Genomic DNA, 55,451 nt, shown 5'->3' with positions numbered 1-55,451 from the left:
CGAGTCGGGCGCGTACCCGGTCCGGCAGCCGGGTGACGACGCGCTCGTCGTCCCAGCGGCGTCGTTCGAGGGTCTTGCGCACGGCTTCGGCGATGTCCACGTCGTCGAGGTTGAGCTCGGCGGCCCGGGCGTCGAAGCGGGAGATCTCCATCAGGTCCTCGACGAGGACGGCGAGTTTGCCGGTCTCGGCGCTCACCAGGCGCAGGGCCTTGGCCGTGTCGGCGTCGAGGCGCGCGGCGTCCTCGTCGAGGACCTCGGTCACGGCGAGCATCCCGGCGAGCGGGGTGCGCAGTTCGTGGGAGACGTCGGAGGCGAAGCGGCGGGCGCGGGTCTCCGCGTCCTGCAGCTCGCGCACGGACTGCTCCAGGGCGCGGGCGGTCTCGTTGAAGGTGCGGGCGAGTCCGGCGAGTTCGTCGGCGCCCCGGACCTCGATGCGGGTGTCGAGGCGGCCTCGGCCGAGCCGCTGGGCGGCGCGCCGCATGTCGCGGACCGGCCGCAGCACGCTGCGGGCGGCCAGCAGCGCGGGGATGATGGCGATGGCCAGCCCCGGGACGGCGCCCTGCTGGGCGGCCTCGACCATGGCTTCGACGGTCTGCTTCTCGGTGGAGAGCGGGACGCTGGCGTAGAAGACGACCCCGGTGGCTTCGGTGTAGCCGTTGTGTTCGAAGAGGGCGGGGACGCCGATCGTGAGCCACGGGTTGCCGCGCTGGTCCTCGGCGCGCTGGAAGGCGGCGTACTGGTTGTTGCGGACCTTGTCGCGCAGGCTGTCGGTGATCACGCCGGAGGTGGGCGTGCCGGGGTTGGTGGAGACCCGCAGCCCGCCGTATTCGCCGAAGACGATCCAGGGGTGGGGTTTGCCGCGTTTGCCGAGCTCGATGACGATGCGCTGGAGCTCCGGCTGGCCCAGCGGGAGGTGGATCTCCTGCTGTTCGACCTGGTCCCGCAGGGTGTTGACGGCGGTGTCCTGGGTCTGCTTGAGGATGGCGTTGCGCGCCTGCTGGTAGGTGAGGGCGGCCGTGCTGACCGCGCTGATCGCGGCGACCAGTAGGAAGGCCGCTATCAGCCGGGTGCGCAGCCCGAGCGGTGCTATGCGTCGCACCGCCGCCTACAGGGGGCCGAAGCGGTAGCCGAAGCCGCGCACGGTCTGGATGTAGCGGGGGCTGCCGGCGGGGTCCTCGATCTTGTGGCGCAGGCGGCGGACGCAGGCGTCCACGAGCCGGGAGTCGGCGTGGTAGCTGTGGTCCCAGACGTACTCGAGAAGCTGCTGGCGGGAGAAGACCTGCTCGGGCGAAGCGGACAGGTGCAGCAGGAGCTTGATCTCGCTGGGGGCGAGGGCGACGCGCTCGCCGTTCTTGGCGACGGTCAGCCCGGCGCGGTCGATGGCGAGTTCGCCGTGGACCGCGATCTCGGAGCGGGCGCCCACGGGGTCGCTGAGCCGACGCAGTACGGCCTTGATGCGGGCTTCTATGACCTCGGTTCGGGCGGGTTTCACGATGTAGTCGTCGGCGCCCGCCTCCAGGCCGATGACCACGTCGAAGTCGTCGCCGCGCGCAGTGAGCATGATGATCGGCACCTCGCTGTTCTCGCGTATGCGATGGCAGACCTGCACACCGTTCATGCCGGGCAGCATCAGGTCGAGGAGGACGAGTTCGGGGCGGAAGCCCGCCATCAGGGCGAGCCCCTCCTCACCGGTCTCGGCGGAGCTCACTTCGTGGCCGCGGCGGCGCAGGCCCAGACCCACGCCCTCCCGGATGGACGGGTCGTCCTCGATCAGCAGTACACGTGGCATCCGGTCAGTATGCCAAGTCGTTCTGTTGCGGTTCCTCCTGCTATCGACCGACCTTGCGCCGCAGGGAGTCCAGCAGGTCGGTGATCTCCGTCAGGCGCAGCGGGCGGGCAAGGAGGACGACGACGAGAGCGAGGGCCGCGGTTCCCGCCCCGACCGCCGCGAAGTCGCCGAAGCGCTCGGCGGCCCGGCCGGCCGCGTACGCCGCGGCGGCCGCCGGGACGCAGGCGGCCAGGAGCCGCAGGTGGGTCCGTACGGCCGTGGCGCGGCGTTCCTTGCGGGTCCCCGCGCGCGGGCCGAGCCGGCGGGACAGGGTGTACGCGGTCACGGCGGCGCCCGCGAGGAAGGCGAGGGAGGAGGCCGCGGCCATGCCGGTGACCGCCCACCGGGGGGACAGCAGGAAGTAGGCGGCGGCGGACAGCCCGGCGTTCAGCGCGGCGATGACCAGGTTCAGGAAGAAGGGGGTCCGGGTGTCGGAGAGGGCGTAGAAGCCGCGGGACAGCACGTACTGGGCGGAGTAGGCGATCAGGCCGGGGGCGAAGGCGATGAGCATGCCCGCCATGACCTCGATGTCCGCGGCGTCGGTGACGCCGTACTCGAAGACGCTGCCCATCACCCAGGGTGCGAGGGCGGCGAAGAGGGCGGCGGCGGGGACGACGAGCGCGGCGCTGGAGCGCAGTGCGTAGGAGATGTCCCCGCGCAGGGTGGCGAGTTCGCCGTCGGAGGCGGCCGCGCTCATCCGGGGCATCAGGGCGGTCACGAGGGAGACGGTGATGATGCCCTGCGGGACGATCCACAGCTGGTAGGCGTTGCTGTAGGCGGTGTAGCCGGCGCCCGGGAGGCCGGCCAGGTCCGCCTGGGTTCCGGCGGTGGTCGAGAGCCGGGTGACGACCCAGTACGCGATCTGGTTGGTGAGGACGAGCATGACCAGCCAGCCCGCGTTGCGCAGGGGGCGGCCGAGGCCGCTGCCGCGCCAGTCGAAGCGCGGCCGCCAGCGGAAGCGGGCGGCGCGCAGCGAGGGGACGAGGGCGAGGGCCTGCACGACGATGCCGGCGGTGGTGCCGAGTCCCAGGAGCCGGGTCTCGGCGGCGGTCAGGCCGTCCGTGGCGTCGTGCGAGACGTAGAGGAAGAGCCCGAAGACGCCGATGATCACGACGTTGTTGAGGACCGGGGTCCACATCATCGCGCCGAACCGGCCGCGCGCGTTCAGCACCTGCCCGAGCAGGGTGAAGAGCCCGTAGAAGAGGATCTGTGGCAGGCAGTAGCGGGCCAGCGCGACGGTGGTGCTCTCCTGGGTCCCGCTGTAGCCGGTGTACGTCGAGACGATCAGCGGGGCGGCGAGGACGGCCGCGGCGGTGAGCGCGACGAGCGCCGCCGTGCAGGCGGTGAGGAGCCGGTCGGTGTAGGCGGCGCCGCCGTCGGCGTGTTCCTTGGCGGCGCGGACCAGCTCGGGCACGAAGACGGCGTTGAGCGCGCCGCCGATGAGCAGCATGTAGATGATGTTCGGGACCGTGTTGGCCACTGCGTAGCCGTCGCCGAGCATGCCGATGCCCAGGGCGGCGACGACGACGGCGGAGCGGACGAAGCCGGTGGCGCGGGAGACGACCGAGCCTGCCGCCATGAGCGCGCCGCTGCGCAGCACCGAGGTCTTGCCCGGCGCCGCGCCGCCGCCGGCCGGGGCGGCGTTGTGCCTGGTGTCGGTGGCCGTCACCGGCGGGCCAGGTAGGCCTGGAACGCCTTGTAGAGCGCCGTGTTGGCCACTCCGTCCATCGGGGTCTCCCATTCGCCGAGCGTTTCGACGACCTGCCCGCCGGTGCCGAGCTTCCAGCGCAGCAGCCCGAAAGAACGTTCGTCGGGGTCAAGGGTGGAGGGTACCCCGCGCATGTCGTACTCCTCCGCGCCGAGGGCGTGTGCGTCGCACATCATGCGCCACTGCAGGGCGTTGCTGGGCCGCACCTCGCGCCGGTGGTCGGCGGAGGCGCCGGTCTGGTACCAGACCCGCTTCCCGGCGACGATCATCGTGTGGGCGGCGAGGATCTCGCCCCGGTGGATGCCCAGGTAGAGGCGCATGCGGCCGGGCTGCTCCGCGTTCAGGACGCGGTACTGCTGCTCGTAGTACGCGAGGGAGCGGCCGAGCCGGAAGCCGTCGCGCTCCTCGGTGATGCGCAACAGCCGGTAGAACTCGGGCAGGTCGGCGGAGGTGCCGGGGACCGTCTCCACACCGGCCTTCGCGGCCTTGCGGACGTTGCGCCGCCACTCCTGGTTCAGGCCCGACCACAGGTCGTCCAGGGAGCGGCCGGCCAGCGGCACGCGGAAGACGTGGCGGGGCTGGGCGTCGCCGTCGTCCTCACCGCCGCAGCGCTTCCAGCCGCGGGTGCGCAGCCGGTCGGCGAGGGCCGCGCCCACCGGGTCGACCTCGGTGGCGATCACGTCGGACATCTGCCGGCCGGTCCCGGTCCCGGACTTTGCGGTGGCCGCGTCCCAGCGGCGGTAGGCAGGGGTCGGGCCGATGCGGACGGCGAAGGCGCCGGAGGCGCGCATGTGACGCATGAGGGGAGTGAGCCAGCGGTCGATGCGCGGGTCGGCCCAGTCCGCGACGGGACCCTCGGGAAGGTAGGCGAAATATTTACGGGTGCCGGGGAATTGGCGGTAGAGCACGAGTCCGGCACCCTCTATTTCGCCGCCGGGACAGTGCCATCCGACCTTTTCCGACCGCCAAAGGTCCTTTACCGCGGCCCAGGACGGGTACTGGAGGAAACTCGCCCGACCGTGCCGGGAAAGGAACGCCTGGTATTCGAGGTCGGACAGGGTGCGCACCGTCAGCTCCCGGTCCTGGTCGTGCTGCCGGGCGGGGGTCACGAGCAGTGCACACATGGCTGATCGGCCTTCCTGTACGTCAGTGGCGGGGGCCGGGGCCCGGGATGCACAGGACTCTCACAGCCGCCCATGACCGGACGGCGCGGTGATTGTGACCGGACGGTGACCGTTTCGCTGCGGTCCATGTCACAACCGACGGGACGACATTTTCGGCGGATTGCGCAACCTAGAGTCGTCCTGTTCGCATCTAGGTTTGCGAACGGTTAATTCTTGGGAGGGGTTTACGTTGAGCCGCACACGCCGCACCGCCATGGCCGGTACCGCACTTCTGGCCGCCGCGCTCACCGCCTGCTCGGGCGGAAGCGATGGCGGGAGCGGTGCGACCGGCAACGCCGAGCTGAAGCCGAAGGCCGACATGGCCGTCTCGGTGAACCTCACGGGCGATCAGGTCAAGGCGGGGCAGCCCGTCACGGTGACCGTCGCCGAAGGCAAGCTGGCCCAGGTGAAGGTGACCGACGCCAAGGGCGCGGAGCTGCCGGGCAAGATAGCCGACGACGGCAGGACCTGGACCTCTGAGCGCAACGCCGCCCCCGGCGCGGAGTACAAGGTCGAGGCCCAGAACACCGAGAGCCAGAGCGCCTCCACGCAGTTCAAGACCAGCCCCGCCGACAAGGTGAACAAGGTCTCGATCAACATACCCAAGGGCAGCACGGTGGGCGTGGCGATGCCGGTGTCGATCGCCTTCGACAACCCGGTGGCGAACAAGGCGGAGGTGGAGAAGCAGCTCAAGGTCACCACCTCGAACAACACCGAGGGCTCCTGGGGCTGGATCAAGGACTACTCCGGCAACGACCGCGTGGACTGGCGGCCCAAGGAGTACTGGAAGTCCGGCACGGACGTGAAGGTCGAGATGAACCTGAACGGCGTGGACTCCGGCAAGGGCGGCGGCCTTTTCGCCAAGGACTACAACACCGAGTTCAAGATCGGCAAGGACCGCCGGATCGAGGTCAGCCTCGACACCAAGAAGATGTCGGTGACCGAGGACGGCCAGGCGCAGAAGACGATCCCGATCTCGGCCGGCACTCCGGGCGGCAAGAAGGCGTCCTGGTCCGGGAAGATGGTGATCATGACGAAGGAGGGCACCATCCGGATGGACTCCCAGACGGTGGGCCTGGACGACGCCTACGACAAGATGGTCGACTACTCGATGCGGCTCACCTGGTCCGGCATGTATGCGCACGCCGCGCCGTGGAACTCCGGCAACTTCGGCCGCGCCAACAGCAGTTCCGGCTGCGTGGGAATGAGCGACGCCGACGCCAAGGGCTTCTTCGCGGAGTCCCAGATCGGCGACCCCTTCGAGGTCGTGGGCTCGGGCTCCAAGGGCAATGCCGACATCGGCAACGGCTACGGCGAGTGGAACCTGACCTGGGACGCCTGGAAGGCCAAGAGCGCCGCGAACGGAACCCCGCAGAACGGCTGAGCGCCGACCGCCCGCCCACTGACTCTCGTTCAATTGTTACCACCACGTAACTTACTGATGGGTTACCTTCAGTAACCCCCTCCCGTTACCGTCGGGTCACTTTGACAACCCCGGCGTACGCGAGGAGCGCTTGATGGAACGCACCACCACCGCCGCAGCCGTGGCAGCCCTGCTGGCGGCAGCCGCCCTGGGCCTGGCCCCCCACCAGGCCCAGGCGGCGCCCGCCCCCGCCGCGGCAGCCGTCGCCGACGCCCCGGCGGCCTCGCCGGAACTGCGTTTCCACGACATTCCCGGCTCCGGCGGCATCACCCTCAAGGGCAACGTCTTCACCCCGGCCGGAGCCGTGAGCGGCCGGAAGTACCCGCTGATCGTGCTGCCCACCAGCTGGGGCCTGCCGCAGATCGAATACATCGCCCAGGCCAGGAAGCTCGCCGACTCCGGCTACGTCGTGGTCAGTTACACCTCCCGCGGCTTCTGGCTCTCCGGCGGGCAGATCGAGGTGGCCGGCCCGCCGGACATCGCCGACGTCAGCGCCGTGATCGACTGGGCCCTGGCCAACTCCCCCGCCGACGCGGACCGCATCGGCCTCGGCGGGGTCTCGTACGCCGCCGGCATCACCCTGCTGGCCTCCGCCCACGACCCGCGCGTCAAGGCCGTGGTCGCGATGAGCGGCTGGGCCGACCTCACCGAGTCCATCTACTCCGGCCGCACCCAGCACCGCCAGGCCGCCGCGATGCTCGGCGCCGCCGGATACCTCACCGGCCGCCCCGGCCCCGAACTCCAGACGCTCCTCGGTAACTTCCTCGGCTCCCGGCTGGACCAGGAGCAGCAGATGATCGAGTGGGGCAGGAAGCGATCGGCTTCCGAGCAGGTGGACCGGATCAACGCCAACGGCGCCGCGATCATGCTCGGCAACGCCTGGGGCGACACGATCTTCCCGCCCAACCAGTACGCGAAGTTCTACGAGCGGCTGACCGGCCCCAAGCGCCTGGAGTTCCGGCCCGGGGACCACGCCACCGCCGAGGGCACCGGCCTGCTCGGCCTGCCCAACGACACCTGGACCAGCGCCCACCGCTGGTTCGACCGCTACCTCAAGGGCGAGCGCAACGGCATCGACACCGAGGCCCCGGTGCAGATCAAGTCCCGCAGCAACGACGGGTACGAGGGCTACGCCGACTGGAAGTCGGTCGGCTCGGGCGGCACCGAGAAGCTCGCACTCTCCGACAGCGAGCACCTCTTCGCCAATGTCGACTCCGGCGCCAACGGCGGCATCATCCTGCTCTCCAGCATCCTCGACCAGTTCGTCAAGGCGCCCCCGACCGCGTCCGTACCGCTGCTCCCCCGCGCCTTCGCCGCCGTCTGGCAGTCGGAGCGCTACGACGCCGCGCGCCGGGTCCGCGGCACCGTCGGCCTGCACACCACCGTCACTCCCACCAGAGCCGACGGCACCTTCGTCGCGTACCTCTACGACGTCGGCCCGCTCGGGATCGGCAAGCTCGTCAGCAACGCCCCGTACACCTTCCACGGCCGTACGCCGGGCGTGGCGTTCGGGGTGGACCTGGAGCTCTTCTCCACCGCCTACGACGTGCCCGCGGGCCACCGGCTCGCGCTCGTCATCGACACCGTCGACCCGCTCTACATCGAGCACAACCCCACGGGGGCGCAGCTGACCTTCTCCTCGCCGCGCTCCGACCCGTCGTACGTCTCGGTGCCGCTGCGCGAGCAGTGATCCACGGCGGCCGCCGGCCCCTCAGTGCTTGAGGATCTTGGAGAGGAAGTCCTTGGCCCGGTCGCTCTCCGGAGCGGTGAAGAACTGCTCCGGAGTGCGGTCCTCGACGATCCGCCCGTCGGCCATGAACACCACCCGGTTCGCGGCGGAGCGGGCGAAGCCCATCTCGTGGGTGACCACGACCATGGTCATCCCCTCGCGGGCGAGCTGCTGCATGACCTCCAGCACCTCGTTGATCATCTCCGGGTCGAGCGCGGAGGTGGGCTCGTCGAAGAGCAGGGCCTTGGGGTCCATGGCGAGGGCCCGGGCGATGGCCACGCGCTGCTGCTGGCCGCCGGAGAGCTGGGCGGGGAACTTCTGCGCCTGGTCGGCGAGGCCGACGCGGTCCAGGAGCTGCCGGGAGCGCTCGTCCGCCTCGCCCTTCTTGCGCCCGCGGACCTTGACCTGCGCGAGCGAGACGTTGGCGAGGACGGTCTTGTGCGCGAAGAGGTTGAAGGCCTGGAAGACCATCCCCACCTCGGCGCGCAGCCGGGCCAGCTCCTTGCCCTCGGCGGGCAGCGGCTCCCCGTCCAGCAGGATCGTGCCCGACTCGACGGTCTCCAGCCGGTTGATCGCCCGGCACAGGGTGGACTTCCCCGAACCGGAGGGGCCGATGACCACCACCACCTCGCCGCGGCTGACGGTGAGGTTGATGTCCCGCAGGACGTGCAGCTGTCCGAAGTGCTTGTTGACGTCCCGCAGCTCGATCAACGGATCGACGGTCATGCGCTGCCCTGCCCACTCGGTGTCGGTGTGTCGAGGTCAGCGCAAACTATCGCCCCGGCAGGGTACTTCGCTCCGACACGCCGGAGCATCAGCCCTCGGAGGCCTCCGCGTACGCCTGGCTGAGTTCGGGCGATCCGGTCATCGCCCAGGAGACCCCCGACTCGATCACGTTCAGCTCGCGGCCCGAGGCCAGCCGGATCACCGGCTGGCCGTTGGGCCACACCCGCCAGGCGGCCCCCGGGACGGTCCGGACGATCACGGTCCCGAGGTAGAAGCCCGCGTCGTTGCCGAGCCAGGGCACCGCCTCGGGGTCTCGCCGCCAGCGGGGCATCAGCTGGTCCAGGGCCTCCAAGGAGCCCTGGCTCCCGTCGAGTTCGAGGCCGTCAGCCCGTGCCTGGACGCGCAGCATCTCGCACTCCGAGAACAGCTCGGCGACGCCCTCGGGATCCTCCGCGAGGGCGGCGGCGAGTCCCGCACCCTGTTCCGTTTCACGCCGGTTCAGCCAGTTGTCCAGGAAAGGGATGTTCATACCGCCCAGCGTCGCACCAGGATCCGCCGCTGGCCACAGGGCGCGCTTGGACCGGCCGGCCCGGATGACGGCCGGCGAGGACCGTCCGGCACGGCCTACCGGTCGAGGTCCAGGTCCACGACGACCGGCGCGTGGTCGGACGCGCCCTTGCCCTTGCGCTCCTCGCGGTCGACGTAGGCGTCGGTGACCGCCTTGGTGAAGGGCTCGTTCCCGTACACCAGGTCGATGCGCATGCCGCGGTTCTTGGGGAAGGCGAGCTGGCGGTAGTCCCAGTACGTGTAGGGGCGGTCGTACTTGAGGGGGCGCGGCAGCACGTCGGAGAGCCCGGCGGCCCGCAGCGCCTCCAGGGCTGCCCGCTCGGCGGGGGTGACGTGGGTGAGACCCGCGAAGACGGCCGGGTCGTAGACGTCCTCGTCGGTCGGGGCCACGTTGAAGTCGCCGAGCACCGCGAAGGGGCGCGGGCCGGCCGCGTCCTGTGCGACGGCCGTGGCCAGGGAGCGGAACCAGTCCAGCTTGTAGCCGTAGTGGTCGTGCTCGACCTCGCGGCCGTTGGGCACGTACACCGACCAGACCCGGACCCCACCGCAGGTCGCGGAGATCGCGCGGGGCTCCTGGACGCCTTCGTAGTCGGGCCCGCCGGGCAGCCCGAGGACCACGTCGTCCAGGCCCACCTTGGAGAGCAGGGCCACGCCGTTCCACCGGCCGGTGGCGTTGACGGCCGATTCGTAGCCCAGCTCGCGCAGCTCGGCGTGCGGGAACTGCTCCGCCGAGCACTTGGTCTCCTGGATGCACAGGACATCGGTGCCGGAGCTCTCCAGCCAGGCCAGCAGGCGCGGCAGCCTGGCGGTGATGGAGTTGACGTTGAAGGTGGCGATACGCATGCGTTCCAACCTACCTCCAGGCACCGACACTCACAGGTCGGTGCTGTCCCCCGCGGTGAGTCGGCCGTGGTCGGTGCCCCCGAGTGCGTCCAGGGCGGAGTCGTAGATCGGCCGGGCGATGTCGGAGAGGTAGGCGTCGTGGATGTCGAGGGCCCGGCGCGGCTTGACCTCGCGGAGGTAGTCGATCACTTCCGCGACCTTGTTCCAGGGGGCGTGCACCGGGACCATCAGGGTCTCCACCGGCACCCCGGGCACGGTCAGGGCGTCCCCGGGGTGGAAGAGGGAACCCTCCACGAGGTAGCCGACGTTCGTGACCCGCGGGATGTCCGGGTGGATCTCCGCGTGCAGCTCCCCGTGCACCTGGACCTCGAACCCGGCGGCCGTGAAGGCGTCGCCGTGGCCGACGGTGTGCACCCGGCCCGGATAGGCGGGGGCGAGCTTCTCGGCGACGCTGCGCAGGGTCCACAGCCCGGCCGCCGGGTTCGCGTCGAGGGCGGCCCGCAGCCGGCCCTCCTCGAAGTGGTCGGGGTGTTCGTGCGTGACCAGCAGGGCGTCCGCCCCCAGGCCCGCGTCCGGTTCGCTGAAGGCGCCCGGGTCGATGACGAGCGTGCGCCCGTCCTTCTCCAACTGGACGCAGGAGTGCAGCCGCTTGGTGAGCTTCATGATCCCAGGCTAGCGGTGGAGGGGCCCCGGTCAGGGGGTGGTCGTGGAGACCACGTAGACCTTCGGCTTCGCGGGGTCGGTGAGGTCCACCGTGATGTCGCGGCTGGGGCGCGGGTCAGGCTGTTCCACGGTGGTGCCGTACCAGGTGGCCTCCGGGCTCCAGCTCCAGCCGGCGACCTCCGAGTCGTGCGCGGAGATCGAGACCTCGCCCTGCTTCAGCCCGGCCCGGCTGGTGCCGACCGCGGCGAGGAAGGCGTCCAGGTCCTCCGGGGTCACCGCGAACTGGGTGAACAGCCGGCTGGTGCGCCAGTTGTTGGTCTCCAGGAACCCGACCCGCCAGGCCTTCGGCGGGATCGGGACCTCGTAGATGCTCCGCTGCACCTTGGAGGGCCAGCCGGGGCGCACCTCGGACGCTCCGACCTTGGCGGCCTTGTCGCGGCCGCTCTCGCGGCTCTGCTGGGTGGAGATGGCGAGGTAGCCCGCGGGTACCCCGATCAGCAGCAGGATGATGATCGCGGTGATCCAGCGGCGCTTGACGACGTGCCTGCGGTCCTCGGCGGTTGGCGGCGTGGCGTCCGCGTCGGGGGCGGAGGCCTGATGGGGCAGGGAGGGCGGCGTCACTGTTTTTCCTGGTCCTCGGGTCCGGCGGGGTCGCGCCGGCCCAGCTGCTGCGCGTAGCGCTCGTACCGTTCGTAGCGCTCGACCCGCCGGCGGGTGGCGCGGCGGAAGCGCCGGGCGACGAGCCGGGCGAGGTCGGCGGCGCCGACCATGCCGGCCTCGGGGCCGAGCTGGGCCTTGGCGATGCGGGCCTCCGGCCGGTAGCCGCGGCCGGTGAGGTGGCGGCGGAAGGCGTCCCGGGCGGGGCCGATCAGCAGGTCGTCGGCGGCGCTGACGCCGCCGCCGATGACGAAGCAGGAGGGGTCGAGGGCGGCGGCGAGGTTCGCGATGCCGACGCCGAGCCACTGGCCGATGTCCTGGAGGAGCTCGACGCACATGGCGTCGCCCTCCCGGGCCAGCTCGGTGATGAGCGGCCCCGTGATCTCGTGGACGTTGCCGCCGACCTTGGCGATGATGTTGTACGCCACCGGGGAGTCGGCGGCGGCCAGCTCGCGGGCCTCGCGGACCAGGGCGTTTCCGGAGCTGTACTGCTCCCAGCAGCCGCGGTTGCCGCAGGGGCAGCGGTGGCCGCCGGGGACGACCTGCATGTGGCCGAATTCGCCGGCGACCCCGTACCGGCCGCGCTTGACCTGGCCGCCTTCGAGGATGGCCCCGCCGATGCCGGTGCCGAGCGTGATCATGACGAGGTGGTCCTCGCCGCGTCCGGCGCCGAAGCGCCACTCGGCCCAGGCGGCGGTGTTGGCGTCGTTGTCGACCATGACGGGAACGGCGAGCCGGGACTGGAGCGCGTCGCGCAGCGGCTCGTCGCGCCAGGCCAGGTGGGGTGCGAACAGGACCCGGGAGCGGTCGGCGTCCACCCAGCCGGCGGCCCCGATGCCGACCGCGTGCACGTCGTGCCGGTCGGAGAGGTCCAGCACCAGCTCGACGATGGTGTCCTCGACGACCTTGGGGCTCTTGGACTTGTCCGGGGTCTCGGTCCGGATCTTCTCCAGGATGATGCCGTCGGCGTCGACGACCCCTGCCATCACCTTGGTGCCGCCGATGTCGATGCCGACGGTCGGGACGCGCGGGGCGGTCAGGTGCGACCGGCGCTCACGGGTGCCGATGGTCCGCAGGACGGTGCCTCGCGCCGACCCCCGGTGGGAGAGCGTGAAGTCCCGGTACGTGCTCATCGAGTCGTGTCGTCCCTCTTCGGTGGGGTGGTGCGGGAAGCCGGGTCGGCTGCGCCGGGTGGGGCGTCCGCCCCTGATTCTGCCACTCGCTCCAGTTCGTGGCTCAGCTCGTCCAGCTCGGAGCCGCCCGCCATCTGCCGGGTGAGCTCGTCGAGCGTGATCGAGTCGCGGGTGTGGCTGCCCGCCATGGTGCCGCGCTTGAGGAGCACGAAACGGTCCCCCACCAGGTACGCGTGGTGCGGGTTGTGGGTGATCAGGACCACGCCGAGGCCCGCGTCGCGGGCGGCGGCGACGTACTTGAGGACCACGCCGGACTGCTTCACGCCGAGCGCCGCGGTGGGCTCGTCGAGCACGAGGACCTTGGCGCCGAAGTACACGGCGCGGGCGATGGCCACGCACTGGCGCTCACCGCCGGACAGGGTGCCGATGGGCTGGTCCACGTCGCGCAGGTCGATGCCCATGCGCAGCAGCTCGGCGCGGGTGGTCTCGCGCATGAGGTCCACGTCGAGGCGGCGGAGGGGGCCGCGGCCCCTGGTGGGCTCGGAGCCGAGGAAGAAGTTGCGCCACACGGGCATGAGCGGTACGACGGCGAGGTCCTGGTAGACGGTGGCGATGCCGCGGTCCAGGGCCGCGCGCGGGTTGGCCAGCACGGTCTCCTCTCCTTCGATCTCGAAGGTGCCCGCGTCGTGCTGATGCAGCCCTGCAATGATCTTGATGAGGGTGGACTTGCCGGCGCCGTTGTCGCCGAGGACGCAGGTGATCTCGCCCGCCGAGACCTCCAGGGAGACCCCCTGGAGGGCGCGGATGTTGCCGTAGTACTTGCTGACGTCGGTCAGCTTCACGAGTGCCGTGGTCATGACCGTGCCTCCGCCCGCTTGCGGACCCATGCGTTGAGCAGCGTGGCCAGCAGGAGCATCGCGCCGAGGAAGAACTTGAACCAGTCCGGGTTCCACTGGGCGTAGACGATGCCGTTGCTGGTCATGCCGAAGATGAAGGCGCCGACCGCCGAGCCGATGGCGGAGCCGTAGCCGCCGGTCATCAGACAGCCGCCGATGACGGCCGCGATGATGTAGAGGAACTCGTTGCCGACGCCTTCGCCCGACTGGACCACGTCGAACGAGAAGAGGATGTGCTGCCCGGAGATCCAGGCGCACAGGGCGACGCCCATGTAGAGGCCGATGCGGGTCTTCACGACGGGCACGCCGGTCGCCCGGGCCGCGTCGGCCCCGCCGCCCACGGCGAAGATCCAGTTCCCGGCGCGGGTGCGCAGCAGGATCCAGGTGGCCACGGCGACGATGGCGAGCCACCACAGGATGGTGACCTTGAGGGTGACCGAGCCGATGTTCCACTGCGAGGCGAACAGGGCCCGCGCGGAGGAGAAGCCTTCCATGTCGGCGATGGTCTTGGTGGAGACCGAACCGCTGATCAGCTTGGTGAAGCCGAGGTTCAGGCCGGTCAGCATCAGGAAGGTGCCGAGCGTGATGATGAAGCTGGGCAGCCTGGTGCGGGTCAGCATGAAGCCGTTGAAGAAGCCGATGGCCAGGGTGACCAGCAGGGACACCGCGACGCCGACCCAGACGTCGGCCGTCATCTGGTAGCTGAACATCGAGCTCACCAGCGCGGAAGTCGTGACCATGACACCAGCGGAGAGGTCGAACTCGCCGCCGATCATCAGCAGGGCCACCGGGGCGGCCATGATCCCGATGGTGGAGGCCGAGTACAGGATCGTGCTGAGGCTGGAGGCCTGCAGGAAGCTGGGCGCGGCGATGGAGAAGAAGACGAAGACGGCGGCGGCACCGACCACCGAGCCCAGCTCCGGGCGGGAGAGCAGTTTGCGCACGACGGAGGTCGGCGCGAGCCGTTCGTCGACGGCGGTGTGCGTGCTCATCGGCTGCCCCGCTTGATGAACTCCTCCAGCTTGGACGCCTCGGCGGCGGTGACGATCTGCGGTCCGGTGAGCACCGGGCGGCCGCCGCCGAGCACGTTCGCGTTGTAGCGGTACAGCCAGAGCAGGTCGATTGCCTCGTAGCCCTGGAGGTAGGGCTGCTGGTCGACGGCGAAGCCGAGGGCCCCGGACTTGAGGTCGCGGGCCACGGACGCGTTGAGGTCGAAGGTGTCGACCTCGGCCTTGCTGGCCGCCGCGTCCTTCGCCTTGATCGCGGTCGGGGCGAAGGGGGCGCCGAGGGTGACGATCGCGTCGACGGACGGGTCGGCCTGGAGCTTCGCCTGGATGGCCGCCTGGACGGAGGGCATGTTGGTGCCCTCGACGTACAGGTTCTCCATCGTGCCGCTGAAGGTCTTCTTGGCTCCGGCGCAGCGCTGCTCGTGGCCCACGTTGCCCTGCTCGTGCAGGACGCAGACGGCGTTCTTGCGGCCACGCTTGCCCAGCTCGGTGCCGACCGCCTCGCCGGCGATCTCCTCGTCCTGGCCGATGTGGGTCAGCGCGCCGTACTCGGCGGACTGGGCGGAGCCGGAATTGACCGTGATCACGGGGATGCCGGCCTTCACGGCCTTGGCGATGACGTCCTTGAGGGCCTCCGGCTTGGCGAGGCTGACGACGATCCCGTCGACCTTCTGGTCGATGGCGTTCTGCACGAACTGCGCCTGCTGCTGGGCCTGGTCGTCGTGGGAATAGACGAAGTTGATGTTGTCCTTGGCCGCGGCCTCCTTGGCACCCTTCTGGACGATGTCCCAGAAGGTGTCGCCGTCGCCCGCGTGCGTGACCATCGCGAAGGTCCAGCGCGGGGTGGAGACGGCGGGCCGGCCCGCCTCGGCGGCCTTCGCCCGCTCCTCGGCGCGCTTGCCACCCGTACTGCTGCAGCCCGCGAGCGAGGCCCCCAGTACCGCCGCGAGCACCGCGCCCACGACGCGCACCCCTGTCCGAACCCTAGCCACGTCGCCGCGCCCTTCCCTCGTCATCAATTCGGTCCGTCGTCGAGCCGGTCACCAATCCGGTCATTCCGGCTCCATTCCGGTCCAGCCGCTCAGTATCCGCCACAGTCGACCATGGAGGGTCATCGGGGCCCGCGCGGGCAGGTTGACATGCGCGGGCGGATTGACAGGTTCCGCCGACAGGGTCAGGTTGAGTGCATGCGCATCGGGCTCATCGGAACGGGCCGGATCGGGTCCTTCCACGCCGCGGCACTGGCCCGCCACCCGGAAGCCGGCTCGCTCCTGCTCGCGGACGCCGATCCCGCGCGGGCGGCGCGCCTCGCCGACCGGCTCGGGGCCACCGCCGCGCCCTCCGTGGAGCAGGTCTTCACCTGGGGCGTGGACGCCGTGGTGGTCGCGTCCGCGACCGAGGCGCACGCGGACCTCGTCGTACGGGCGGTGCGCGGCGGGCTGCCGGTGTTCTGCGAGAAACCGCTGGCCCCGGACCTGAACCGGACCCTGGCGGCGCTGCGCGAGGTCGCGGCCGCGGGCGGGCTGCTCCAGGTGGGCTTCATGCGCCGCTTCGACGCGGGCTACGGCACGGCCCGCGAGCTGGTCCGCTCGGGCGCCCTCGGGCGGCTGCACACCGTCCGGACGATGACGGCCGATCCGGCGCCGCCGGCGGCCGCGTACCTGGCGACCTCCGGCGGGCTCTACCGGGACTGCCTGGTGCACGACTTCGACATGGTCCGCTGGGTCACCGGGCACGAGGTGGTCGAGGTGTACGCGGCCGGTTCGGACGCGGGACCTGCCCTGTTCCGGGAGGCGGGCGACATCGACACGGCGGCGGCCGTGCTGACGCTGGACGACGGAACCCTGGTCACGGCCACCGGCACGCGGTGCAACGGCGCCGGGTACGACGTGCGGATGGAGCTGGCCGGGGAGCTGGACCAGGTCTCGGCGGGGCTGGACGACCGGACTCCGATCGCCTCCACCGAACCGCACGGCCCACCCCCGGCGAGCAAGCCGTGGACCGGCTTCCTGGAACGTTTCGCCCCGGCGTACGAGGCCGAGCTGGCAGCTTTCGTCCACCTGGTGCGGGGCGAGCGGCCCAACCCGTGCGACGGCCGGGAGGCACTGGCGGCGTTCAGGATCGCGGAGGCCTGCGAACTCTCGCGCCGGGAGCGGCGCCGGGTCCGCCTCGAGGAACTCCCGGACCTGCCGGTTCTGTAAGCGCACGGGCATTGGGCCACCCTATGGCGGGCGATCACCCGTGGCTGCGTCGTTTTCCGGACAGGTGCTCGGGCGCCCTCTGTGCGGCGGGACGACGCGCCCTCTGGACAGCCGGGGCGACGGCGCGACGGCCCCACGCGGTGCCGGCGAGCACCAGGGCGGCGCCCGCGTAGCCGAGGGGGCCGAGGTGCTCGCCGCCGACGGCGATGCCGGCGACGGCCGCCCACAGGGGCTCGGTGCCGAGCAGCAGGCTGACCCGGGAGGGCGAGGTGCGGCGCACGGCCCACATCTGCACGAAGAAGGCGAAGAGGGTGCAGAAGACGGAGAGGAAGGCCAGCCCCGCCCACTCCGCGGCCCCGAAATCGGCGGCGGCGGCCCAGGGGCTCGCCCCGGTCCCGGGCACGGCGGCGAGCAGCGCGAAGACGAGTACGGCCCCGCCGAGCTGCACGGTGGTCAGGGACAGCGCGTCGGCGTCCTGGACGGCCTCGACCCGGGCCATGAGCAGGACGTGCAGGGTCCGGGCGAGGGCGGCGCCGAGGATCAGCAGGTCACCGAGACTGGGCGCGGTGAATCCGGCCCCCTGGGTGAGCAGCACGACACCGGCCACGGAGAGGGCCGCGGCCCCGAGGAATCCGGTGGAGGGCGCCTGCCGCCTCATCGTGGCCTCGGCCAGCGGGGTGAAGATCATGGTCAGGCTGATGATCAGCCCGGCGTTGGTGGCGGAGGTGTGGACGACCCCGTAGGTCTCCAGGAGGAAGATGCCGCCGAGTACGAGTCCCAGTAGCCCGGCGGAGCGCAGCTGGGCGCCGCTGAGCGCGCGCAGCCGCGACCACCCGGCGACGACCAGGACGGGCAGGACCAGGGCGAACCGCAGCACGAGCACGGCGATGACGGTGTGCGAGGTGGTGATGCCCTTGGCGGCGAGGTAGCTGCCGCCCCAGACGACGGCGACGGCCAGGACCGGCAGGTCGGCGAGCCAGGCCCGGCGGGGGGCGGCTTCGAGGGCCGGCGAGATCACGGTCATCGGAGGTCTCCAACGTCATGGAAGAGGTGGAGACTTCGGCGGCTCGCACGGATGCAGGGGGCACGCTACCGGAGCCGATCATGCCGGGCGACCCGTTTCCGGCCCGCCCGCACGGGACCTTAGCATCGGGTGCATGGCTGATCTCTACGCCCTGGACCTGGCCTTCGACCTTCTCGACAGCACGCCGGAGGCCGTGGTCGCGGAAGTCCGGCACCAACTGGCACCGGACACCGGCCTCCTCTGCGCCCGCGGCCCCGCGCGGCGCGTCCGGGGCGTGCTCGTCGGCGAACTCGCCCCGACCGGACACGGCGGCTGGGCGCTGACGGCCCGCCAGGAGATCCACGCGGAACAGCTCCCGGACCTGGAGGACTTCCTGCTGCTCGTGGCCCCCCACATCCGCCCGCCGGGCCCGGTCGGCCGCATCCGCCACTACGAGCACGAGGCCCCGGACCTGCTGGTCCTGCGCGAGGGCCGCGTGGTCCAGCTCGCCCTGGACCCGCGCTAGAGGGCCTGGGCAGCCCGGCTCATCCGACCGTGCCGAAGGTGGCCCGGCCCGTCGGCCGGTAGGTGTGGATGGCGGTTCCGGCCGATGTCGTACGGGATTGCGTCACCTCGAATGCGGTCGGCAGCCCGCCGGTCGGGAACAGCTTGCGCCCCGCGCCCAGGAACACGGGGAAGACCAGCAGGTTCAGCTCCTCCACGAGGTCCCGCGCCAGGAGCCACTGCGCGAGCTGCCCGCTGCCGTGCACCTGCAGCTCCCCCTCCAGCGCGTCCTTGACCCGGACGATCTCGCTCTGCAGGTGCTCCCCGTCCAGCACGGTGGCCGGGCCCCAGGCCGGCTCCTCGAGCGTGGTGGAGGCCACGTACTTCGGCAGGCGGTTCAGGTTGCCCGCGATGGGGTCGGCCGGATCGTCGTGGTGCGGCCAGTACCCGGCGAAGATCTCGTACGTCCGCCGCCCGAGCAGGAACGCCCCGGTCCGCCCGAAGACCTCCTTGACGAACTCCAGCATCCCCTCGTCGGTGAACGGCGCCAGCCAGCCGCCGTACTCGAACCCGCCGCTGCGGTCCTCCTCCGGCCCCCCGGGTGCCTGCATCACGCCGTCGAGGGTCACGAAGGTGGTCAGGGTCAGCTTTCCCATGGCTCTGCGCTCCTAGCTCGGTCGTCCCTACACGAGTGCAGACTCCCGGACCCCTGAAATCTCATCGCGACGCCACGCACGCCCCCGTACGAAACGCGAGGTCGGATTCCTGCCAGCGCCCTCGACCTCCCGGGGATTTGATTGAACTTGCAACTAACTGGCGGGCGATCGAAGGAGGACGTCATGGACGGCAAAGTGGCACTGGTGACGGGTGGCAGCAGGGGGATCGGGGCCGCGACGGTCCTGCGGCTGGCCGAGGAGGGCGCGGACGTCGCGTTCACCTACATGAGCAGCGAGGAGGCCGCGGCCGGGGTGGCCGGGAAGGTCGAGGCACTCGGGCGGCGGGCGCTGGCGGTGCGGGCCGACGCCGGGGATCCGGGGTCCGGACACGACGCGGTGGAGCGGGTCGTGCGGGAGTTCGGGCGGCTCGACGTGCTGGTCAACAACGCGGGGGTGGGCGTGCTCGGACCGCTGGAGGGGCTGACCGCGGCCGACGTGGAGCGGGTCCTCGCGGTCAACGTCCGCGGGGTGTTCACCACCACCCAGGCCGCGGCCGCCGAACTGGGGCGCGGCGGGCGGATCATCACCATCGGCAGCTGCATCACCCAGCGGGTCCCCGGCCCCGGCGCGACGCTCTACGCGATGAGCAAGTCGGCCCTGACCAGCCTGACGAAGGCCCTCGCCCGGGAGCTGGGCGGGCGCGGAATCACCGCGAACATCGTTCACCCGGGGCCGGTGGACACCGAGATGAACCCGGCGGACGGGCCGCACGCGGGGCCGCAGGCGGCGATGACCGCCCTGGGACGCTTCGCGGCGGCGGCCGAGGTGGCCGGCATGGTGGCCTTCCTGGCCGGGCCCGGGGCGGAGTACGTCACCGGGGCGGAGTTCGCCGTGGACGGCGGGTTCGCCGCCTGACGAGCTCGTGCCTGGTGGGCGGCGAGACGTCGAGGGCCGACTGGGCCGGGCCTCGGCTCGCCCGTTCCCGGGAGGCGCCGGCCCCGGTCCGCGACCGACGGGTCGGCGCCTCCCCCCGCAACACCGCTTCCCGGCCGACCGGCAGGTCGCCATCGTCGCCGACACCTGCCCGGCCGTCGCGAACGGCCCGCGCGCCGGCCTCTCGGTCGGCCCCCTGCAGGCGCGGAGGCACCCTCGCCGCTACAGCCGGGCGCAACCGTTTGAACCTGCGTGGGGAATGGATTCGGTCAACTCTTGGCGCACATTCGGCCACGCCGCCGAAGGGACGCAGCGGGCAGTCGTAGTTGATGATCCGTCAAAATCCTTTGGGAAGAGCACACTTGGGGACAGCGTCCGACCGAGTCGACGCCACCTCCGTCAGGACCGATAGTCGAACACCTGTCCGCTCGTGTCATTACGCTTCGTCAGACGCCGACCGCGGTAGCCCGACACATCCGGGCACTACCTCGTGTCGCCACCGGGTCCATCGGGTCTCCATCACGGCGACCGGCATACGTCCCGAAACCACTTGGCCCACAGAGGCTGAACCAGCAAAACGTGAAAGCGCCCTGCCACTTCCCAGCGGGACCACTTTCCGGAAGAACGTCGTGGCGGGGGCTCGACGGAACAAGGGATGCTCCTCGGCCGGCCGCAGGTGACGGACCGCCGGAACTCTCAGCCGGAGTCGGGACACCGGGACCGGTCGTTCATCGCGACGGTTCGCGCTCGCCACTTCCCCACACGTATCGAAAAGTCGAAGGAGCGGACTTCCGCCATGGCTGACCAAATGGTTCTCCAGGCCCAGAAATGGGTCAACGCGACGTACAAGAGTGTCGCCGGCTACAACCCCGTGACGGAGGACGGGAAGACCGGATGGAACACCATGTACTCCCTGACCCGGGCGTTGCAGCACGAAATCGGGATCACGACGCTCTCGAACGCGTTCGGTCCCACCACCCTGTCGACGCTGGCAGCCAGGGGGCCCATCAAAGTCGGTGAGCCGAACAAGAACATAGTCAAGATCATCCAGTGTGGCCTCTACTGCAAGGGCTACAGCGCCGGCGCCATCGACGGGGAGATGTCGAACCCCACCCTGTTCGGCTTCAAGACCATGATGGAAGACATGGGCATTCCGGCAGAAAAGGTCGGCAACGCCTTGCCGGCCAAGGTCTTCAAGGCCCTGCTCACCATGGATGCCTACATCTTCCTGTCCGGCGGACTGGAGCAGATCCGCCTCATGCAGCGGTGGCTCAACGCCCGCTACTGGGAGAAGTCGACCTTCTTCATCGGCCCGTGCGACGGGTTCTTCTCCCGTGACGTCCAGCAGGCCCTGATGAAGGGGATCCAGTACGAGTCGGGCATTCCCGAGGGCTCGGCCAACGGCATCTTCGGCCCCGGCACGGAAGCGGGCCTGCGGGCCCACGCCCTCGGCCAAGGCGACTCCGGGACATGGGTACAGCTGTTCTCCGCCGCCTGTGTCGCGAACGGTCCCTCGAACACGAGTGGCGACATCGCCAGCTTCAGCTACGAGTTCGGCCCGAAGCTCGCGAGCTGGGTGAAGAAGTTCCAGAACTTCTCCGCGATCAGCGAGACGGGCAAGGCCGACTTCGACACCTGGGCGCAGTTGCTGGTCGCCTACGGCAACCCCGACCGGGGGGTCGACTGTTGTGACACCCGCTTCACCATCACTCCCTCCCGGGCGAAGGCGCTCTACGCTGCCGGCTACCGCGCCGTGGGCCGCTACCTCGACGAGCCGGCCGGGAGCACCCTGAACAAGGAGATACAGCCCGGAGAGCTGGACGCGATCTTCTCCGCCGGTCTGAGCGTCATCCCGCTGTGGCAGTACGACGCGCGGAAGCTCGCGGACTTCACGTACGCCAACGGCTACTCGCACGGGCGCAAGGCGCACGAGCGGGCCGAGGGCTATGGATTCAACCGGAGCACGGTGATCTACTTCGCGGTCGACTACGACGCCACGCAAGCGGAGATGGACCGGATCGTCGACTACTTCATCGGCGTGAACGACGCCCTGAAGAGCAATGGCAGCAAGTACATCACCGGCGTTTACGGTTCGCGGAACGTGTGCTCCAGCGTGGCCGGAGGCGCGTTTGTGCCCTACGCCTACGTCTCGGGCATGTCCTACGGATTCTCCGGCAACCTCGGATTCCCCCTCCCGCAGAACTGGGCGTTCAACCAGATCAAGGAGTTCAACTTCTCCGCGGGTTCGGACACCTTCGCGCTGGACCGGGTGGCGCACCGCCCCGGCTCGGACTTCGGGCAGAACTCGGTCAACCAGTCGGGAAGTTCAACGGTCGACCAGTTCATCGCGTACGTCCAGAAGGTCCACGATGCCGCCGTCGCGTACGGGAAGGGCGACGCGAACGAACTGTGCCTGCAGTTCATGCGCTGGGACAAGTACACGGACTCCCGCTGGGGATCGCTGTTCGGTGATGTGGACGGCGCGTTCATACAGTTCTGCACCAACCGGGGACTGGGCCGCGCGAGGGATCAGGCGTACCTCGACCCGTCGATGGGCGTCACCATCAGCCCGGACCACCTGATCGCGAGTGCCGCAGGCTATTTCCTCAAGGGGAACGCCGGAGTCGGCAAGGCGAATCGCGCCGAACTCGCCAGTTGGGGCGGGGACCTGCTCACGTTCTACGGGGAATGGAGCCGTTCGGACAACGCGTCCCCGCTGGACTTCTGCCGCAGGACACTGGCCAGGCCCGACGTCGCGTCCACGTTCTCGCTGAGTGACCTGATCGAGGACATCGACGGGTTCACGATCGCGATGAAGCTGAAGGCCGGCGGCACGAACATCGTCACCGAACTCAGGAAGATCCTGCTCGGGGGGGGTCACAAGACGCGTTTCAGCGACTTCAAGGCGGCCAGGTTCGGCAACACCACCGACGGCGTCAAGAAGACGGCGAAGGCGTTCCTCGAGGACGACATCAGCGACACTCTGCTGTCCGGTACGCGTGCCCTGCTGATCCAGCGGAACTGCCCGATCCACAAGAAGCCCTGGCTCGAGTCCGACTCCGTGATGGACGAGTTCTACCGGGGATTCGCCGAAGTTCTGGACCGTCTCATCAAGCAGCAGTGACCCGGCTGAAGCCGGTGTCCCGGCAGACGGGCTGTGACAGCAGACCCGGACGCCCGTACCCGTCGAACGCGGCATGCCGGGTATCTTGCCCGGCCATGGGAAATCGCTCGGCGCGGGAGACGGGAAGAACCGTGCGGTTCGGCGTGTCCGCGACGTCGGATCAGGAGGAGGGGACGCAATGACGGCGCCTTTGATGGGGCTGCTCCTGCTCGTCAGTGTGGTGGCGGTGCCGGCGTGCATCGTGGTGATCGTCCTCATGCTGAGGAACCCGCCCCGTTCACTGCCCAGGGTCTGTGCGGTTCTCGCCCTGCTCCTCGGCTTCTCGGCTACGGCCGTGTACAGCTACGGCTGGTTCTCCGTCACCCTCGGGGGGCCGTTCCCGGAGCTGTGCGAGGACAGGAGCGCGTCCGGCGCCCCGTTGGCGAGCCTGGAGCAGGATCACTGGCCCCTTCGCAACGCCTGCCTCTATTCCGACGGCTCGACGGTGGAGCACGTTTCCACGTCGATCAACGTGTTCGTCTACGTGCCGGCTGGTCTTGCCGTCGTCCTGACCTGTGCCGCCGTGTTCCTGTACCGGCGGGCACGACACCTTCCCGAAGGGACCCCATGAACATCGAATTCTCGCGTCGCACCGTACTCAAGCAGTTCACCGGCGTCGCTGCCGGTGCCGCACTGGTATCCGCCGGAGGCACACTGCTGGCTCCCGCCCCCGCCGTCGCCGCGGACAGCACGTGGCGCAGATCGACCTCGGCGAACGGCTGGAGCATCCCGAACGCCCGCTCTGCGTTCACCGGCACCTGCGACATCCAGGGAACCGGCCTGACCGTCGTCCTGCGCCAAGGCGACACCGCAACGGTCCTGGCCTATCTGGCACAGCGTTTCCACTACGACGTCGCCCGGCTGGAGAGCGGCCGCGGCGAGATCGTCGGATACCGCGCCGCTCGCAAGGTCAGGGCGGACTTCGAGTCCAACCACCTGTCAGGAACCGCACTGGCGCTGTATCCGGAAACCTACCCGCTGGGAGTCACGGGGAACTTCTTCCCGTACCAGGTCACGGCGATCCGGGACATCCTCGCGGAACTCGGAGGCGTGGTGAAGTGGGGCGGTGACACGAGGCCGTCCATGGAATCCATGTTCTTCATCGACGTGCCGCCGGAGTCGCAGCAACTCAAGCAGGTCGCAGCGACGCTCAGGGCATGGCAGCTCACTCCGAGCAAGGGCGCCGGGACTCAGAACGTCGAGGACCCCACGCGCATGAAGGCGTCGAAGGAACTGGCGAAGAGCCAGAAGCTCTGAGTCCGTTGCGGCGTCAGGGGAGCCAGCGGCCGTCCGTCATCAGCTGACGGCCCGCCATCTCGTTGACCTCGCGCCACGCCTGGATCCACACCGGCGTGATCCGGAAGTACGGGTAGGGCGTCGCGAAAGCGCTCGGGTCGAAACCCGTGTGGGCCGCGAACGCCTCCCGTACGGCCGGCGCGAGGTCGGTCGCCTCCAGCGTCTCCGCGGTGCCCTCCACCAGGACCACGTCCCGGGTGACGCCGAAGGCCAGGCGGACGCGGCCGTTCGCGATCAGGTTGCGGGCGGTGGGGTTGGTGCGCTGGGTCGAGACGAGGAAGGTCTCGCCGTCCCTGAGGAAGGAGAGCGGGACCATGCAGGGGACGCCCTCCGCGTCGGCGGTGGCGACCCACACGTCCACGTCGTTCTCGAAGCGGGCCAGGGTGTCCTCGAGGCGCTCCTCGTGCGTGCGCGGCGGCGCGGGGATGGTCTCGATGGTCTGATCCGTCATGCGGGCACGCTCCTGTCCGTACCGGCCGGCCCCGGGCGGAGCCGCCGGGCCCCACTGTGCCCCACCCGTAAGGGAGTTTGCACGCCACGGCGTATGCCGATGGGGCGCACCGCGTCGCGGTGCGCCCCATCGGGCCGGGCGTGACCCCGGGAGTGTCGGCTCCCGGGGCGGTCGAACGGGGTGGCGTCAGCCGCCCAGCTCCTGGTGGCGGGCGGTCAGCGCGGCCTCGCCGGTCTCCGTCAGGGAGCCGTACAGGCGCAGGCGGGAGAAGCCGCCGTCCGGGAAGATGTCGATGCGGACGTGCGTGCCGACCGCCGGAGCGTCCAGCACGAAGCGGTGGTTGGTGTCGGGCTGCAGGCGGGTGCGCGGCAGGAACTCCGTCCACTCGCCCTCCTCGCCCGTCTTGACGGAGAGGGAGGCCCAGCCGGCCGAGTTGCCCTTGAGGTACGCGGTGTCGATCTCGACGGCGCGGATCTCGGACTCGGTGACCAGCTGGTAGCGGATCCAGTCGTTGCCGTTGTCGCGGCGGCGCGCGGTCTCCCAGCCGTCGTCCATCTTGCGCGAGCGGCCCGGGTTGATGGTGTTGGTCGGCGGGGAGTAGAAGCGGTTGGAGGCGTCCTGGACGGAGCCGCCGTTCTCCAGGGCCACCACGTCGAAGGAGCCGAGCGCGGCGAGCCACTTCGGGTCGGGCAGGACCTCGCCGTAGACGCGCAGGCGGGCGATGCCGCCGTCCGGGTGCTGGTTGACGCGCAGGTGCGTGAAGCGCTGCTCGGCGCTCACCTCGAAGCCGTTGGCCGCGTGGCCGCCGACCGCGGTGCGCGGGACCAGGGTGGTCCACTTCACGTCGTCGCCGAGGAGCTCCTCGGGGGTCGGCGCGCCGTCGACCGAGGTGCCCTCGATGGAGACGGCCTGCGGCATGTTGCCGCGGAAGTGGGCGGTGTCGACGACGATGCCGCGGATCACGCCGGGGGCGCCCAGGCGGACGAGCGCCCAGTCGTGGTCCTCGGCGGTCGGCCAGGGCTGGGTGGCGGAGACACCGCGGCGGCGGCGGGTCTCCCAGCCGTCCATGATCTTGCCCTTGTGGCCGAAGTGCTCGGGGTCGAAGTGCGCGGCCTCGGCGATGAGCAGGTTCTCGCGCTGGGCGAAGAACTCGTCGTTGGCAGCGATGACGCCGGCGCCCAGCTCACGGGCGGCGAGGTTCGCGTACTGGGTGAACGGGAAGTCCGCGGTGCGGTAGTCCGCGTACGGGTCGCCGCCTCCGTACGGGTTCGCGTTGCCGGTGAAGGAAGGAATCGCCACTGTCAGTTCTGCCTTTCGAGGAGGAGGCCCGTGGGCTCGGTCGGGGTGCCGTGGTCGGCGATCTGCGTACCGCGCAGCCAGGTGGACTTCACGACGCCGTGCAGGGTCTTGCCCGCGTACGCCGTGACCTGGTTGCGGTGGTGGAGCTCGGCCGGGTCCACGGTGAACGTTTCTTCGGGGGCGAGCACGGCGAAGTCGGCGTCGCGGCCGGCCTCGATCGCGCCCTTCTGCGCCAGGCCGGCCAGCGCGGCCGGAGCCGCGGACATCCAGCGCACGACGTCCTCCAGGGTCCGGCCGCGGCGGCGCGCCTCGGTCCAGACGGCGGGCAGGCCGAGCTGGAGGGAGGAGATGCCGCCCCACGCGGTGGAGAAGTCGCTGGTCTTCAGGTCCGCGGTGGAGGGCGAGTGGTCGGAGACGATGCAGTCGATGGTGCCGTCCGCGAGCGCGTCCCACAGGAGGTCCTGGTTGGCGGCCTCTCGGATGGGCGGGCAGCACTTGAACTCGCTGGCGCCGTCCGGCACTTCCTCGGCCGTGAGGGTGAGGTAGTGCGGGCAGGACTCGACGGTGATCTTGACGCCCTCGGCCTTGGCGGCGGCGATCAGCGGCAGGGCGTCGGAGGACGACAGGTGCAGTACGTGGACGCGCGCGTTCAGCCGCTTCGCCTGGGCGATCAGGTTGCCGATCGCGGTGTTCTCGGCGTCGCGCGGACGGGAGGCGAGGAAGTCGGCGTACTTGGGGCCGGGGACGACCGGGGCGGCGTCGAGGTGGTGCGGGTCCTCGGCGTGCACGATCAGCAGGCCGCCGAAGCCGGTGATCTCGGCGAGGGAGGTGGCCAGCTGCTCCTGGTCGAGCTCGGGGAACTCGTCCACGCCCGAGGGCGACAGGAAGCACTTGAAGCCGTAGACGCCGGCGTCGTGCAGCGGGCGCAGGTCCTTGACGTTGTCGGGCAGGGCGCCGCCCCAGAAGCCGACGTCCACGTGCGCCTTGGCGCGGGCGACCTCCTGCTTGACGCGCAGGTTGTCGGTCGTGGTGGTCGGCGGCAGGGAGTTCAGCGGCATGTCGAGGATCGTGGTGATGCCGCCGGCCGCCGCGGCGCGGGTGGCCGTCCAGAACCCTTCCCACTCGGTGCGGCCCGGGTCGTTCACGTGGACGTGGGTGTCGACCAGGCCGGGGAGCAGGACGTCGTCGCCGAAGTCCTCCAGCCGGGCTCCGGCCGGTACCTCGGCCTCGTACGTCAGCACGGCCGTGATCTTCCCGCCGGCGACGGCCACCGAAGCGGCGCGCGTCCCCTCGGGGGTGATGACGCGCGTCGAGCGCAGTACCAGTTCCACAGCCACGTCGGCCACCGGAACCTCCCCATCTACTTCCACAGAGCGAAATTCAACGTTCTGTTGACGGAGTCTTCCCGGCGATCCCTGAGCAGTCAAGAGCGCCCGGACGGACCACTGATGCACCAGGACCGCACTTGGATGTTTCCACACGATGGAATTAAGATTTCACTATCCAGAATGTAGCTACCACCACCCGGAACTGGGCAGGTAACTTCCAGAGGACGTCCGCCACCAGGACAAACCGCCTCTGACCGGCGGCGACGGGCCCGACCCCAGCACTGGGACCGACGCCGACCGCCGGGTAGGCTGCTCCCTTGCCTGCCAGCACCGAAAGGACCGCGCCGTGCCGACGTCCAGCGCCAGCACCACCGACGCTTCCTCAAAGACCCCTGCCGCCAGCGGTGGCGTCCAGTCCCTTGAGCGCGCCTTCGATCTGCTCGAACGTATGGCCGATGCCGGGGGCGAGGTCGGCCTGAGCGAGCTCTCCGCCGCCAGCGGTCTGCCCCTGCCCACGATCCACCGCCTGATGCGCACCCTGGTGGCGTGCGGTTACGTCCGCCAGCAGCCCAACCGACGGTACTCCCTCGGCCCGCGCCTGATCCGCCTCGGCGAGTCCGCGTCGCGGCTGCTGGGCACCTGGGCGCGCCCCTACCTCGCCCGCCTCGTCGAGGAGACCGGGGAGACGGCGAACATGGCCCTGCTCGACGGGGACGAGATCGTCTACGTCGCCCAGGTGCCGTCCAAGCACTCCATGCGCATGTTCACCGAGGTCGGCCGCCGGGTGCTGCCGCACTCCACCGGCGTGGGCAAGGCGCTCCTGGCCCACACCCCCGCCGACGAGGTACGGGCCCTCCTCGCGCGCACCGGAATGCCGGCGGCGACCGAGAAGACCATCACCACGCCCGAGGGCTTCCTCGACGCGCTGGAGCAGGTGCGCAAGACGGGCTACGCGGTCGACGACAACGAGCAGGAGATAGGGGTCCGCTGCCTCGCCGTCTCCGTGCCGAACTCGCCGACCGCCGCCGCGATCTCCATCTCGGGTCCCGCGGGCCGGGTCACCGAGGCCGTGGCCGAGTCCTTCGTGCCGATCCTGCAGGGCGTCGCCGCCGAGCTGTCGGTGGCCCTGTCCAACCAGACCCCCGCCTAGCCGCGGCACACAGCTGCACGAAGGCCCCGGCCGTCCCTCCGAACGGGGGACGGGCGGGGCCGTTTCGTACGGGCCCCCTCGTACGGGCCCTCGTACGAGCCTCGTGTGCCGCTCCGGCCGCGGCCGGAGCGGAAGGGCGCCCGTCCGCCGCCCCGGAAGGCGCCCGTACGCCGCTCAGGAGGCCCGTACGCCGCTCAGGACGCCGGGGCCGGCGCCCGGCTCCGGGCCCTGCGTCAGGCACCCGTCGGCCATCGTCGCCGTACGGTCCATCCGTTCCAGGTGGGCGTGGTCGTGGGTGACCACCACCGTGGCGGTGGAGCGCTCGCGGGTCAGGGTGACCAGCAGGTCCAGCACGGCGGCGCCGCGCTCGTGGTCCAGGGCGCTGGTCGGCTCGTCGACCAGCAGCACGGCGGGCTCGTTCATCAGGGCGCGGGCGATGTTGATCCGCTGGCGCTGGCCGCCGGAGAGCTGGTGCGGCCGCTTGCCGGCCTTGTCCGCCAGGCCCACCGCGTCCAGCAGCTCCAGCGCGCGGCGACGCAGGGCCTTGGAGGGCCGGCCGGACAGGTGCGCCATGACCTGGAGCTGTTCGGCGGCGGTCAGCGAGGCCAGCAGGTTCGGCTGCTGGAAGACGATGCCGATCTTCTCCCGGCGCAGGGCCGACTTCTCGGCGGCGCTGAGCCCCGCCGTGTCCCGGCCGGCGACGACGACCCGGCCGGAGTCCGGGGTGACCAGGGTGGCCGCGACCGCGAGCAGGCTGGACTTGCCGGATCCGGAGGGTCCGATCACCGCGGTCAGCGTGCCGGCGGGCACCTCCAGACCGACGGCGTCGAGGGCGGTCAGCCGGCTCTCGCCGTCGGGGTAGGTGAGCGTGACGTCGTGGACGAGCAGGGTCATCGGGCGCTCCCGAGGGCGGTCAGCGGGTCGACGGCGGTGATCCGCCGGATGGACAGGGCCGCACCCAGCGCCCCGAGCACGATCATGATCGCGGCGGGGACGAGGACCGTGGCGGCGTCGAGCACGAAGGGCACGTTCCCCCCGCTGATCAGTGCACCGAAGCTGGCGGCCAGCGCGGTGCCCAGCCCGGTGCCGATGGCGAGCATCACCACGGCCTGGCCGAGGGCGTCCTTCAGCAGGTACGGCGTGGAGGCACCGAGTGCCTTCAGGACGGCGATGTCGCCGCTGCGCTGGATCGTCCACACCGTGAAGAAGGCGCCTATCACCAGGGCGGAGATGACGAAGAGGAAACCGCGCATCAGCTGGAGCGAACCGTTCTCGGCCTGGTACGAGCCTATGGCGCCCAGGGCCTCGTCGACGGTCTGGGCCTTGGTGGCGGCGGCCCCGTCCGCGGCGGCGAGGTCGAGGCCGCTGCCGGAGAGGGCCACGACGGTGGCGAGGGTGTCGATGGAGGTGCCGGGGTTGCCGATGCGCTGCCAGTCGTTGAGGTCCATCCAGACGACCGGCGTGTGGCTGTAGGCGGCGGTTCCGGAGACGGCTGCCACGGTCAGTTCGAGCGGGCCGATCTTGAGCTTGGCGCCGGCGGTGAGGCCGCCGAGCTCCTTCGCGGCCTTCTCGGCGAGGACCACCTGGCCCTGGGTGAGGCCGGTCCGCTGCGGCCCGAGCCGGCCGGCGGGGTCCACGCCGAAGACCGAGACGGCCGCGGTGCGCTCACCCGAGACGGCGTTGGTGGTGCGGATGCCGAGCGGCTCCGCCGACGTCACCCCGGGCTGTTTCCGCCAGGCCAGCCAGGCGGACTCGGGGACCTGCGAGTTGGTGAAGGACACGTTCTGGTCCCCCGTGGGCGCGGCGAAGGCCAGGTGCGAGGCGGGCAGGCCGGTGATGGCCGAGATGTTCTCCCGTGCCAAGCCGGAGGTGAGCCCGGACAGCAGGCCGACCAGCAGCGTGATCAGCAGGACGACCGAGCCCATCAGGGCGAAGCGTCCCTTGGCGAACCGTAGATCTCTCCATGCGACGAACATGTCCCCCACCTTGGTCTTCCGCGTGGACACAAGGCATCGCGCCACAGTAGTGATCCTCGTATCGAAGGGCGCACCGGTACATCAAACTTTCGGTTGACCGGGGCCGGCCGGGCCCGACTTACGCTGGTCCGGCCATGACTGCTCCCGCTGCCCCCCTGCCTTCCGTTTCCCGCGCCCTCACCCCGGTGTCGAAAGTGCTGCGGCTGTGCCTGCACGCGCTGCTCTTCGGGCTGCTCGCGCTCGCCGCCGGCCGGGCCGTGGCCGACTCCGCACCCCGGGCCGGCTGGGTGATCGCCGCCTGCGCGGTACTGGCCGCCTGCTACGCGGCCGGCGTACGGGCCCCCGCCGTGCACGGCTCGCCGCGCGCCGGGGCGGTGTGGCTGGCCGGGCTCGGCGTGGCCTGGGCGGCGCTGCTGGCGGTCTCCCCCGACGGGCTCTGGATCGCCTTCCCGCTGTACTTCCTCGAGCTGCACCTGCTGCGGCTGCGCTGGGGCGTCGCGGCCGTCGCGGTGACCGCCTGCGCGGCCATCGGCGGGTTCCTCGCGCACAGCAGCACGGCGACCCCCGGGGCCTTCCTGGGGCCGCTGCTGGGCGGGGCCGTGGCGGTGGCGACCGTACTGGGCTACCAGGCGCTGTACCGCGAGAGCGAGCGCCGCCGCGAGCTGATCGAGGAGCTCATCACCACCCGCGCCGAGCTGGCCGCGGCCGAGCGGGGCGCCGGGATCCTGGCCGAGCGGGAGCGGCTCGCCCGCGAGATCCACGACACCCTCGCCCAGGGGCTGTCCTCCATCCAGCTGCTGCTGCGGGCCGCCGAGCGGGCGCTGCCGGAGGAGGCTCCGGCGCTGGAACACATCGCCCGGGCCCGGGAGGCCGCCCAGGAGAACCTCGCCGAGGCGCGCCGCTTCGTACGGGCCCTCACCCCGCCGGACCTGGAGCACGGGTCGCTCGCCGCCGCGCTGGAGCGGCTGTGCGCGGGGGTGCCGGGGCCTCGGGTGCGGTTCTCGCTCAGCGGCAGTCCTCGGGTGCTGCCCACCCCGTACGAGGTGGCCCTGCTGCGGATCGCGCAGTCGGCGCTGGCCAATGTGGTGCGCCACGCGCGGGCCGGGCGCGCCGAGATCACCCTGACCTTCATGGACGCCTCGGTCACGCTGGACATCGTCGACGACGGGCACGGCTTCGACCCCTCCTCGGCGGCGTCGGGCTCCGGTGACGGAGGCTTCGGGCTGCCCGCGATGCGCTCGCGCGCCGAGACGCTGGGCGGGCTGTTCACCGTGGAGTCCGACCCGGGCCAGGGCACCGCCGTGGCCGTCACCCTGCCGCTGCCGCTGGAGGCCTGACGATGACGATCCGGCTGCTGCTCGCCGACGACCATCCGGTGGTCCGGGCGGGACTGCGCGCGGTCCTGGACACGGAGGCGGACTTCGCGGTGGTGGCCGAGGCCGCGACCGCCGAGCGGGCGGTGGAGCTGGCCGCGTCCGAGCCGGTGGACGTGGTCCTGATGGACCTCCAGTTCGGGCCCGGCCCCGGCATGCACGGCTCCGAGGCGACGGCCCTGATCACGGCCGGCCCGGGCTCCCCCCGGGTGCTGGTCCTGACGACGTACGACACGGACGCGGACATCCTGGCGGCGGTGGAGGCGGGCGCCTCGGGCTACCTGCTCAAGGACGCCCCGCCGGAGGAACTGGCGGCGGCGGTGCGCACGGCCGCCGCGGGGCAGTCGGCACTGGCCCCGGCGGTGGCGCTGCGGCTGATGGACCGGATGCGGACCCCGGCGGAGGCGCTGACGAAGCGGGAGCTGGAGGTGCTGCAGCTGGTCGCGGACGGCCTGTCCAACCAGCAGATCTCGAAGAAGCTCTTCCTCAGCCAGGCCACGGTCAAGTCCCACCTGGTGCACATCTACGCCAAGCTCGGCGTCGAGTCCCGCACCTCGGCGGTCGCGGCGGCCGCCACCCGCCGGCTGATCCGCACGCCGTAGGCCCGGCAGGGGGGCCAGCCCCCGGTCGGACACACCGGGCAACCGGCGCGTGCGGGACCCGGGTCCGGCGGGAGCATCGGGGTGTCGAGACCCCGTACCCGAGAGCGAGCCTCCGATGCCTGCCACGTCCGCCACCGCGCACCGTTCCGTACGGCACCGCAACCCCGGCCCGCCGCCCGCCCCCGTCCGGGCCGCGTTCGCGCTGTGGGTCACGGCCGTGTCCGCGGGCGCCTTCGAGACCGCCCTGATGGTCGGCCGGGATCCGGCCGAGGGGCTCGGCGTGGGCCTGGCGGTGCGGCTGGCGGTGTTCACCGCCGCCGTGCTGGTCGCCGTACGGATGCGCCGCGGGGCCGGCTGGGCCCGGGTCGCCCTCGCCCTCGGCCTCGGCGTCCTCGGTACCGCCTCGCTGGTCGTCGAACCGCTCGGCCACCTCCTCGACGGCGCGTCGCCCGTCGACGCACTGGCGCGCGCGGACGCCCTGGAGTGGGTCTTCGGCGTCAGCCGGACCGTCCACCTGGCGGCCGTCCTGACAGCGGTGGCCCTGATGTTCCGCCCTGCGGCGAACGCGTACTTCCGCAGGGCCCGACCGGGGACGGACTAGGCCACCCAGTGCGGGCGGTCCACCGCCGACGGAAGCGGGACCCCGTCGTGGAAGGCGCTCGCGAGGCGGCGGACGCCCTCGTCCAGGCGGTCGGCGCAGAGCGTGTAGGGGATCCGGAGGCGGTGTTCGAAGGTGCCCGGGTCCACGCCGAAGCGCGCGCCGCGGCCGATGTGGACTCCGGCGGCCGCGGCCCGCTCGGCCAGGGCGGAGCTGACCGCCTCGCCCAGGTCCACCCAGAGCGAGAGCCCGCCCGGCGGGATCCGCCAGGACCATTCCGGCGTGTGCCGCTGGAGCGCCTGTACCAGGGCCTCGCGCTGGATCCGCAGCTGCGCGAGCCGTGCGGGCAGGGCCCGGTCCATGTCGTCCATCAGCGGGAGCGCGACCAGCTGGTCGAGGACCGAGCCGGTCATGTCGGCCGAGACCCGTACGGCCGTCAGCTCGGCGATCATCTTCGCGGTGGCCCGGATCCAGCCCACGCGCAGGCCGCCCCAGTGCGTCTTGCTGAGCGAGCCGATGGTGATCACGTGGTCCGCGCCGCCGCGCGGTGCGAGGGAGGCCAGCGGTGCGGGCGCGGGCACGTCCAGGGCGATGTCCGCGATGGTCTCGTCGACCACCAGCCAGGTCCCGGTCGCACGGGTCGCGGCGAGCAGCCGCAGCCGCTGCTCCGGCGGCATCAGCGCGCCCGTCGGGTTGTGGAAGTCGGGGATGACGTACGCCATCCTCGGCACGGTCTGGCGCAGCGTGGACTCGGCGATCTCCATGTCCCAGCCCGCGTCGGAGACGGCGATGGAACCGGTGCGCAGCCGTGCGTGGCGCAGCGCGTCGAGGGCGTTGGCGTAGGTGGGGTTCTCGGTGACGACCCGGTCCCCGGCCCGGCAGAGCAGGCTGACGACCACGCTGAAGGCCTGTTGGGCGCCTGACGTGAGCAGGATCTGCTCGGGGCGCGTGGGCAGGCCCCGCCGGCTGAACCGCTCGGCGACGGCCGTGCGCAGGTCGGGCAGGCCGAACGGGTGGTAGCCGGGGCTCCGGGCGAGCTGGGGCAGGCGCGGGGCGGCCCAGGCGAAGGCCTCGGCGAGGCTGCCCTCCGGGGCGCCCATGGCGGCGATGGCGAGGTCGATGCCCGGTTCGCCGTCGGCGCGGCCGCCGATCCCCCCGACGATGGCGTGCGCGCCGACCGGGCGGTGGCCGTCGGGGAGTTCGGTCCAGGTGCCGGAGCCGCGCCGGCTGCGGACGTAGCCGCTCTCGCGCAGCAGGTCGTAGGCGCCGGTGACGGTGGCCCGGCTGGCGCCGACGGCCTCGGCGAGTTCACGTTCGGCGGGCAGCCGGACGTGCAGGGCGATCCGGCCGTCGAGGATCAGGGTGCGGACGGCGTCGGCGAGCGCCCGGTAGCCGGGGCGGGCCAGGACCTCCGCGGGCAGCAGGGCGGCGAGCTGCCGGCTGCCGATCGTTCTGTCCGCCGTCTGGACCACTCGCCCGTTTGCCATGCCAACCTCCCCTGATTGGCTCTGACGTCCAGGCCAATCAAGGACCAGACTCGCTGTATTGGCCCCCGATTGGCAAGGAGAAAACGAGATGCTGACCGACCGTGACGAACGCGCCCTGCTGGCCGCCGCCGAGAACCGGATCTCCCGGCCGCTGCGCATCGGGGCCGTGCTGGACTCCGTACGACGCACGCTGGCGCGGCGCTCCGGGAATTGCGTGCAGGAGCGAGAATCGGTGGCATGTCAGCCAACTCCCACTCCGATTCACCCGTGATCGCGGGCCTGCTCCTGGCGGCCGGCGAGGGCCGCCGGCTCGGCGGGCGACCCAAGGCCCTGCTCCCCTACCGCGGCCGCCCGCTGGTCGAGAACGCCGTACGGGTCCTGCGCGAGGCGGGCTGCGGCCCGGTGCACGTGGTGCTCGGCGCCTCGGCCTCCGAGGTCCGCGAGCAGGCCGACCTGGGGGGCTGCGTGGTCGTGGACAACCCGGACTGGGCGGAGGGGATGGGCTCCTCCCTGCGGGTCGGCCTCACCTCGCTGGCCGGTACGGGCGCCCGCGCGGCCCTGGTCTCTCTGGTGGACCAGCCGGGCATCGGCCCGGCGGCCGTGGCACGGGTCCGGGAGGCCTACCGCTCCCCCGCCAGCCTGGTGGCGGCGGCGTACGACGGGGAGCGCGGGCACCCGGTGCTGTTCGGGGCGGACCGCTGGGCGGACATCGCGGCGACGGCGACGGGTGACAAGGGCGCGCGCGTGCACCTTGCACGACATGCCGGAGAGCTCATGCTGGTGGAGTGCTCGGACATCGCGGAGGCCTTCGACATCGACACGCCGCCCGACCTGGTGCGTCTGCTCTGAGCACGGCGTGACGGCGATGGCACTGAGGGCCGCCGGAGAGCGGAATCTGTCGACTCAGAGAATCTCGACATCAACAAACCATTGAACTTCCACCATGAGGAAATTACTATCCACTGGTCAGAAGCGCCCTGAACCCACAGACGGCGCCCGCGACCGTATCCCGGAACTCTCCACACCCGACGGCACTGCGTGCCGTCTCGCGCGAGCATTCCCCCGCGGCCGCCAGGCACCGCCGCTGAAGGAGTGACAGATATGTCCGCACCAGCGCCGTCCCCGCTGGCCATCGTCGACGCCGAGCCCCTGCCCCGGCAGGACGAAGTCCTCACCGAAGCGGCTCTCGCCTTCGTGGCCGAGCTCCACCGGCGGTTCGCCCCCCGCCGCGCCGAGCTCCTCGCCCGCCGCGCCGAGCGCCGTGCCGAGATCGCCCGGACCTCCACCCTCGACTTCCTCCCGGACACCGCACAGGTCCGCGAGGGCGACTGGAAGGTGGCGCCGGCCCCGGCCGCGCTGAACGACCGTCGTGTGGAGATCACCGGTCCGACGGACCGCAAGATGACCATCAACGCCCTGAACTCGGGCGCCAAGGTCTGGCTCGCCGACTTCGAGGACGCCTCCGCTCCCACGTGGGAGAACGTCGTCCTCGGCCAGCTCAACCTGATCGACGCCTACGAGCGCCGCATCGACTTCACCGACCCGCGCACGGGCAAGGCGTACGCCCTGAAGCCCGCCGACCAGCTGGCCACCGTCGTGATGCGGCCGCGCGGCTGGCACCTGGAGGAGCGCCACCTGCGGTTCGAGGGCGGCCCGGCCTCCGGTTCGCTCGTGGACTTCGGCCTGTACTTCTTCCACAACGCGAAGCGCCTGATCGACCTCGGCAAGGGCCCGTACTTCTACCTGCCGAAGACGGAGTCGCACCTCGAGGCGCGCCTCTGGAACGAGATCTTCGTCTTCGCCCAGGACTACGTCGGCATCCCGCAGGGCACCGTCCGCGCCACCGTCCTCATCGAGACGATCACCGCCGCGTACGAGATGGAGGAGATCCTCTTCGAGCTGAAGGACCACGCGGCGGGCCTGAACGCCGGCCGCTGGGACTACCTCTTCTCCATCGTGAAGAACTTCCGCGACGGCGGCGAGAAGTTCGTCCTGCCGGACCGCAACGCGGTGACGATGACCGCCCCGTTCATGCGGGCGTACACCGAACTGCTGGTCCGCACCTGCCACAAGCGCGGCGCGCACGCCATCGGCGGCATGGCGGCCTTCATCCCGTCCCGCAAGGACGCCGAGGTCAACAAGGTCGCCTTCGAGAAGGTCAAGGCCGACAAGGACCGCGAGGCCGGCGACGGCTTCGACGGCTCCTGGGTCGCCCACCCGGACCTGGTGCCGATCGCGATGGCCTCCTTCGACGCGGTGCTCGGCGAGAAGCCGAACCAGAAGGACCGGCTGCGCGAGGACGTCTCCGTGGCCCCGGGCGAGCTCATCGCGATCGACTCCCTGGACGCGAAGCCGACGTACGAGGGCCTGCGCAACGCGGTCCAGGTCGGCATCCGCTACATCGAGGCGTGGCTGCGCGGCCTGGGCGCCGTCGGCATCTTCGGCCTGATGGAGGACGCGGCCACCGCCGAGATCTCCCGTTCGCAGATCTGGCAGTGGATCAACGCCGGCGTCGTGTTCGAGAACGGCGAGACGGCCACGGCCGACCTGACCCGCAAGATCGCGGCCGAGGAACTGACCGCCATCCGCGCCGAGGTCGGCGAGGAGGCCTTCGCGGCCGGCAAGTGGCAGCAGGCCCACGACCTCCTCCTCCAGGTCTCCCTGGACGCGGACTACGCGGACTTCCTCACGCTCCCCGCGTACGACCAGCTGGTCGGCTGATCCCCGGACTCGGCTGAAACGCACAGCGGCCGAACCCGCCGGCTCCGCCCCCGTCGCCTTCACGGCACGGGGGCGGAGCCCTTTGCGTTCCACAACTGGAGGAGCGGACTCCCGAACGACCGGTCGGTTGTTACTTGTTCGTAACTTGCCTGTACCTAGCGGTAACAAGTGGGCCCGTGTCACCTTTCCGATGCCACCGGCCGGCGGTACCCCCACTTCCCAGCCACGCGACGCAGTCGTCGCCGACTTCGGCGTGGCCGAACGCAGGAGTTCCGCAGTGATCGGATTCCGCAACGTCAGCAAGGACCGGGACCGCAGTCGGGTGCGACGACTGGCCGGGGCCGGATTGGTTCTGCCGCTCGCCGTCGGCGCGCTCGTGGCCGGCAGCGCCGGGACCTCCGCGGCCAGTCCCGGGACCGGGCCCACCGCCGTGGTGTCCATGGGCGACAGCTACATCTCCGGCGAGGCCGGGCGCTGGAAGGGCAACTCCCTCACCAACACCGGGAGCAGGAACGGGACCGACCGGGGCTGGATCAGCGGCAGCACCTACGATCCCGGCAAGGTCTACGGGACCACCGCCGGCGGGTGCCACCGCTCCGACTCCGCCGAGGTGCGCAGCGCCGGGGCGATCGCCGACGTCGCCGTGAACCTGGCCTGCTCCGGGGCGATTTCCGACAACGTGTTCCGCGCCTCCAACGGCGGCGTCGCCTTCAAGGGCGAGGCACCGCAGGCGGACCAGCTCGCCGTGGTGGCCGCGAGCCACAACGTGAAGGTCATCGCCCTGTCCATCGGCGGGAACGACCTGGGCTTCGCCGACATCATCAAGGACTGCGCGCTCGACTTCGTCATCTGGAACTCGTACTGCTACGACGACCAGCAGTACGGGGTCGACCAGAAGATCGACGCGGTCATGGGCAAGGTCGGCAAGTCCGTGGACGAGGTGCGGGCCGTGATGAGCGCGGCCGGGTACGCCGACTCCTCGTACCGGATCGTGCTGCAGTCCTACCCGTCGCCGATCCCGCGGGGCGCGGAGAACCGGTACACCCAGAGCGACTGGAGCCGGCTCAACACGGGCGGCTGCCCCTTCTGGAACCGCGACTCGGACTGGGCGCGGGACTCGCTCGTGCCGCAGATAGCCGACCGGATCAAGTCGGTCGCGGCGGCCAAGGGCGTGCAGTTCCTGGACCTGCGCGACATGATGCAGGGCCGCGAGGTGTGCGCCAGGGCGAGCAAGCAGGTGAGCTCCACCGTGCCGGCCTCGGCGAAGACGAGCGAGTGGGCGCGCTGGATCGACAACAACGAGTCGCAGGGCCTGATCCAGGAGTCCATGCACCCGAACTACTTCGGGCAGCTGGCGGCCGGGCGCTGCCTCGCGCTGGTCGTCGCCCAGCCCGCGAGCTCCGGCTTCAGCTGCAAGAACACCGCGGGCGGGGACCAGACCGGGATGTTCCTGACCCCGGCCTCCTGAGGCGGCTCAGGGGGATTCGTTCAGCACGGACAGGACGTTGCCGGCCGGGTCCTTGAACCAGGCGATGGTCGGCTCGTTCCCCTTCGGCCGGACGATCCCCTTGTCGTCCGTGTCGAACCCGTCGTAGCGCTCGAACCGGACACCGCGCGCGGTGAGCTCGTCGACGGCCCGGTCGACGTCGTCGACGGGGAAATTGAGGATCGTGAAGCTCGCGGCCTCGTGGTTGTCCTTCTGGTAGACGAGGACCGTGGTGTCGCCCGCCAGGTGCAGCGACAGCATGCCCATGTCCTTGTCCTCCGAGACGCGCAGGCCGAGGGTGCCTTCGTAGAACTCCTTGGCCTTGTCCAGGTCGTCGACCGAGAATCCGCTGAATGCCTTGGTGTCTGCGAACATGACCGTTCCTTCGATCCGACGCTCCCCGTCCCCTCCATCCTCCCTCCGGCGGCGGCGGCCGTCGACCGGCGGGCCGCGAACGGGTGCACGGACGGTCCGCGGCCGGTCACCGTACGCAGCTCCCCGTAAATCCGGATGAACGGCGCGACACGGGCTGGCATGCTCTCGCGCATGGCAGCCCGCACCGCACGTCCCAGCCTCTACATCTCCGTCGACGTCGAGGCCGACGGACCCGTCCCCGGCCCCTACTCGATGATCAGTTTCGGGGCCGCGGTCGCCGGCCGGCAGGACGGCGCCTCGTATACGGCCGCGGATCCGGAACGGCAGACCTTCTACCGCGAGCTGCGGCCGATCAGCGAGGAGTACGTGCCCGAGGCGCTCGCCGTCAGCGGGCTGGACCGCGACCGGCTGGTCCGGGAGGGCGCCGATCCGGCGACGGCCATGGACGAGTTCCGCACCTGGGTCCGGGAGGTGTCCGCCGAGGCCGGGGCGCAGCCGGTCATGTGCGGCTACCCGGCCCCCTTCGACTGGACCTTCCTGTACTGGTACCTGATGCGGTTCGGCGGGGACAGCCCCTTCGGCCACTCCGGCTGCCTGGACATGAAGACCCTCTACGCGACGAAGGCACGGGTACCGCTGCGCGCCGCGGTCAAGGGCCGGATGCCCCGCGAACTGCTCTCCCGTCGGCGGCACACGCACCACGCCCTCGACGACGCCGTCGAGCAGGCCGAGTTGATGAGCAACCTGATGCTGTGGACTCCCCCGGCGGCGGACCCGGCGGCGGAGCCCTCCCCGCGCATCACGCACCTCTCGTGGGGCCGGATCGAGGCCGAAGGGCTCGCCCCCGGCAAGGACTTCAGGCTCTACCCGGGCGGCGGCCGCCCCTGGGACTGGTCCGAGCACGGCACGCGGCACGAGCCCGGCATCCAGCCGCAGGAGGTGCGCGAGTTCCTCGACCTGGGGGTGACGGCGGTGGTGCTCAGCCAGGGCATGGACCAGCGCCTCGGGATCGCCCGGCAGACGCTGGAGGTGCTCCGGGCCGCCGGGGTCGAGGTGCACGTGGCGGGGACGACGGCAGCCGTGGAGGTCTACAACCGGCTGGCCGCCACCGAGCGGGTCGCCGGCCTCTTCCACTCGACCTGCTGACCGGGCACGCGAACGGCGGCGCGCACGCCACACCCGCAGTGGGTGGCGTGCGGGCCTCCGTTCCGTGCGCCCGGTCAGGGGCCGGGCATCAGTGCACCGGCACCGGATCCGGCGCGGCCCCCGAGGCCGCGCCCTTCCTGGCGCCGAGGTGGTTGAAGGCCAGGTTCAGCAGGATGGCCACGACGCAGCCGGTGCTGATGCCGGAGTCGAGGACGACCAGCAGGTCCTTCGGGAAGGCGTGGTAGAACTCCGGCGCGGCGATCGGGATCAGGCCGATGCCCACGGAGGCCGCCACGATCAGGGCGTTCTCGCCCTTCTCCATGGCCGCGCCGGCCAGGGTCTGGATGCCGCTGGCCGCGACCGACCCGAAGAGGACGATGCCGGCGCCGCCGAGGACCGGCAGCGGGACCACGCCGATGACGGAGGCCGCCATCGGGCACAGGCCCAGCAGGATCAGGATGCCGCCGCCCGCGGCGACCACGAACCGGCTGCGGACCTTGGTCATGGCGACCAGCCCGATGTTCTGGGCGAAGGCGCTGCACATGAAGCCGTTGAAGAGCGGGCTGAGCGCGCTGCCGAGGGTGTCGGCGCGCAGGCCGCCCTCGATGGTCCTCGCGTCCGCCGGGCGGCCGACGATCTTGCCGAGGGCCAGGATGTCGGCGGTGGACTCGGTCATGCAGACGAGCATGACGATGCACATCGAGATGATCGCGGCGACCTGGAACTGCGGGGCGCCGAAGTGGAACGGGGTCGGGAAGCCCACCCCGGACGCGTTCTTGACGGCGTCGAAGCTGGTCATGCCGAGCGGCAGGGCGATGAGCGTGCCCGCGACCAGGCCGAGCAGGATGGAGATCTGCTGGAGGAAGCCGCGCAGGAACTTGCGCATCAGCAGGACGACGACCAGGGTGGCGGCGGCCATGCCGATGTTCTTCATCGAGCCGTAGTCGGTGGCGGTGCTGTTCCCGCCTTGCGACCAGTTGAAGGCCACGGGCAGGAGCGAGACGCCGATGAGGGTGATGACCGTACCCGTCACGACGGGTGGGAAGAAGCGGACGAGCTTGCCGAAGTAGGGGGCGGCGAAGAAGCCGAGGATCCCGGCGACGACGATCGCGCCGAAGATGACGGGGATGGCGTTGTCCCCCTCTCCCTTGCCGATCGCGATCATCGGGGTCACGCCGGCGAAGGAAACGCCGTTGACGAAGGGGAGTTTGGCGCCGATCTTCCAGAACCCGAGGGTCTGGAGGAGGGTGGCGAGGCCGGCGGTGAAGAGCGAGGCCCCCATCAGGAAGGCCGTCTCGGTGGCGGACAGCCCCACGGCAGGGCCGACGATCATGGGCGGGGCGACGACACCCGCGTACATGGCGGCCACGTGCTGGAGACCGCTCGTGAACATCTTCAGCGGAGGCAGGGTCTCGTCGACCGGGTGTTTCTCCCCGGAGACCTGCGGTACGGCGACTGCGTCTTTGCGAAACCTGGGCATTGCGGCCACGGCTTCCTCCGGTCGGGTAACACGTCGGCAGGGACGTGGGTGTCATGGAGGTGGTGCGAAAGGAGTGCGAGTCGAGCCTGTATGGAGTTGTGGGTGGTGCGACTACGTGTCCCAAGGGGTGCAGAAACGATTCGCCCAAAAACCGGTTCCGCGCTGTGGTTCCAGCCGTGGGGCTGGAGGTGCCGTGGCCATGGCGCGATGCGCGCGCGGCAGCACAAGTGGCACGAGTCACCGCCCCGGGGCGCCCTCGGATCTCCTCAGGCGCTACCCGGGAACGGCTGCCACGGACCCCGCTCGGGTCCGTGGCCGCCGGCCGGGGGCCGTCCCCCCCGGCCGGACTTCTGGGGGTACCTCCCAGCGGTACCTGGGGGAGGGTCAGGCCTGCGCGGAGATCCGCGCGAGGCGCTGGGCCTCTTCCCGGGTGGACACCGCGATGGCGTCCTCGTCCGCGAAGAGCAGGCGGTTGTTCTCGACGATCTGCTTGCCGTTGACGAACGACGCGGTGACCGGGGCGGCCGCACCGAAGACCAGCGCGGTGACCGGGTCGGCGATCGAGGAGTGCAGGAAGGTGCTCAGGTTCCACAGCACCAGGTCGGCGCACTTGCCGACCTCCAGCGAGCCGATGTTGTCGGCGCGGCCGAGGACCTGGGCGCCGCCGTAGGTACCGAGGCGCAGGGCCTGGCGCGCGTTCAGGGCGCGCTCGCGGTGGACCGGGTTCAGGCGGTTGATGAGGAGCGCGTTGCGCAGCTCGGTGTGCAGCTCACCGGACTCGTTGGAGGCGGTGCCGTCCACGCCGAGGCCGACCGGGACGCCGGCGGCGAGCATGTCCGGGACGCGGGCGATGCCGGCGGCCAGACGGGCGTTGGAGGACGGGCAGTGCGCGACACCGGTCTTGGTACGGGCGAACGCGGCGATGTCGGAGTCGTTCATGTGGACGCTGTGCGCCATCCACACGTCCTCGCCGAGCCAGCCGGTCGACTCGAAGTAGTCGGTCGGGCCCATGCCGAACAGTTCCTTGCAGAACTGCTCTTCCTCGACGGTCTCGGAGCCGTGCGTGTGCATGCGCACGCCCAGGCGGCGGGCCAGCTCGGCGCCCTGCTTCAGCAGCTCGGTGGAGACCGAGAAGGGGGAGCACGGGGCGACGGCGACCTGGGTCATCGCGTCGAAGGAGGCGTCGTGGTACTTCTTCACGGTCGCCTCGGTGTCGGCGAGCGCACCCTCGAGGGTCTCGACGGCGTGGTCCGGCGGCAGGCCGCCGTCCTTCTCGCTGCGGTCCATCGAGCCGCGGGCGAGGGTGAACCGCACGCCCATCTCGGAGGCGGCGCGGATGATCGAGCCGGAGAGGTCGCCGGAGCCCTTGGGGTAGACGTAGTGGTGGTCCATCGCGGTGGTGACGCCACCCTTGGCCATCGCGGCGAGGGAGCCCTGCGCAGCCGTGTACGTCATCTGCTCGTCGATGCGCGCCCACGTCGGGTACAGCGCGACCAGCCAGTTGAAGAGGTTGTGGTCGGTGGCCAGACCACGCGTGATCCACTGGTAGAAGTGGTGGTGCGTGTTGACCAGACCGGGGGTCACGAGGTGCCCGGTGCCGTCGATGCGACGTACGACGTTCTCGAGGTTCTCGGGGGCTTCGCCCGCACCGATCGACTCGATCTTGTTGCCGGCGACGACGATGTGACCCGAGGCGTACTCGGTGTCGTTCGCGTCGACCGTCGCAATCGCACAGTTCTCGATGACGATGCGCTCGACCGCGCTGTCAGGGGCTGCCGATGCTGCCATGGGACTTCCTCGTGCTTTCAGTGGCGGTATGGGCACGGCAAGGCCCAGGAGATTTGAGTGCCGGAGCCGGGGGCCTTGACAGCTGACAGTACTGCCGCCCCGAGTGAAGCGTCCGGGTGCCGATTCACGAAGCTGAAGTGTGTCGCGCGGTCCCGGGGCCACTGCGGAGCCCCGGGACGCGCGTGCCGCATCAGAGGTTGGTCATGTCCACGGGGATACGGGCGTCAACGCCGTCCCGGAGAACAGTGGCCTCGATCAGACCGTACGGGCGGTCCGCGGCGAAGTAGACCTCGTTGTCGTTCTTGAGGCCGAAGGGCTCAAGGTCCACGAGGAAGTGGTGCTTGTTCGGGAGCGAGAAGCGGACCTCGTCGATCTCCGAACGGTGGTTGATGATGCGCGAACCCATCTGGTACAGGGTCTGCTGCAGCGACAGGGAGTAGGTCTCCGCGAAGGCCTGGAGCATGTGCTTCCGGGTCTCGGCGTAGGACTTCTCCCAGTTGGGCATCCGCTGCTCGTCGTCCGACCAGTTGAAGCGCCAGCGAGCCGACACCTGGGTGGCCAGGATGCGGTCGTAGGCCTCCTTCAGCGTCGTGTACTTGTCCTTCACGTAACCCCAGAACTCGGAGTTCGTGGAGTTCATGACGACCAGGTCCTTGAGGCCGGAGATGACCTCCCAGTTCTTGCCGTCGTACGTGATCTGGGTGACGCGGGTCTCCATGCCCTGGCGGACGAAGGAGTGGTTCACCTCGTCGGAGCCGATGAACTTCGAGTTGGCGTCCGATGTGGCGATCCGGTCCCAGGCGTACTCCTCGATCCGGATGCGCGCACGCTGGATCGGCTCCTGGCTGCCCACGAACCAGCGCGCCAGGTGGATGCCGAACTGCTCGGCGGACTCGATGCCGTACTCCTTGGCGAACGCGTACACCGTGTTCTTGGTGGTGTCCGTCGGCAGGACGTTGGCGTTCGAGCCGGAGTAGTGGACGTCGTCCATGTCGCCGGAGAGGGCGACCGAGACGTTCAGGTCCTTGATGTGGTGCGTGTCGCCGTCCCGCGTGATCTTGACGACGCGGTTCTCTGCTTTGCCGTACTGGTTCTGGCCCAGAATCGTGGCCATGCTAGCTCCCTCGGTAAACGGAGTAGCCGAACGGGTTGAGCAGCAGCGGTACGTGGTAATGCTCGCCGGGAGTGACCGCGAACGTGATCGTCACTTCCGGGAAAAACGCACCGCTGTCCCTTACGCGGGGGGCGTCCTGCTGCGCCTCGGCTTGCTTCTCGGAACTGTGCTTACTAAAGAAGTACGTCTCGGTCTCGAAGTCGAGACGTACGTGGGTGGTGCCCTCCGGCAGCGCCGGCAGGTCCTTGCAGCGCCCGTCCGCATCGGTGGCGGAGCCGCCCAGGGCCGTCCACTCGCCGTCCAGACCCGTGCGGGCCGACAGGGAGATGGCGACGCCCTCGGCGGGCTTGCCGATGCTGGTGTCCAGGATGTGCGTGGACACCGACGCGGTGGTCTCGGTGCTCATGATCGGTCTCACTCTCCTTCAACGAGTTCGACGAGGCGGGTCAGGCGGATCTTGTTGATCTTGACGAGCTCGCCGCGGGCGATTTCCCGCTCCTGCTCCGGCGAGTTGTCGATCCGGACCTTGACCGCGTCCCGCATGAACTCACCGGTCGCACCGGTGGCGCAGATGAGGAAGACGTGGCCGAACTTCTCCTGGTACGCCAGGTTCAGTTCGAGGAGCTCGTTCTTGAGCTCCTCCGAGGCACCGGCCATGCCGCGCTGCTCGCGGGCGGAGGTCGGGTCTCCCGGCTTCGGCCGGCCGATCGGCGCGTGGCCTCCCATCGCTTCGCCCAGGTCCTCCGCGGTGAGCTCCGCCATGGCGGCTTCGTTCGCGGCGAACAGGGACTCTGCGGTGGCGAAGGGGCGCTGGGCGAGCAGCTTGCTCCCCCACGCCGAACTGGCGCACACCTCGTGCAGCTCGGCCGTGGCCGCGCTGTCGTCCAAGGTGTTGAACCGGGTGAGACCCGGGGTCGGACTCGAAGTCACGGTAGGCCTCCGTGGCCTGTTGTTGCTTTGACGGGCTGCGCATAGCTAACGCGCTCCACCACACGGCGTCAACACTTTGTTGAAACTTCCCGTACACAAAAGCCGCCGCCCGGGTGAATTGGGCGGCGGCTCGTCACTGCGGGTCAGCAGTCTTTCACTCTTGGGCGTTTTTGGCGGTGCCTTTGGGGCCGGAGTCCCGGTTCAAGTAGTTGTAGACCGTGAAACGGCTTACACCCAGGGCGCCCGCGACCGTTTCCACGCCGTGCCGCACGGAGAAGGCGCCCCGCGCCTCCAGTATCCGCACCACGTCCTGCTTGGACTTCCGGTCGAGCTGCGACAACGGTACGCCGTGCCGGCGCTCCAGGGCCGCCAGGATGTGGTCCAGCGAATCCGAGAGCTGCGGCAGGCGCACGGCCAGCAGGTCCTGACCCTCCCAGCTGAGCACGACGTCGTCGGGCTGCGCCAGGGCCGGATCCATCAGCTCGCCGCCCATGGCGTCCACCAGCGGCTTGACCGCGGTGACGAAGGGGTGGTCACGGGGTTCGGTCATGGGGTGTCCTCCCCGATCACGTTGACCTGGAGCGAGACGCGCGTGGCTCCGGCCTCCAGGGAATCGCGCAGCAGCGCGCCCACCGCCGCCAGCACCCGGTCGGCCTCGCCCTCGACGGTGTTGCCGAACGGACCGACGTCCACCGCGTCCAATTGGGCCTTCTGGATGACCTCACGCGCGGCTACGGCATGGGCAGGAGCCTCTTCGAGATCGAAGGGCTCGGTCGTGAACTCCACTCTCAATCGCACGCGGTCAAGCTACCCCGCGGTCACGATTTTCCGGCAGTCCGTACTTGACATCCGGGACAAGCCCGATGCAGTCTTCCATCAAGCAGAAACTAACTTCCGCAATACGGAAGGAGCGCACACCCCTCATGGGATACACGGACCAGCGCTTCGATGTAAACCTTTCGATCCTCTTCACGGAACTCCCGCTCCTGGAGCGTCCTGCGGCTGCCGCCGCGGCGGGCTTCACGGCGGTCGAGCTGTGGTGGCCCTGGATCGAGACCCCCACCCCCGCACAGGAGGAGCTCGACGCCCTCAAGCAGGCTCTTGAGGACGCCGGCACCCAGCTGGTGGGCCTGAACTTCTACGCCGGCCGGCTGCCGGGCCCGGACCGCGGTGCGGTCTCGGTTCCCGGTGCGGAGTCGGAGCGCTTCAACGCCAACATCAACGTGGCCGCCGACTTCGCGGCCTCGGTCGGCTGCAAGGCGCTGAACGCCCTGTACGGCAACCGCGTCGAAGGCGTGGACCCGGCCGTGCAGGACGAGCTCGCACTGAAGAACCTGGTCGTGGCGGCTCAGGCCGCGGACCGCGTCGGCGCGATCCTCCTGATCGAGACCCTCAACAAGCCCGAGTCGCCGCTCTACCCGCTGGTGAGCGCCCCGGCCGGCATCGAGGTGGTGGACAAGGTGAACGAGGCCACCGGCCTCGGCAACGCCAAGTTCCTGCTCGACCTGTACCACCTGGCGATGAACGATGAGGACCTCTCCGAGGTCATCGAAAAGTACGCCGCCAAGACCGGGCACGTCCAGATCGCGGACAAGCCCGGACGAGGTGCCCCCGGCACCGGCGAGCTGCCCCTCGAGGAGCTGCTCGACCAGCTGAAGAAGGCCGGATACGAGGGCTACGTAGGCCTGGAGTACAAGGCCGCCGACGCTGCCGCGTCCTTCGCATGGCTGCCGGCCGAGGCCCGCGCCGCGAAGTAGGCGGACAAAGTCCAGGCGATCAGCCAGGCACGTCACGAACTTTTCGTACAAAGCATTAAGAGAAGGACCCTCATCATGAGCAACCTCCCCAAGATCGCCTGGATCGGCCTCGGAATCATGGGCTCCCCCATGGCCGAGAACCTCCTGAAGGCCGGCTACTCGGTCACCGGCTTCACCCTGGAGCAGGACAAGCTGGACCGTCTGGCCGCCGCCGGCGGCTCCGCGGCCGGCTCGATCGCCGAGGCCGTCAAGGACGCCGACGTCATCATCACGATGGTGCCCGCCTCCCCGCAGGTCGAGGCCATCTCCTACGGTGAGAACGGCATCCTCGAGAACGCGAAGTCCGGCGCGCTGATCATCGACATGTCGTCGATCACCCCGCAGACCTCGATCGACCTCGCGAAGAACGCCGCCGCCAAGGGCATCCGCGTCATCGACGCCCCGGTGTCCGGCGGCGAGGCCGGCGCCATCGAGGCCGTCCTGTCGATCATGGTGGGTGGCGAGCAGGCCGACTTCGACGCCGCCCTGCCGATCCTCGAGGCCCTCGGCAAGGTCATCGTCCTGTGCGGTCCGCACGGCTCCGGCCAGACGGTGAAGGCCGCCAACCAGCTCATCGTCGCGGTGAACATCCAGGCGTGCGCCGAGGCCGTCGTCTTCCTCGAGAAGTCGGGCGTGAACCTCGAGGCCGCCCTGGACGTCCTCAACGGCGGTCTGGCCGGCTCCACGGTCCTGACCCGGAAGAAGGACAACTTCCTGAACCGCGACTTCAAGCCCGGTTTCCGGATCGACCTGCACCACAAGGACATGGGCATCGTCACCGACGCCGCCCGCAACGTCGGTGCGGCGCTCCCGGTCGGCGCGGTCGTCGCCCAGCTGGTCGCCTCGCTGCGCGCCCAGGGCGACGGCGGCCTGGACCACTCCGCCCTGCTCCGTGCGGTCGAGCGCCTCTCCGGCGCTCAGCTCTGAGCCCGCGGCCCGGGTCCCGGGCCGCACCTCCCCCTGACGGGGGCCCGAGTCTCCGGATGGCGCCGGCGCTGACACCTGTCCTGTCGCGCCCAAGCGCCGGCGCCGTCCGGATCACCTCTCTTCAACTTCGTTCAACAAACTGTTGACGTTTAGTTCTCGCCGAAATTAGGCTGTTCCGCATGACGGAAGACGCTTTCCGTCAGCAGTTACCCGTACGGAAGGTCACCATGTCGAAGCGCACGCTGACGACCGAGTCCGGCGCCCCGGTCGCCGACAATCAGAACTCCGCCACCGCCGGCGTCGGTGGCCCGCTCCTGGTCCAGGACCAGCAGCTCCTCGAGAAGCTTGCCCGCTTCAACCGCGAGCGCATCCCGGAGCGCGTGGTGCACGCCCGCGGTTCGGCCGCGTACGGCTACTTCGAGGTGACCGACGACGTCACCGCGTACACCAGCGCCGCGTTCCTGAACACGGTCGGCAAGAAGACCGAGACCTTCCTGCGGTTCTCCACCGTCGCCGACTCGCTGGGCGGCGCGGACGCGGTCCGCGACCCGCGTGGCTTCGCGCTGAAGTTCTACACCGAAGAGGGCAACTACGACCTCGTCGGCAACAACACCCCGGTGTTCTTCATCAAGGACCCGATCAAGTTCCCCGACTTCATCCACTCCCAGAAGCGCGACCCCTTCACGGGCAAGCAGGAGCCGGACAACGTCTGGGACTTCTGGGCGCACGCCCCCGAGGCGACGCACCAGATCACCTGGCTCATGGGTGACCGCGGCATCCCGGCGTCGTACCGTCACATGAACGGCTACGGCTCCCACACGTACCAGTGGACGAACGAGCAGGGCGAGGCCTTCTTCGTCAAGTACCACTTCAAGACGAACCAGGGCATCCGCTGCCTCTCGGGCGAGCAGGCCGCCGAGCTCGTCGGCAAGGACGCGAACTCGCACCAGACCGACCTGCTCCAGGCGATCGAGCGCGGTGTGAACCCGAGCTGGACCCTCTACGTCCAGATCATGCCCGCCGCCGAGGCCGCGGACTACCGCTTCAACCCGTTCGACCTCACCAAGGTGTGGCCGCACAGCGACTACCCGCTGCAGCGCGTGGGCCGTCTGGTCCTCGACCGCAACCCGGACAACGTCTTCGCCGAGGTCGAGCAGTCCGCCTTCTCCCCGAACAACTTCGTCCCGGGCATCACCGCCTCGCCGGACAAGATGCTCCAGGGCCGTCTCTTCGCGTACGCCGACGCCCAGCGCTACCGCCTCGGTGTGAACCACACCGTGCTGCCGGTCAACGCCCCGAAGGCGACGAAGGCCGACAACTACGGCCGCGACGGTGTCATGGCGCTGCGCAACGGCTCGCGCCACGACAAGAACTACGAGCCCAACTCGTACCAGGGTCCGGCCGAGACCGGTCTGGCACTGGGCGCCCCCAAGGCCGTCTCCGGCTACACGGGCACCCACGAAGCCCCGGCCCACACCAAGGACGACGACTTCTTCCAGGCCGGTGAGCTCTACCGCCTGATGTCGGAGGCCGAGAAGCAGCGTCTGGTGGCGAACATCGCCGGCGGCCTGTCTCAGGTCACCCTCGAGGACGTCATCGAGAAGAACCTGGCTCACTTCCACGCCGCCGACGCCGACTACGGCCGTCGCGTCGAGGAGGCCGTGCGCGCCCTGCGCGACGCCTGAGCCGCACAGCTGTACCGGGGGCCTGACGGGAGGTCAGGCCCCGGGTGCTGAGCCCGACCCGTGGACCCGGATGAGGGGTGGTACGCGGTGAGGGCAGGACGAGGACCGTGGCGGGCGTGCGAGCCAGTGCGGTGGTAATGGGTTCCGAGGCCCGTCTCTTGACCTGAGGGAGACGGTGCCGGAGTTCTCGTCGCCGACCGCCACGGTCCCGGCCAATCCTCTTCGTACAGGGGCTACGCACAGAGCCCCCTGCACGCGGAGGCCCCCCTCCCCACACACTCCGCCCGGCGGTGCGAACGTCCTGTCGCGCCAGCCTCGTACCGTCGGGCGGTAACAAACCAGAGCGCCGAGTCACGGACGGTCCCGTGACTCGGCGCTTTGTCATGTCCGGATGCACGCACGGGCCCTGCCCGGAAGGCCGCGGCGATAGACTCCCCAAGATCGTCGGTGATCCGTTCGGAGGGGGCAAGTCATGTTGCCGGAAGCATTGTTGGCATTGGCCACGGCTGGTGGAACGGCGGTGGTACAAGCCGCCGGCACGGATGCCTGGGACAGTTTCCGCGCGCAGGTGGCCGGCTGGTTCGGGCGTGGGGACACCGACCGGGCGAGCGGTGAGCTGGTGCGGCTGGACCGGAGCGCGTCCGAGCTCGCCACGGCCGGCGCCGACACGGGCGGGGAACGGGCCCGGATCCGCCAGGAGGCCATGTGGCAGGCCCGCTTCGAGGGGCTGCTGGAGAGCCTCCCGGACGACCAGCGCGACCGGGCCGCCGAGGAACTGCGCGCACTGCTCGACGCACCCGCAGCGCCCGGGGTGTCCGCCGGCGACGCCGGGCTGGCCGTCGGCGGGGACCTGCACGTCAGGGCCGACCACGGGTCGATCGCCGCCGCGGTGATCCACGGAGGTGCGCACCTCAGCCCCCCTCCCCCGCCGGCTCCGTCCCAGGGCTGAACGGACCGGCTGTCGAAAGCCCCCTTCCCACCGGGTCCGCGCACCCGTTCACCGTCCAGGCCGGGCACTACGGCATGGCCGTCGGCCGCGCCGACCACGTCTCGTACCACGCCGCCTCCCGCACTCCGGCGTCCTGGCCGCTCCTGGTGGGCACGATCCCCGGCGCCGCGCGCTGCTTCCAGCGCCGGACCTCCCTCGACGGCGGCTCCGGCCTGCTGGTCGGCACCGCCGGCACCGGCAAGACGCAGCAGGCCGCGCACCTCGCCCGTACGGCGTGGGCCGAAGGCCGCCTCGACCTGCTCGTGTGGGTCACCGCCACCGGCCGTGAGGCGGTCCTCGCCGGCTACGCACAGGCCATCGCCGAGATCACCGGATCCGACGGCGCTTCGCCCGAGCAGGCCGCGCAGGCGTTCCTCGCATGGCTGCGGCCGGGCGCAGGGAGCCCGCGGCGGCGCTGGCTGGTCGTCCTGGACGGCGTGTCCGACCCCGACGACGTACGCGGCCTGTGGCCCCCGGAGCACCCCGACGGGCAGACCCTCGTCACCACCAGGCGCCGGGACATCGCACGGCCGGGGCCGGGCCCGGGCGTGGTCCACGTGGACGGGTTCACCGCGGACGAGGCCACGGCGTACCTGGCCGAGGTCCTGGCCGCGAGCGGGCGCAGCGGCCGGCCCGCGGAACTGGAGGCGCTGGCCCGGGCGCTGGGACTGCTCCCGCTGGCGCTGTCCCAGGCCGTGAGCCACCTCGTGCGGGAGGACCTCGACTGCGCGACGTACAACCGCCTGCTGGGCCGGGACGGCGGGAGACCACTCGCCGAGCTCGTGCCCGGTCCCGGCGCACTGCCGGACGGCCAGCCCTTCGGCGTGCACGAGGCGTGGCTGCCGTCGCTCGAACGAGCCGACCGGACGCCACCGGCCGGACTGGCACTCCCCTTGATGGAACTGGCGGCCCTGCTCCCGTCCGAGGGAGCACCCGAGGCCGCCTTCACGGGCACGGCCGCCAGGCGTCACATGCAGCAGTACCGCACGGCATCCTCCACCGGCACGCACGGGAACGGGCTCCGGCCCGAGGACGTGACGGCAGCGCTCCGGGCTCTGGACCGCCATGGCCTGATCGGCTACACGCCGCAGGACCCTCACCGTTCCGTACGGGTGCATCCGGTCCTCCAGCGGGTGACCCTCGAGGCGGTGCCCGCGCACCGGTCCGCGACACTCGCGTGGACCGTCGGCTCGATGCTGGTGGACGCCGCGGACGGGAACCGGGACGATCCCTCGTTCGCCCCGGTCCTGGTGGCCTGCGCCGACGGACTGCGGCGTCACGCCGAATCGGCCCTGTGGACCGCCTCCCGCCGCAACGCCTCGAGCGCCTCGCTGGAAAGCCTCTTCGCCGACGAGTCGCCCCTCGGCGTGCACCCGCTGCTCTTCCGTGTCGGCGAGTTCCTGGGGACGACGGGCCGGGGCGAGGCTGCCCGGCGCCACTTCGAGCGGCTCGCGGACGAAGCCCTGCGCCACCAGGGAGCGGAGTCCTCCGTCCTCCACGGGGCCCGCGAGCGCGCCGCGCACTGGCGGGGCGAGTCCGGGGACCCGGCAGGGGCCGCCGTGGCGTACGCGGCGGTCCTCGCCGATCAGATCCGCGTCCTGGGTCCCGGGCACGAACGCACCATCACCACACGGGCCGAGCTGGGGTACTGGCGCGGCCGGGCGGGGGACGCGGCCGGTGCGGCCGCGGCTTACGCCGAACTGATCCCGCTCCAGCAGCACAGGTACGGGCCGGCGTATCCGGGCGTCTTCGAGAACCGGGCGCTGCTCGCGCGCCATCAGGGCGAGTCCGGGGACGCGTACGGGGCCGCCATCGCCTACGAGGTCCTGCTGAACGACCTGCTGCGGCACCTGGGCGCGCGGGGCGGGCCCACGCTTCCCAGGGAGACCTTCCTGGGGCTGGTGGTGACGCGTCCGAACTGGTCCGACGTCTTCGGCGCGCACTACGGCCACGCTCACTGGCGCGGCCGGGCCGGGGACGCCGCGGGGGCCGCGACCTCCTTGACCCATCTGCTGAACGAGCAGGTACGGGTGCTCGGGCCCGACCATCCCGACACCGCGGCGACCCGCCGGGAGCTGGCCCGCTGGGCGCAGTACGCGCGGGACCGGTAGGCGGCCCGCGTCGGACGCGGAACGGCCCCCGTCCCTCCCGGAGGAGGAGCGGGGGCCGCTGTGTACTACCGAGTACTGCGGGATCAGACCTTGAGGGACTTGATCGCGGTCGGGGCGTGGCCCGGCTCGGTCGCGAGCTCCTCGAACTCGGTGACGTCGCTCATGTCGACCGTCTTGCTCATCGCGATGTTGGTGATGCGCTCCAGGATCGCCTCGACGACGACCGGAACCTGGAACTCCTGGGCCAGCTTCTTGGCCTCCTCGAAGGCCTCGCCCAGCTTGTCCGGGTCGGTGACGCGGATCGCCTTGACGCCCAGGCCCTCGGCGACCTTGACGTGGTCGACGCCGTAGACACCCAGCTCGGGGGTGTTGATGTTCTCGAACTCGAGGTTGACCTCGAAGTTGATGCCCAGGCCGCCCTGCGCCTGACGGATCAGACCCAGGTAGGCGTTGTTCACGAGGACGTGGACGTAGGGGACCTTGTGCTGCGCGGCGACCGCGAGCTCCTCGATCATGAACTGGAAGTCGTAGTCGCCCGAGAGCGCGACGATCGGTGTCTCCGGGTCCGCGGTGGCGGCACCGATCGCGGCCGGGATGGTCCAGCCGAGCGGACCGGCCTGGCCGCAGTTGATCCAGTGGCGCGGCCGGTAGACGTGCAGGAACTGCGCGGCCGCGATCTGGGAGAGACCGATGGTGGTGACGTAGCGGGTCTCCGGGCCGAAGGCCTTGTTCATCTCCTCGTAGACGCGCTGCGGCTTCAGGGGGATGTTGTCGAAGTGCGTGCGGCGCTGCAGGGTGGCCTTGCGCTCCTGCGACGAGGCGGCCCAGGCGGAGAAGTCGGGCAGCTTGCCCTCGGCCTTGAGCTCCTTGGCGACCTCGATGAAGAGCTCCAGCGCGACCTTGGCGTCGGAGGCGATGCCGAAGTCCGGGGCGAAGATCTTGCCGAGCTGGGTCGGCTCGATGTCGACGTGGACGAACTTGCGGCCCTTGGTGTACGCCTCGAGGTTGTAGCCCGTGTGACGGTTGGCCCAGCGGTTGCCGATGCCGAAGACGAAGTCCGACTCGAGGAACGTCGCGTTGCCGTAGCGGTGGGCGGTCTGCACACCGACCATGCCGGCGGCCAGCTCGTGGTCGTCCGGGATGGTGCCCCAGCCCATCAGGGTGGAGATGACCGGGACGCCGGTCAGCTCGGCGAACTCGACCAGCAGGTCGGAGGCGTCGGCGTTGATGATGCCGCCACCGGCGACGATCAGCGGACGCTCGGACTCCAGCAGGAACCGAATGGCCTTCTCGGCCTGGGCGCGGCTGGCCTGCGGCTTGTAGACCGGCAGCGGCGTGTAGGTCTCGGGGTCGAACTCGATCTCGGTCAGCTGGACGTCGATCGGCAGGTCGATGAGGACCGGGCCGGGACGGCCGGAGCGCATCAGGTGGAAGGCCTCCTGGAACACGCCCGGGACCTGCGCGGCCTCCAGGACGGTCGTGGCCTTCTTGGTGACGGGCTTGGCGATCGAGGCGATGTCGACGGCCTGGAAGTCCTCCTTGTGGAGCTTCGAGACCGGAGCCTGACCGGTGATGCACAGGATCGGGATCGAGTCCGCGATCGCGGAGTACAGGCCGGTGATCATGTCGGTGCCGGCCGGGCCCGAGGTGCCGATGCAGACACCGATGTTGCCCGCCTTGGCCCGTGTGTAGCCCTCGGCCATGTGCGAGGCGCCCTCGACGTGACGGGCCAGCGTGTGCGCGATGCCGCCCACGTTCTTGAGCTCGCGGTAGAACGGGTTGATCGCAGCACCGGGCACGCCGAACGCTTGTTCGACACCCTCGAGCTTGAGGATCTCAACTGCAGCGGCGGCGGCTGTCATACGAGGCATCAGGTTCTCCTGCGGGTCTGGCGGTCAGGCTTTTCCGTCATCCGGAAGTTTTGTTCTGCTATACGGAACAAGCTAAGCGGAGGCCCCGTCGGCGTCAAGGCGGTAGGGGACCCCGGAACCCACCAAAAGCCGCGTCTTGCTCGGCGAGTTGTACAAATGACCGATCAGGCGGCCCGGATCTGCCGGAATTGGCGTGCACCCTCGCCTCCGCGGTCGCCGGTGGTGGAGCATGGACCTACGCACAGCGACGGAGGGGATCCAGGTCTCATGGCGGAAGCGGTACCGGTGCGCTGCCCGGCGTGCCTGCGCGACAACGGCTACACCGCGCCGGTCTTCCCCTGCGCCTGCGGAAGCCCGGTGCATCCCCCGCTCGACCTGGCGGCGCCGCCGGTGCCGCTGACCCACCGCACCTGGTCGGACAGCTGGGTGGCGGTGCGGTGCACGGCCTGCGGGCGGGAGAGCGAGTGGCCGCAGCCCGAGCTGGGATGCGGCTCGTGCGGGACGGTGGTGCGGATCCCGGTGCACCCGCTGGAGCGCGTGGACTCCGGGGACGGAGCCGGCCCAGGTGACGAGCCCGGGCCGGGGCTGGCCGACGGCGGGGTACGGCGGGACGGCGCGAGTACGGGACGGGGCGCGGGTACGGGGCCGAGCGCGAGGACGGGGCCGGGCA

Annotated in this window: 52 protein-coding genes and 1 pseudogene (1 of these 53 running past the window's edge); 23 read left to right on the top strand and 30 right to left on the bottom strand. The window is 70.6% G+C overall.

The window, feature by feature from the left end:
* The 4 genes in view from PV721_RS07555 to PV721_RS07540 are tightly spaced (at most 40 nt apart) and all read right to left on the bottom strand, a layout consistent with a single transcriptional unit that may run on beyond the window.
* Positions 1-1,099: the 5' portion of a HAMP domain-containing sensor histidine kinase gene (locus tag PV721_RS07555; protein WP_319722051.1), read on the bottom strand. Its footprint begins 347 nt before the window's first position; only the first 1,099 of its 1,446 coding nucleotides appear in the window; its start codon is at positions 1,097-1,099; its stop codon lies beyond the left edge, outside the window.
* Between the two features lie 6 nt (positions 1,100-1,105).
* A complete protein-coding gene (locus PV721_RS07550; protein ID WP_319722050.1) occupies positions 1,106-1,789 on the bottom strand; it encodes a response regulator transcription factor in 684 nt (227 codons plus the stop codon).
* A gap of 40 nt (positions 1,790-1,829) precedes the next feature.
* On the bottom strand, positions 1,830-3,497 hold the full coding sequence (murJ, locus tag PV721_RS07545; protein ID WP_416371051.1) for a murein biosynthesis integral membrane protein MurJ: 1,668 nt from the start codon (positions 3,495-3,497) through the stop codon (positions 1,830-1,832).
* Positions 3,494-4,660, bottom strand: a complete 1,167-nt coding sequence (locus PV721_RS07540) for a lipid II:glycine glycyltransferase FemX (RefSeq protein WP_319722048.1) — start codon at positions 4,658-4,660, stop codon at positions 3,494-3,496. Before PV721_RS07540 ends, murJ begins: the two co-directional genes overlap by 4 nt.
* 253 nt (positions 4,661-4,913) lie before the next feature.
* On the opposite strand from PV721_RS07540, the gene PV721_RS07535 reads away from it, so the two are divergent.
* On the top strand, positions 4,914-6,083 hold the full coding sequence (locus PV721_RS07535; RefSeq protein WP_319722058.1) for a L,D-transpeptidase: 1,170 nt from the start codon (positions 4,914-4,916) through the stop codon (positions 6,081-6,083).
* A gap of 133 nt (positions 6,084-6,216) precedes the next feature.
* The gene (locus PV721_RS07530) at positions 6,217-7,812 is read left to right on the top strand and encodes a CocE/NonD family hydrolase (RefSeq protein ID WP_319722047.1); all 1,596 of its coding nucleotides are present in this window, start codon (positions 6,217-6,219) and stop codon (positions 7,810-7,812) included.
* 21 nt (positions 7,813-7,833) lie between these two features.
* On the opposite strand, the gene PV721_RS07525 is transcribed toward PV721_RS07530, so the two are convergent.
* The 9 genes from PV721_RS07525 to PV721_RS07485 all read right to left on the bottom strand — a co-directional run bounded on the left by PV721_RS07525 (position 7,834) and on the right by PV721_RS07485 (position 15,305).
* On the bottom strand, positions 7,834-8,577 hold the full coding sequence (locus tag PV721_RS07525) for an amino acid ABC transporter ATP-binding protein (RefSeq protein ID WP_319722046.1): 744 nt from the start codon (positions 8,575-8,577) through the stop codon (positions 7,834-7,836).
* An 88-nt stretch (positions 8,578-8,665) separates the two neighbouring features.
* A complete protein-coding gene (locus PV721_RS07520; protein ID WP_319722045.1) occupies positions 8,666-9,106 on the bottom strand; it encodes a DUF6278 family protein in 441 nt (146 codons plus the stop codon).
* 95 nt (positions 9,107-9,201) lie between these two features.
* Positions 9,202-9,987, bottom strand: a complete 786-nt coding sequence (locus tag PV721_RS07515) for an exodeoxyribonuclease III (protein ID WP_319722044.1) — start codon at positions 9,985-9,987, stop codon at positions 9,202-9,204.
* Between the two features lie 30 nt (positions 9,988-10,017).
* Positions 10,018-10,650, bottom strand: coding sequence for an MBL fold metallo-hydrolase (locus PV721_RS07510; RefSeq protein ID WP_319722043.1), 633 nt, complete (start codon positions 10,648-10,650; stop codon positions 10,018-10,020).
* Positions 10,651-10,680: 30 nt separating this feature from the next.
* The gene (locus PV721_RS07505; RefSeq protein ID WP_319722042.1) at positions 10,681-11,271 is read right to left on the bottom strand and encodes a hypothetical protein; all 591 of its coding nucleotides are present in this window, start codon (positions 11,269-11,271) and stop codon (positions 10,681-10,683) included.
* Positions 11,268-12,440 (bottom strand): ROK family glucokinase, encoded by a 1,173-nt coding sequence (locus PV721_RS07500; RefSeq protein ID WP_319722041.1) that lies wholly within the window; start codon positions 12,438-12,440, stop codon positions 11,268-11,270. Before PV721_RS07500 ends, PV721_RS07505 begins: the two co-directional genes overlap by 4 nt.
* Positions 12,437-13,297, bottom strand: coding sequence for an ATP-binding cassette domain-containing protein (locus tag PV721_RS07495; protein ID WP_319722040.1), 861 nt, complete (start codon positions 13,295-13,297; stop codon positions 12,437-12,439). The genes PV721_RS07500 and PV721_RS07495 overlap by 4 nt, the downstream gene beginning before the upstream one ends.
* Positions 13,294-14,328, bottom strand: a complete 1,035-nt coding sequence (locus PV721_RS07490; protein ID WP_319722039.1) for an ABC transporter permease — start codon at positions 14,326-14,328, stop codon at positions 13,294-13,296. Before PV721_RS07490 ends, PV721_RS07495 begins: the two co-directional genes overlap by 4 nt.
* The gene (locus tag PV721_RS07485; RefSeq protein ID WP_319722057.1) at positions 14,325-15,305 is read right to left on the bottom strand and encodes a sugar ABC transporter substrate-binding protein; all 981 of its coding nucleotides are present in this window, start codon (positions 15,303-15,305) and stop codon (positions 14,325-14,327) included. The genes PV721_RS07490 and PV721_RS07485 overlap by 4 nt, the downstream gene beginning before the upstream one ends.
* Positions 15,306-15,530: 225 nt before the next feature.
* Here PV721_RS07485 and PV721_RS07480 point away from each other — a divergent pair, with 225 nt between their 5' ends.
* Positions 15,531-16,544 carry a Gfo/Idh/MocA family oxidoreductase gene (locus PV721_RS07480; protein ID WP_319722038.1) on the top strand — a complete coding sequence of 338 codons (1,014 nt, stop codon included), beginning with the start codon at positions 15,531-15,533 and terminating at the stop codon, positions 16,542-16,544.
* 34 nt (positions 16,545-16,578) lie between these two features.
* Here PV721_RS07480 and PV721_RS07475 read toward each other — a convergent pair whose 3' ends face one another.
* Positions 16,579-17,568, bottom strand: coding sequence for a DMT family transporter (locus tag PV721_RS07475; protein ID WP_319722037.1), 990 nt, complete (start codon positions 17,566-17,568; stop codon positions 16,579-16,581).
* A 133-nt stretch (positions 17,569-17,701) separates the two neighbouring features.
* Between PV721_RS07475 and PV721_RS07470 the strand changes: the two genes are divergently transcribed.
* Entirely contained in the window at positions 17,702-18,073 is a 372-nt protein-coding gene (locus PV721_RS07470) for a hypothetical protein (protein WP_319722036.1), read from the top strand.
* A gap of 19 nt (positions 18,074-18,092) precedes the next feature.
* Here the strand turns inward: PV721_RS07470 and PV721_RS07465 are convergent, their stop codons facing one another.
* Complete coding sequence (locus PV721_RS07465; protein ID WP_319722035.1) at positions 18,093-18,707, bottom strand: dihydrofolate reductase family protein; 615 nt, start codon at positions 18,705-18,707, stop codon at positions 18,093-18,095.
* Positions 18,708-18,890: 183 nt separating this feature from the next.
* Here PV721_RS07465 and PV721_RS07460 point away from each other — a divergent pair, with 183 nt between their 5' ends.
* The 4 genes from PV721_RS07460 to PV721_RS07445 all read left to right on the top strand — a co-directional run bounded on the left by PV721_RS07460 (position 18,891) and on the right by PV721_RS07445 (position 24,060).
* Complete coding sequence (locus PV721_RS07460) at positions 18,891-19,622, top strand: SDR family oxidoreductase (RefSeq protein WP_319722034.1); 732 nt, start codon at positions 18,891-18,893, stop codon at positions 19,620-19,622.
* An 814-nt stretch (positions 19,623-20,436) separates the two neighbouring features.
* Positions 20,437-22,764: a glycoside hydrolase domain-containing protein gene (locus tag PV721_RS07455; protein WP_319722033.1), complete on the top strand. Its 2,328-nt coding sequence runs from the start codon at positions 20,437-20,439 to the stop codon at positions 22,762-22,764.
* Between the two features lie 193 nt (positions 22,765-22,957).
* Complete coding sequence (locus PV721_RS07450) at positions 22,958-23,374, top strand: hypothetical protein (protein ID WP_319722032.1); 417 nt, start codon at positions 22,958-22,960, stop codon at positions 23,372-23,374.
* The gene (locus tag PV721_RS07445) at positions 23,371-24,060 is read left to right on the top strand and encodes a hypothetical protein (RefSeq protein WP_319722031.1); all 690 of its coding nucleotides are present in this window, start codon (positions 23,371-23,373) and stop codon (positions 24,058-24,060) included. Before PV721_RS07450 ends, PV721_RS07445 begins: the two co-directional genes overlap by 4 nt.
* Before the next feature lie 13 nt (positions 24,061-24,073).
* Here the strand turns inward: PV721_RS07445 and PV721_RS07440 are convergent, their stop codons facing one another.
* The 3 genes from PV721_RS07440 to allB form a co-directional block, all read right to left on the bottom strand.
* Entirely contained in the window at positions 24,074-24,550 is a 477-nt protein-coding gene (locus PV721_RS07440; protein WP_319722030.1) for a pyridoxamine 5'-phosphate oxidase family protein, read from the bottom strand.
* Positions 24,551-24,736: 186 nt separating this feature from the next.
* Positions 24,737-25,849: an allantoicase gene (gene alc, locus PV721_RS07435; RefSeq protein ID WP_319722029.1), complete on the bottom strand. Its 1,113-nt coding sequence runs from the start codon at positions 25,847-25,849 to the stop codon at positions 24,737-24,739.
* 2 nt (positions 25,850-25,851) lie between these two features.
* The gene (allB, locus tag PV721_RS07430; RefSeq protein WP_416371052.1) at positions 25,852-27,186 is read right to left on the bottom strand and encodes an allantoinase AllB; all 1,335 of its coding nucleotides are present in this window, start codon (positions 27,184-27,186) and stop codon (positions 25,852-25,854) included.
* Positions 27,187-27,523: 337 nt separating this feature from the next.
* On the opposite strand from allB, the gene PV721_RS07425 reads away from it, so the two are divergent.
* The gene (locus PV721_RS07425) at positions 27,524-28,327 is read left to right on the top strand and encodes an IclR family transcriptional regulator (protein WP_319722027.1); all 804 of its coding nucleotides are present in this window, start codon (positions 27,524-27,526) and stop codon (positions 28,325-28,327) included.
* Positions 28,328-28,501: 174 nt separating this feature from the next.
* On the opposite strand, the gene PV721_RS07420 is transcribed toward PV721_RS07425, so the two are convergent.
* Both PV721_RS07420 and PV721_RS07415 read right to left on the bottom strand, forming a co-directional pair.
* A complete protein-coding gene (locus tag PV721_RS07420; protein ID WP_319722026.1) occupies positions 28,502-29,221 on the bottom strand; it encodes an ABC transporter ATP-binding protein in 720 nt (239 codons plus the stop codon).
* Positions 29,218-30,303: an ABC transporter permease gene (locus PV721_RS07415; RefSeq protein WP_319722025.1), complete on the bottom strand. Its 1,086-nt coding sequence runs from the start codon at positions 30,301-30,303 to the stop codon at positions 29,218-29,220. Before PV721_RS07415 ends, PV721_RS07420 begins: the two co-directional genes overlap by 4 nt.
* Before the next feature lie 134 nt (positions 30,304-30,437).
* Here PV721_RS07415 and PV721_RS07410 point away from each other — a divergent pair, with 134 nt between their 5' ends.
* The 3 genes from PV721_RS07410 (at position 30,438) to PV721_RS07400 (ending at position 32,879) form a co-directional block, all read left to right on the top strand.
* Positions 30,438-31,640: a sensor histidine kinase gene (locus PV721_RS07410; RefSeq protein ID WP_319722024.1), complete on the top strand. Its 1,203-nt coding sequence runs from the start codon at positions 30,438-30,440 to the stop codon at positions 31,638-31,640.
* A gap of 2 nt (positions 31,641-31,642) precedes the next feature.
* Positions 31,643-32,278 (top strand): response regulator transcription factor, encoded by a 636-nt coding sequence (locus PV721_RS07405; RefSeq protein ID WP_319722023.1) that lies wholly within the window; start codon positions 31,643-31,645, stop codon positions 32,276-32,278.
* Positions 32,279-32,393: 115 nt separating this feature from the next.
* A complete protein-coding gene (locus PV721_RS07400) occupies positions 32,394-32,879 on the top strand; it encodes a hypothetical protein (protein WP_319722022.1) in 486 nt (161 codons plus the stop codon).
* Here the strand turns inward: PV721_RS07400 and PV721_RS07395 are convergent.
* The gene (locus PV721_RS07395) at positions 32,876-34,363 is read right to left on the bottom strand and encodes a PLP-dependent aminotransferase family protein (protein WP_319722021.1); all 1,488 of its coding nucleotides are present in this window, start codon (positions 34,361-34,363) and stop codon (positions 32,876-32,878) included. The two genes, PV721_RS07400 and PV721_RS07395, sit on opposite strands and share 4 nt — an antisense overlap.
* Before the next feature lie 88 nt (positions 34,364-34,451).
* Here PV721_RS07395 and PV721_RS07390 point away from each other — a divergent pair, with 88 nt between their 5' ends.
* The 4 genes from PV721_RS07390 to PV721_RS07375 all read left to right on the top strand — a co-directional run bounded on the left by PV721_RS07390 (position 34,452) and on the right by PV721_RS07375 (position 38,552).
* A complete protein-coding gene (locus PV721_RS07390) occupies positions 34,452-34,634 on the top strand; it encodes a hypothetical protein (protein ID WP_319722020.1) in 183 nt (60 codons plus the stop codon).
* Entirely contained in the window at positions 34,601-35,212 is a 612-nt protein-coding gene (locus PV721_RS07385; protein ID WP_319722019.1) for a nucleotidyltransferase family protein, read from the top strand. Before PV721_RS07390 ends, PV721_RS07385 begins: the two co-directional genes overlap by 34 nt.
* Before the next feature lie 252 nt (positions 35,213-35,464).
* A complete protein-coding gene (gene aceB / locus PV721_RS07380) occupies positions 35,465-37,084 on the top strand; it encodes a malate synthase A (RefSeq protein WP_319722018.1) in 1,620 nt (539 codons plus the stop codon).
* 277 nt (positions 37,085-37,361) lie between these two features.
* Complete coding sequence (locus PV721_RS07375; RefSeq protein ID WP_416371050.1) at positions 37,362-38,552, top strand: GDSL-type esterase/lipase family protein; 1,191 nt, start codon at positions 37,362-37,364, stop codon at positions 38,550-38,552.
* A 6-nt stretch (positions 38,553-38,558) separates the two neighbouring features.
* Here the strand turns inward: PV721_RS07375 and PV721_RS07370 are convergent, their stop codons facing one another.
* A complete protein-coding gene (locus tag PV721_RS07370; protein WP_319722016.1) occupies positions 38,559-38,945 on the bottom strand; it encodes a VOC family protein in 387 nt (128 codons plus the stop codon).
* A 171-nt stretch (positions 38,946-39,116) separates the two neighbouring features.
* Here PV721_RS07370 and PV721_RS07365 point away from each other — a divergent pair, with 171 nt between their 5' ends.
* The gene (locus PV721_RS07365) at positions 39,117-40,091 is read left to right on the top strand and encodes an MTH938/NDUFAF3 family protein (protein ID WP_319722015.1); all 975 of its coding nucleotides are present in this window, start codon (positions 39,117-39,119) and stop codon (positions 40,089-40,091) included.
* A gap of 88 nt (positions 40,092-40,179) precedes the next feature.
* On the opposite strand, the gene PV721_RS07360 is transcribed toward PV721_RS07365, so the two are convergent.
* From PV721_RS07360 to PV721_RS07330, 7 genes are all read right to left on the bottom strand, one after another.
* Entirely contained in the window at positions 40,180-41,580 is a 1,401-nt protein-coding gene (locus PV721_RS07360) for a nucleobase:cation symporter-2 family protein (RefSeq protein WP_416371049.1), read from the bottom strand.
* Between the two features lie 375 nt (positions 41,581-41,955).
* Positions 41,956-43,359, bottom strand: coding sequence for an 8-oxoguanine deaminase (locus PV721_RS07355; protein WP_319722013.1), 1,404 nt, complete (start codon positions 43,357-43,359; stop codon positions 41,956-41,958).
* Positions 43,360-43,549: 190 nt separating this feature from the next.
* The gene (pucL, locus tag PV721_RS07350) at positions 43,550-44,473 is read right to left on the bottom strand and encodes a factor-independent urate hydroxylase (protein ID WP_319722012.1); all 924 of its coding nucleotides are present in this window, start codon (positions 44,471-44,473) and stop codon (positions 43,550-43,552) included.
* A 1-nt stretch (position 44,474) separates the two neighbouring features.
* Positions 44,475-44,879 carry a hydroxyisourate hydrolase gene (gene uraH / locus PV721_RS07345; RefSeq protein ID WP_319722011.1) on the bottom strand — a complete coding sequence of 135 codons (405 nt, stop codon included), beginning with the start codon at positions 44,877-44,879 and terminating at the stop codon, positions 44,475-44,477.
* Positions 44,880-44,887: 8 nt separating this feature from the next.
* Positions 44,888-45,403, bottom strand: a complete 516-nt coding sequence (gene uraD / locus PV721_RS07340) for a 2-oxo-4-hydroxy-4-carboxy-5-ureidoimidazoline decarboxylase (protein WP_319722010.1) — start codon at positions 45,401-45,403, stop codon at positions 44,888-44,890.
* Between the two features lie 154 nt (positions 45,404-45,557).
* Complete coding sequence (locus tag PV721_RS07335; RefSeq protein WP_319722009.1) at positions 45,558-45,953, bottom strand: helix-turn-helix domain-containing protein; 396 nt, start codon at positions 45,951-45,953, stop codon at positions 45,558-45,560.
* Positions 45,950-46,201, bottom strand: a complete 252-nt coding sequence (locus tag PV721_RS07330) for a thiamine-binding protein (protein ID WP_319722008.1) — start codon at positions 46,199-46,201, stop codon at positions 45,950-45,952. Before PV721_RS07330 ends, PV721_RS07335 begins: the two co-directional genes overlap by 4 nt.
* Before the next feature lie 125 nt (positions 46,202-46,326).
* On the opposite strand from PV721_RS07330, the gene PV721_RS07325 reads away from it, so the two are divergent.
* The 5 genes from PV721_RS07325 to PV721_RS07305 all read left to right on the top strand — a co-directional run bounded on the left by PV721_RS07325 (position 46,327) and on the right by PV721_RS07305 (position 52,910).
* Complete coding sequence (locus PV721_RS07325; RefSeq protein WP_319722007.1) at positions 46,327-47,160, top strand: TIM barrel protein; 834 nt, start codon at positions 46,327-46,329, stop codon at positions 47,158-47,160.
* Between the two features lie 75 nt (positions 47,161-47,235).
* Positions 47,236-48,126 carry a 2-hydroxy-3-oxopropionate reductase gene (locus PV721_RS07320; protein WP_319722006.1) on the top strand — a complete coding sequence of 297 codons (891 nt, stop codon included), beginning with the start codon at positions 47,236-47,238 and terminating at the stop codon, positions 48,124-48,126.
* A 227-nt stretch (positions 48,127-48,353) separates the two neighbouring features.
* Positions 48,354-49,811, top strand: coding sequence for a catalase (locus PV721_RS07315; RefSeq protein ID WP_319722056.1), 1,458 nt, complete (start codon positions 48,354-48,356; stop codon positions 49,809-49,811).
* A gap of 520 nt (positions 49,812-50,331) precedes the next feature.
* Positions 50,332-50,760: a hypothetical protein gene (locus tag PV721_RS07310; protein WP_416371048.1), complete on the top strand. Its 429-nt coding sequence runs from the start codon at positions 50,332-50,334 to the stop codon at positions 50,758-50,760.
* Positions 50,761-50,834: 74 nt separating this feature from the next.
* Positions 50,835-52,910, top strand: a complete 2,076-nt coding sequence (locus PV721_RS07305) for a tetratricopeptide repeat protein (protein WP_319722004.1) — start codon at positions 50,835-50,837, stop codon at positions 52,908-52,910.
* 83 nt (positions 52,911-52,993) lie between these two features.
* Here the strand turns inward: PV721_RS07305 and gcl are convergent, their stop codons facing one another.
* A complete protein-coding gene (gcl, locus tag PV721_RS07300) occupies positions 52,994-54,781 on the bottom strand; it encodes a glyoxylate carboligase (protein WP_319722003.1) in 1,788 nt (595 codons plus the stop codon).
* A 267-nt stretch (positions 54,782-55,048) separates the two neighbouring features.
* Between gcl and PV721_RS07295 the strand changes: the two are divergent.
* Positions 55,049-55,451: pseudogene (locus PV721_RS07295) on the top strand (hypothetical protein); the annotation flags it as partial.

Source organism: Streptomyces sp. MB09-01 (assembly GCF_033794505.1).
Classification (GTDB): domain Bacteria; phylum Actinomycetota; class Actinomycetes; order Streptomycetales; family Streptomycetaceae; genus Streptomyces.
This window is presented reverse-complemented; position numbering and strand designations above follow the sequence as displayed.

What these genes read in the sequence shown, in the direction of transcription:
- PV721_RS07550 (WP_319722050.1), bottom strand. Translation starts at nt 1,789, where the DNA reads ATGCCACGTGTACTGCTGATCGAGGACGACCCGTCCATCCGGGAGGGC.
- PV721_RS07540 (WP_319722048.1), bottom strand. Translation starts at nt 4,660, where the DNA reads ATGTGTGCACTGCTCGTGACCCCCGCCCGGCAGCACGACCAGGACCGG.
- PV721_RS07535 (WP_319722058.1), top strand. Translation starts at nt 4,914, where the DNA reads ATGGCCGGTACCGCACTTCTGGCCGCCGCGCTCACCGCCTGCTCGGGC.
- PV721_RS07530 (WP_319722047.1), top strand. Translation starts at nt 6,217, where the DNA reads ATGGAACGCACCACCACCGCCGCAGCCGTGGCAGCCCTGCTGGCGGCA.
- PV721_RS07525 (WP_319722046.1), bottom strand. Translation starts at nt 8,577, where the DNA reads ATGACCGTCGATCCGTTGATCGAGCTGCGGGACGTCAACAAGCACTTC.
- PV721_RS07520 (WP_319722045.1), bottom strand. Translation starts at nt 9,106, where the DNA reads ATGAACATCCCTTTCCTGGACAACTGGCTGAACCGGCGTGAAACGGAA.
- PV721_RS07515 (WP_319722044.1), bottom strand. Translation starts at nt 9,987, where the DNA reads ATGCGTATCGCCACCTTCAACGTCAACTCCATCACCGCCAGGCTGCCG.
- PV721_RS07510 (WP_319722043.1), bottom strand. Translation starts at nt 10,650, where the DNA reads ATGAAGCTCACCAAGCGGCTGCACTCCTGCGTCCAGTTGGAGAAGGAC.
- PV721_RS07500 (WP_319722041.1), bottom strand. Translation starts at nt 12,440, where the DNA reads ATGAGCACGTACCGGGACTTCACGCTCTCCCACCGGGGGTCGGCGCGA.
- PV721_RS07495 (WP_319722040.1), bottom strand. Translation starts at nt 13,297, where the DNA reads ATGACCACGGCACTCGTGAAGCTGACCGACGTCAGCAAGTACTACGGC.
- PV721_RS07490 (WP_319722039.1), bottom strand. Translation starts at nt 14,328, where the DNA reads ATGAGCACGCACACCGCCGTCGACGAACGGCTCGCGCCGACCTCCGTC.
- PV721_RS07480 (WP_319722038.1), top strand. Translation starts at nt 15,531, where the DNA reads ATGCGCATCGGGCTCATCGGAACGGGCCGGATCGGGTCCTTCCACGCC.
- PV721_RS07475 (WP_319722037.1), bottom strand. Translation starts at nt 17,568, where the DNA reads ATGACCGTGATCTCGCCGGCCCTCGAAGCCGCCCCCCGCCGGGCCTGG.
- PV721_RS07470 (WP_319722036.1), top strand. Translation starts at nt 17,702, where the DNA reads ATGGCTGATCTCTACGCCCTGGACCTGGCCTTCGACCTTCTCGACAGC.
- PV721_RS07465 (WP_319722035.1), bottom strand. Translation starts at nt 18,707, where the DNA reads ATGGGAAAGCTGACCCTGACCACCTTCGTGACCCTCGACGGCGTGATG.
- PV721_RS07460 (WP_319722034.1), top strand. Translation starts at nt 18,891, where the DNA reads ATGGACGGCAAAGTGGCACTGGTGACGGGTGGCAGCAGGGGGATCGGG.
- PV721_RS07455 (WP_319722033.1), top strand. Translation starts at nt 20,437, where the DNA reads ATGGCTGACCAAATGGTTCTCCAGGCCCAGAAATGGGTCAACGCGACG.
- PV721_RS07450 (WP_319722032.1), top strand. Translation starts at nt 22,958, where the DNA reads ATGGGGCTGCTCCTGCTCGTCAGTGTGGTGGCGGTGCCGGCGTGCATC.
- PV721_RS07445 (WP_319722031.1), top strand. Translation starts at nt 23,371, where the DNA reads ATGAACATCGAATTCTCGCGTCGCACCGTACTCAAGCAGTTCACCGGC.
- PV721_RS07440 (WP_319722030.1), bottom strand. Translation starts at nt 24,550, where the DNA reads ATGACGGATCAGACCATCGAGACCATCCCCGCGCCGCCGCGCACGCAC.
- PV721_RS07420 (WP_319722026.1), bottom strand. Translation starts at nt 29,221, where the DNA reads ATGACCCTGCTCGTCCACGACGTCACGCTCACCTACCCCGACGGCGAG.
- PV721_RS07415 (WP_319722025.1), bottom strand. Translation starts at nt 30,303, where the DNA reads ATGTTCGTCGCATGGAGAGATCTACGGTTCGCCAAGGGACGCTTCGCC.
- PV721_RS07410 (WP_319722024.1), top strand. Translation starts at nt 30,438, where the DNA reads ATGACTGCTCCCGCTGCCCCCCTGCCTTCCGTTTCCCGCGCCCTCACC.
- PV721_RS07405 (WP_319722023.1), top strand. Translation starts at nt 31,643, where the DNA reads ATGACGATCCGGCTGCTGCTCGCCGACGACCATCCGGTGGTCCGGGCG.
- PV721_RS07400 (WP_319722022.1), top strand. Translation starts at nt 32,394, where the DNA reads ATGCCTGCCACGTCCGCCACCGCGCACCGTTCCGTACGGCACCGCAAC.
- PV721_RS07395 (WP_319722021.1), bottom strand. Translation starts at nt 34,363, where the DNA reads ATGGCAAACGGGCGAGTGGTCCAGACGGCGGACAGAACGATCGGCAGC.
- PV721_RS07390 (WP_319722020.1), top strand. Translation starts at nt 34,452, where the DNA reads ATGCTGACCGACCGTGACGAACGCGCCCTGCTGGCCGCCGCCGAGAAC.
- PV721_RS07385 (WP_319722019.1), top strand. Translation starts at nt 34,601, where the DNA reads ATGTCAGCCAACTCCCACTCCGATTCACCCGTGATCGCGGGCCTGCTC.
- aceB (WP_319722018.1), top strand. Translation starts at nt 35,465, where the DNA reads ATGTCCGCACCAGCGCCGTCCCCGCTGGCCATCGTCGACGCCGAGCCC.
- PV721_RS07370 (WP_319722016.1), bottom strand. Translation starts at nt 38,945, where the DNA reads ATGTTCGCAGACACCAAGGCATTCAGCGGATTCTCGGTCGACGACCTG.
- PV721_RS07365 (WP_319722015.1), top strand. Translation starts at nt 39,117, where the DNA reads ATGGCAGCCCGCACCGCACGTCCCAGCCTCTACATCTCCGTCGACGTC.
- PV721_RS07355 (WP_319722013.1), bottom strand. Translation starts at nt 43,359, where the DNA reads ATGGCAGCATCGGCAGCCCCTGACAGCGCGGTCGAGCGCATCGTCATC.
- pucL (WP_319722012.1), bottom strand. Translation starts at nt 44,473, where the DNA reads ATGGCCACGATTCTGGGCCAGAACCAGTACGGCAAAGCAGAGAACCGC.
- uraH (WP_319722011.1), bottom strand. Translation starts at nt 44,879, where the DNA reads ATGAGCACCGAGACCACCGCGTCGGTGTCCACGCACATCCTGGACACC.
- PV721_RS07335 (WP_319722009.1), bottom strand. Translation starts at nt 45,953, where the DNA reads ATGACCGAACCCCGTGACCACCCCTTCGTCACCGCGGTCAAGCCGCTG.
- PV721_RS07325 (WP_319722007.1), top strand. Translation starts at nt 46,327, where the DNA reads ATGGGATACACGGACCAGCGCTTCGATGTAAACCTTTCGATCCTCTTC.
- PV721_RS07320 (WP_319722006.1), top strand. Translation starts at nt 47,236, where the DNA reads ATGAGCAACCTCCCCAAGATCGCCTGGATCGGCCTCGGAATCATGGGC.
- PV721_RS07315 (WP_319722056.1), top strand. Translation starts at nt 48,354, where the DNA reads ATGTCGAAGCGCACGCTGACGACCGAGTCCGGCGCCCCGGTCGCCGAC.
- PV721_RS07305 (WP_319722004.1), top strand. Translation starts at nt 50,835, where the DNA reads ATGGCCGTCGGCCGCGCCGACCACGTCTCGTACCACGCCGCCTCCCGC.
- gcl (WP_319722003.1), bottom strand. Translation starts at nt 54,781, where the DNA reads ATGCCTCGTATGACAGCCGCCGCCGCTGCAGTTGAGATCCTCAAGCTC.